This is a genomic window from Siphonobacter sp. BAB-5405, from assembly GCF_002872335.1.
GTDB lineage: Bacteria > Bacteroidota > Bacteroidia > Cytophagales > Spirosomataceae > Siphonobacter.
This window is the reverse complement of sequence record NZ_NJAG01000002.1, coordinates 230686-288356: the sequence shown is the minus strand read 5'-3', so window position 1 is coordinate 288356 and position 57671 is coordinate 230686. Positions and strand designations below refer to the sequence as shown.

Annotated in this window: 46 protein-coding genes, 1 tRNA gene and 1 pseudogene (2 of these 48 only partly in view); 28 read left to right on the top strand and 20 right to left on the bottom strand. The window is 49.3% G+C overall.

Translation table 11 applies throughout. The features are described from left to right. The 3 genes from BWI97_RS02290 to BWI97_RS02280 all read right to left on the bottom strand — a co-directional run. On the bottom strand, positions 1-429 hold the 5' portion of the coding sequence (locus BWI97_RS02290; RefSeq protein WP_146010850.1) for a T9SS type A sorting domain-containing protein. The gene continues 405 nt to the left of window position 1, outside the view; 429 of the gene's 834 nt are visible here — the first part of the coding sequence; its start codon is at positions 427-429; its stop codon lies off the left edge, out of view. 15 nt (positions 430-444) lie between these two features. Further along, the gene (locus tag BWI97_RS02285; protein ID WP_102199871.1) at positions 445-987 is read right to left on the bottom strand and encodes a type VI secretion system tube protein Hcp; all 543 of its coding nucleotides are present in this window, start codon (positions 985-987) and stop codon (positions 445-447) included. A gap of 350 nt (positions 988-1337) precedes the next feature. Next, the gene (locus BWI97_RS02280; protein ID WP_199181977.1) at positions 1338-2417 is read right to left on the bottom strand and encodes a 1,4-beta-xylanase; all 1080 of its coding nucleotides are present in this window, start codon (positions 2415-2417) and stop codon (positions 1338-1340) included. Positions 2418-2950: 533 nt separating this feature from the next. Here BWI97_RS02280 and BWI97_RS02275 point away from each other — a divergent pair. The 10 genes and pseudogenes from BWI97_RS02275 to BWI97_RS02230 all read left to right on the top strand — a co-directional run bounded on the left by BWI97_RS02275 (position 2951) and on the right by BWI97_RS02230 (position 18301). Then, the gene (locus BWI97_RS02275; protein WP_233207731.1) at positions 2951-3607 is read left to right on the top strand and encodes an RNA polymerase sigma-70 factor; all 657 of its coding nucleotides are present in this window, start codon (positions 2951-2953) and stop codon (positions 3605-3607) included. 34 nt (positions 3608-3641) lie between these two features. Further along, positions 3642-4616: a FecR family protein gene (locus BWI97_RS02270; RefSeq protein WP_102199870.1), complete on the top strand. Its 975-nt coding sequence runs from the start codon at positions 3642-3644 to the stop codon at positions 4614-4616. A gap of 21 nt (positions 4617-4637) precedes the next feature. Next, entirely contained in the window at positions 4638-8114 is a 3477-nt protein-coding gene (locus BWI97_RS02265; RefSeq protein WP_233207730.1) for a SusC/RagA family TonB-linked outer membrane protein, read from the top strand. A gap of 10 nt (positions 8115-8124) precedes the next feature. Then, positions 8125-10001 (top strand): annotated as a pseudogene (locus tag BWI97_RS02260) (RagB/SusD family nutrient uptake outer membrane protein). A gap of 13 nt (positions 10002-10014) precedes the next feature. After that, positions 10015-10707, top strand: coding sequence for a DUF3823 domain-containing protein (locus BWI97_RS02255; protein ID WP_102199869.1), 693 nt, complete (start codon positions 10015-10017; stop codon positions 10705-10707). A gap of 285 nt (positions 10708-10992) precedes the next feature. Beyond that, a complete protein-coding gene (locus tag BWI97_RS02250) occupies positions 10993-11985 on the top strand; it encodes a glycoside hydrolase family 43 protein (protein WP_094811971.1) in 993 nt (330 codons plus the stop codon). Positions 11986-12700: 715 nt separating this feature from the next. Continuing rightward, the gene (locus tag BWI97_RS02245) at positions 12701-15121 is read left to right on the top strand and encodes a glutaminase family protein (protein ID WP_102199868.1); all 2421 of its coding nucleotides are present in this window, start codon (positions 12701-12703) and stop codon (positions 15119-15121) included. 183 nt (positions 15122-15304) lie between these two features. Next, positions 15305-16336: a family 43 glycosylhydrolase gene (locus tag BWI97_RS02240; RefSeq protein WP_102199867.1), complete on the top strand. Its 1032-nt coding sequence runs from the start codon at positions 15305-15307 to the stop codon at positions 16334-16336. Between the two features lie 188 nt (positions 16337-16524). Then, positions 16525-17895, top strand: a complete 1371-nt coding sequence (locus BWI97_RS02235) for a S8 family serine peptidase (protein WP_102199866.1) — start codon at positions 16525-16527, stop codon at positions 17893-17895. 202 nt (positions 17896-18097) lie between these two features. After that, the gene (locus tag BWI97_RS02230) at positions 18098-18301 is read left to right on the top strand and encodes a hypothetical protein (RefSeq protein ID WP_094808814.1); all 204 of its coding nucleotides are present in this window, start codon (positions 18098-18100) and stop codon (positions 18299-18301) included. On the opposite strand, the gene BWI97_RS02225 is transcribed toward BWI97_RS02230, so the two are convergent. Continuing rightward, positions 18298-19485 carry a BamA/TamA family outer membrane protein gene (locus tag BWI97_RS02225; RefSeq protein WP_233207729.1) on the bottom strand — a complete coding sequence of 396 codons (1188 nt, stop codon included), beginning with the start codon at positions 19483-19485 and terminating at the stop codon, positions 18298-18300. The genes BWI97_RS02230 and BWI97_RS02225 overlap by 4 nt on opposite strands. Positions 19486-19745: 260 nt before the next feature. Between BWI97_RS02225 and BWI97_RS02220 the strand changes: the two genes are divergently transcribed. After that, positions 19746-20666, top strand: a complete 921-nt coding sequence (locus BWI97_RS02220; protein WP_102199865.1) for a glycosyltransferase — start codon at positions 19746-19748, stop codon at positions 20664-20666. Positions 20667-20754: 88 nt separating this feature from the next. On the opposite strand, the gene BWI97_RS02215 is transcribed toward BWI97_RS02220, so the two are convergent. The 3 genes from BWI97_RS02215 to BWI97_RS02205 all read right to left on the bottom strand — a co-directional run bounded on the left by BWI97_RS02215 (position 20755) and on the right by BWI97_RS02205 (position 26011). Next, complete coding sequence (locus tag BWI97_RS02215) at positions 20755-22020, bottom strand: DEAD/DEAH box helicase (protein WP_233207728.1); 1266 nt, start codon at positions 22018-22020, stop codon at positions 20755-20757. A gap of 271 nt (positions 22021-22291) precedes the next feature. Further along, on the bottom strand, positions 22292-24904 hold the full coding sequence (gene clpB, locus BWI97_RS02210) for an ATP-dependent chaperone ClpB (RefSeq protein ID WP_102199934.1): 2613 nt from the start codon (positions 24902-24904) through the stop codon (positions 22292-22294). A 180-nt stretch (positions 24905-25084) separates the two neighbouring features. Beyond that, the gene (locus BWI97_RS02205; protein WP_102199864.1) at positions 25085-26011 is read right to left on the bottom strand and encodes an SDR family oxidoreductase; all 927 of its coding nucleotides are present in this window, start codon (positions 26009-26011) and stop codon (positions 25085-25087) included. Positions 26012-26244: 233 nt separating this feature from the next. Here BWI97_RS02205 and BWI97_RS02200 point away from each other — a divergent pair, with 233 nt between their 5' ends. From BWI97_RS02200 to BWI97_RS02190, 4 genes are all read left to right on the top strand, one after another. Beyond that, a complete protein-coding gene (locus BWI97_RS02200) occupies positions 26245-26778 on the top strand; it encodes a DUF4136 domain-containing protein (RefSeq protein WP_102199863.1) in 534 nt (177 codons plus the stop codon). Between the two features lie 104 nt (positions 26779-26882). Continuing rightward, positions 26883-28676, top strand: coding sequence for a glycoside hydrolase family 9 protein (locus BWI97_RS02195; RefSeq protein ID WP_233207727.1), 1794 nt, complete (start codon positions 26883-26885; stop codon positions 28674-28676). Between the two features lie 56 nt (positions 28677-28732). Continuing rightward, entirely contained in the window at positions 28733-29365 is a 633-nt protein-coding gene (locus BWI97_RS28225; protein ID WP_233207726.1) for a polysaccharide deacetylase family protein, read from the top strand. Positions 29366-29373: 8 nt separating this feature from the next. Beyond that, positions 29374-30351 (top strand): 2-hydroxyacid dehydrogenase, encoded by a 978-nt coding sequence (locus BWI97_RS02190; protein ID WP_094808810.1) that lies wholly within the window; start codon positions 29374-29376, stop codon positions 30349-30351. Between the two features lie 73 nt (positions 30352-30424). Here the strand turns inward: BWI97_RS02190 and BWI97_RS02185 are convergent, their stop codons facing one another. Together BWI97_RS02185 and BWI97_RS02180 are read right to left on the bottom strand one after the other, a co-directional pair. Continuing rightward, entirely contained in the window at positions 30425-31531 is a 1107-nt protein-coding gene (locus BWI97_RS02185) for a glycoside hydrolase family 105 protein (RefSeq protein ID WP_199181976.1), read from the bottom strand. 79 nt (positions 31532-31610) lie between these two features. Continuing rightward, positions 31611-32492: a tyrosine-type recombinase/integrase gene (locus tag BWI97_RS02180; protein WP_094808809.1), complete on the bottom strand. Its 882-nt coding sequence runs from the start codon at positions 32490-32492 to the stop codon at positions 31611-31613. Positions 32493-32663: 171 nt separating this feature from the next. On the opposite strand from BWI97_RS02180, the gene BWI97_RS02175 reads away from it, so the two are divergent. From BWI97_RS02175 to BWI97_RS02165, 3 genes are all read left to right on the top strand, one after another. Next, the gene (locus tag BWI97_RS02175; protein WP_094808808.1) at positions 32664-33440 is read left to right on the top strand and encodes an enoyl-CoA hydratase/isomerase family protein; all 777 of its coding nucleotides are present in this window, start codon (positions 32664-32666) and stop codon (positions 33438-33440) included. 741 nt (positions 33441-34181) lie between these two features. Next, the gene (locus BWI97_RS02170) at positions 34182-36602 is read left to right on the top strand and encodes a PAS domain-containing hybrid sensor histidine kinase/response regulator (RefSeq protein ID WP_158242668.1); all 2421 of its coding nucleotides are present in this window, start codon (positions 34182-34184) and stop codon (positions 36600-36602) included. Then, entirely contained in the window at positions 36599-37303 is a 705-nt protein-coding gene (locus tag BWI97_RS02165) for a LytTR family DNA-binding domain-containing protein (RefSeq protein ID WP_094808806.1), read from the top strand. The genes BWI97_RS02170 and BWI97_RS02165 overlap by 4 nt, the downstream gene beginning before the upstream one ends. Positions 37304-37359: 56 nt before the next feature. Here the strand turns inward: BWI97_RS02165 and BWI97_RS02160 are convergent, their stop codons facing one another. Further along, positions 37360-37821 carry an Lrp/AsnC family transcriptional regulator gene (locus BWI97_RS02160; RefSeq protein WP_102199861.1) on the bottom strand — a complete coding sequence of 154 codons (462 nt, stop codon included), beginning with the start codon at positions 37819-37821 and terminating at the stop codon, positions 37360-37362. Between the two features lie 242 nt (positions 37822-38063). Here BWI97_RS02160 and BWI97_RS02155 point away from each other — a divergent pair, with 242 nt between their 5' ends. Beyond that, a complete protein-coding gene (locus BWI97_RS02155; protein ID WP_094808804.1) occupies positions 38064-39020 on the top strand; it encodes an NAD-dependent epimerase/dehydratase family protein in 957 nt (318 codons plus the stop codon). A 12-nt stretch (positions 39021-39032) separates the two neighbouring features. Continuing rightward, positions 39033-40223 carry a glycine C-acetyltransferase gene (kbl, locus tag BWI97_RS02150; RefSeq protein WP_102199860.1) on the top strand — a complete coding sequence of 397 codons (1191 nt, stop codon included), beginning with the start codon at positions 39033-39035 and terminating at the stop codon, positions 40221-40223. A 326-nt stretch (positions 40224-40549) separates the two neighbouring features. On the opposite strand, the gene BWI97_RS02145 is transcribed toward kbl, so the two are convergent. Continuing rightward, positions 40550-41194: an NUDIX hydrolase gene (locus BWI97_RS02145; protein WP_102199859.1), complete on the bottom strand. Its 645-nt coding sequence runs from the start codon at positions 41192-41194 to the stop codon at positions 40550-40552. 107 nt (positions 41195-41301) lie between these two features. Here BWI97_RS02145 and BWI97_RS02140 point away from each other — a divergent pair, with 107 nt between their 5' ends. Continuing rightward, positions 41302-42003: a head GIN domain-containing protein gene (locus BWI97_RS02140; RefSeq protein ID WP_102199858.1), complete on the top strand. Its 702-nt coding sequence runs from the start codon at positions 41302-41304 to the stop codon at positions 42001-42003. A gap of 65 nt (positions 42004-42068) precedes the next feature. Here the strand turns inward: BWI97_RS02140 and BWI97_RS02135 are convergent, their stop codons facing one another. Both BWI97_RS02135 and pth read right to left on the bottom strand, forming a co-directional pair. Further along, entirely contained in the window at positions 42069-43418 is a 1350-nt protein-coding gene (locus BWI97_RS02135; RefSeq protein WP_102199857.1) for a M28 family metallopeptidase, read from the bottom strand. A gap of 660 nt (positions 43419-44078) precedes the next feature. Further along, on the bottom strand, positions 44079-44639 hold the full coding sequence (gene pth / locus BWI97_RS02130; RefSeq protein WP_094814698.1) for an aminoacyl-tRNA hydrolase: 561 nt from the start codon (positions 44637-44639) through the stop codon (positions 44079-44081). Positions 44640-44783: 144 nt separating this feature from the next. On the opposite strand from pth, the gene pyrR reads away from it, so the two are divergent. Both pyrR and BWI97_RS02120 read left to right on the top strand, forming a co-directional pair. Continuing rightward, the gene (gene pyrR / locus BWI97_RS02125; RefSeq protein ID WP_094814700.1) at positions 44784-45320 is read left to right on the top strand and encodes a bifunctional pyr operon transcriptional regulator/uracil phosphoribosyltransferase PyrR; all 537 of its coding nucleotides are present in this window, start codon (positions 44784-44786) and stop codon (positions 45318-45320) included. 91 nt (positions 45321-45411) lie between these two features. Then, positions 45412-46332, top strand: coding sequence for an aspartate carbamoyltransferase catalytic subunit (locus BWI97_RS02120; RefSeq protein WP_094814702.1), 921 nt, complete (start codon positions 45412-45414; stop codon positions 46330-46332). 641 nt (positions 46333-46973) lie between these two features. On the opposite strand, the gene BWI97_RS02115 is transcribed toward BWI97_RS02120, so the two are convergent. After that, positions 46974-47942 (bottom strand): sulfite exporter TauE/SafE family protein, encoded by a 969-nt coding sequence (locus tag BWI97_RS02115; RefSeq protein WP_102199856.1) that lies wholly within the window; start codon positions 47940-47942, stop codon positions 46974-46976. Between the two features lie 164 nt (positions 47943-48106). Beyond that, positions 48107-48913: a mechanosensitive ion channel family protein gene (locus tag BWI97_RS02110; RefSeq protein ID WP_094811991.1), complete on the bottom strand. Its 807-nt coding sequence runs from the start codon at positions 48911-48913 to the stop codon at positions 48107-48109. A gap of 292 nt (positions 48914-49205) precedes the next feature. Here BWI97_RS02110 and BWI97_RS02105 point away from each other — a divergent pair, with 292 nt between their 5' ends. From BWI97_RS02105 to BWI97_RS02090, 4 genes are all read left to right on the top strand, one after another. Then, positions 49206-49448, top strand: coding sequence for a hypothetical protein (locus BWI97_RS02105; protein WP_094811989.1), 243 nt, complete (start codon positions 49206-49208; stop codon positions 49446-49448). A 36-nt stretch (positions 49449-49484) separates the two neighbouring features. Further along, complete coding sequence (locus BWI97_RS02100) at positions 49485-50699, top strand: sterol desaturase family protein (protein WP_102199855.1); 1215 nt, start codon at positions 49485-49487, stop codon at positions 50697-50699. A gap of 73 nt (positions 50700-50772) precedes the next feature. After that, entirely contained in the window at positions 50773-51087 is a 315-nt protein-coding gene (locus tag BWI97_RS02095) for a phosphoribosylpyrophosphate synthetase (protein WP_102199854.1), read from the top strand. A gap of 1 nt (position 51088) precedes the next feature. Then, entirely contained in the window at positions 51089-52252 is a 1164-nt protein-coding gene (locus tag BWI97_RS02090) for a methionine aminotransferase (RefSeq protein WP_102199853.1), read from the top strand. Positions 52253-52439: 187 nt separating this feature from the next. On the opposite strand, the gene BWI97_RS02085 is transcribed toward BWI97_RS02090, so the two are convergent. The 3 genes from BWI97_RS02085 to BWI97_RS02075 form a co-directional block, all read right to left on the bottom strand. Then, positions 52440-53054 (bottom strand): redoxin domain-containing protein, encoded by a 615-nt coding sequence (locus BWI97_RS02085; protein ID WP_102199852.1) that lies wholly within the window; start codon positions 53052-53054, stop codon positions 52440-52442. Between the two features lie 27 nt (positions 53055-53081). Continuing rightward, positions 53082-53152: transfer RNA gene (locus BWI97_RS02080), tRNA-Cys, on the bottom strand. Positions 53153-53462: 310 nt separating this feature from the next. Next, a complete protein-coding gene (locus BWI97_RS02075) occupies positions 53463-54215 on the bottom strand; it encodes a nucleoside phosphorylase (RefSeq protein WP_369826524.1) in 753 nt (250 codons plus the stop codon). A gap of 244 nt (positions 54216-54459) precedes the next feature. On the opposite strand from BWI97_RS02075, the gene BWI97_RS02070 reads away from it, so the two are divergent. Beyond that, entirely contained in the window at positions 54460-55929 is a 1470-nt protein-coding gene (locus tag BWI97_RS02070; protein WP_102199851.1) for a gluconokinase, read from the top strand. Here the strand turns inward: BWI97_RS02070 and BWI97_RS02065 are convergent. Continuing rightward, the gene (locus BWI97_RS02065) at positions 55926-56402 is read right to left on the bottom strand and encodes a GNAT family N-acetyltransferase (RefSeq protein WP_102199932.1); all 477 of its coding nucleotides are present in this window, start codon (positions 56400-56402) and stop codon (positions 55926-55928) included. The genes BWI97_RS02070 and BWI97_RS02065 overlap by 4 nt on opposite strands. Before the next feature lie 171 nt (positions 56403-56573). Further along, a protein-coding gene (locus tag BWI97_RS02060) for a xanthine dehydrogenase family protein molybdopterin-binding subunit (RefSeq protein ID WP_102199850.1) crosses the window boundary here: on the bottom strand, positions 56574-57671 show its final stretch. Its footprint extends 1167 nt past the window's final position; only the last 1098 of its 2265 coding nucleotides appear in the window; its start codon lies beyond the right edge, outside the window; its stop codon occupies positions 56574-56576.

Below are 57671 nucleotides of genomic sequence, written 5' to 3'. Positions count from 1 at the left end.
TCCACCCGGTACCGTTGCGATGGTTTCGAAGCCTTCGGTCGCCTGCCACGAACGCTGTACCTCAAAGTATTGATTGTTGACTTCGGTCGCGGTTTCCCAGGTTATTTTCACCTGATTTTCGCTGAGCCGCTGGCCCGTCACATCTACCCAGGTGACGGGTAGGGGAGATCGAATCCGGGTACAAAAGTAGCTGTCGCAGGTAGTAGCCAGTTGTCGCCCCCCAGCCAGCGGTCTGGAAATGGTACGGATCGCCGTTGAATGGGCAGAAAAGTATCCGGCAGTCGTTCGTTGCTGAAGACTATCCACTTTCCGTTTGGTCGCCTGATAAGGGCTGATTTTTTGCGGGTGAGGAACTCTTGATTGCGAATACCCCGGTAGAGCCAACCACCCGATACACCCAAGGAGGAGATAAATAAAGCGTATCAACATACGAATGGTCTGGCGTTAAAATTTTCTACCCGTGCTGATATCAAAGCTAAATTTCTGCTGTAGTGTTTCGGCCTGGTTCTTTGTGTCAAAGATGCTGTATCTTTTGAAAACAAAACTAATCGACTCCTGTAAACCCGGACAACCGCCTTCACAAGTACCCGTAGAACTGGTTTGATACGAAGTGACAAACACATCCTCCAGTTGAATTCGATACGAAATCCGATTTTCCCGGTCGTAAAAGTTGACATCGACTTTTGGGATAGCTACTCCCGTGACCATTTTGTCGATCAGAGCTGTACTGGAAATGTCATAAAATTTGGTAAGCGTAAGGGCACTAAAGGTAGGTTTTCCAAGGGCAGCCCCAGTTCCCTTTACAAAAGAAGCCTCACTTTCTATACCATATTGGATACTGCTGAGTTCAACTTCATTTTGATGGTTTTTGAGCTGAGTGCCGTTTTTGGTGATGGCATCAATACTCATAAAAAGACCCTGGGCATTCGTACGGGTAGCAACCAGAGCAAATAGGCTCAGGAGCAAAGAGAAGTACACTTTTCTCATGAAATAAAAGTGATAAAAGGTGGAATAAAAGGTTTGTAATAGGGTACAGCGGAAACAGCCTGACCGAAGCAGTCAAGCCATCCATTAAAAGAAAAGGCTTTCTCGAAGACGATCGTACTGGCGGGATCGAACGCTTGGGGGAAAGTCACGGCATCTACCAGTCACGCAGCTGCAGTACGCCGAAAAAGGATACGTAGCCTGGGAAACTGGAAAAATGACGTAGTAAGAGGGCAGAACAAAGATAGCCTGTTTGATTGATGAAAATCAATACATTCGCTGGCATAGCGACAAAAAAATATCCCGAAAGCATCGAGTGCTCTCGGGATAGATTCGTACAAACGCAGGATGAATTACTTCTTGGTCAGCTCCCGGATTACCTGTACTTCTTCGGCTTTGTAGGGGCTACCGTCTTTGCGGAACACTTCGTGAAACCAGAGTTTGGGTTCATCGCCGCTGGGAATGGGTTCGTCCCAGGCGTAGTACGTGTTGGTTTTCCCCGCTACCAGACCCCAGTTAATGGCTCCCACTTTGTATTTTTTGAAAATGGGTAAACAGGTTTGGAAGAGGCTGTTGTGCTTGCGGGCCATGTATTCCGTACAGATCATCGGACGACCGAGTTTCTGTAATTCAAGGATCTGTTTTTCCAGCTCTTCCGCTGATTTGTAGTTGTGAAACGTAATGATGTCCGAGTTGGCCAGCATAAATCCGTTGGATAACGGATGGTCATGCCACCAGCCAGACGTAATCGGCTGACTAGGCTTGGCCGCCCGGGCCCATTCAAACGACTTGATGAGCAGCGGCATCACGGCATCGTTGTAGCCATTGTTGGTGGGTTCGTTGAATAAATCCCAGCCTAAAATACGGTTGTCGTTGGCATAAGCTCCGATGACGCCCTTCGTATACGCTTCCAGCGATCCCCAGGTACGCGAGTCAAACATCCGCTTGGTACCGGGTGCCCGCAGCCAACCCGAGTTGTGTACGCCCGGTTTGGGTTCGGGTTGCTTGCCGGTTTTCGGATCGTCGTTCCAGCAGGAATCGAAGAGTACAAACAGAATCTTGATCTTGTGTTTATCGGCAATGGTCAGAAACTCGCCCATGCGTTTCTTGAGGCCTTCAGCGTCATTTTCCCAAAGCAAATTGTGCAGAAACACCCGCATGACGTTCATGCCAATGCCTTCCGCCCAGCCCAGTTCTTTGTCAATCGTTTGCGGATCCCAGGTATCGGCTTGCCAGAATTCCAGCTGATTAATGGCCGTGCTGGGCGTAAAGTTGGCACCTACGGGCCAGGGTTGCTTGGCGTACCAGTCGTTGGCTTTCTGAGCCGACCAGCGACCGGGCACCACTTTGACGGGTTCGCCCGTTGTGGTTTGAGCTTGAGCCGTTACGAAAAAGAAGCCCAGCGTGAGAAGGGTAAGCAAACTACGAATCATATCGAGCGTTGGTAGTTAGTGGTTGGTAGTGGATTGTTTAGAGGTAGTCAGTAAGCGTAGCTAATGAACGGGGACGTTAGTGAATAAGTAAGGATTAGAGGTTAAGCGTATGATTTTGATGCCTTCGTAGCCAGTCGAGCATACCCGATGCACAACGGCACAAGAGCCCATTCCGGTAATGGCCCGGAGCCAACGCTGCCCAATTCATTGACTGGACAGGCGTTGGTCCAAAGCAAATAGATAAAACAGGCAAGAGGTATAGTTTCATTCAAGGGTACTTTGAATTCGTGCAAAGGTAGGGAATAAATCAAGCTACACTCAGGACAAGTTCGTAGGCCGAAACCCTGAGTTCGTAATTCGGATGAATAGAATTATTCGTAGGAAGAACTAGACTAGCATTTTTAAACGGAATTAGTTATTCTTATTAAGGTCGAAAAAAATATATAAAAAATTATAAAAGTGACTCAGGGTGTTTGAATACCTACTTGTCAATAAGCTCAGTGAATCCCTTTACTCGCTGGAACCGCTGACTTATGTCTGTACCTGTACCTACTCCGGTAATCCGTTCGTTACCCGCCGCCCGATTGGTGGATTTCAATCCACGTAATCCGATGGGAAAAGACACGGAAGAATCGTTACAATTATTATTTCAGGAAAACCCCCAGAAGGGCTGTGAAGCCCTGTTTAGGCAATACTACGCGGCTTTATGCAGTCATTCGGTTCGACTGGTGTATTCCAGGGAAGTGGCCGAAGACATAGTCTCGGAGGTCTTCTGTCGATTCTGGAGTGATCGGGTGTATGAATCCGTCACGACTTCCTTCGTGGCCTATCTGTACCAGGCCGTCCGGAACCGTTCGTATAATTACCTGCGGTGGGAATTACAGAAATCCCGCCAGAGCACCGATCCGCAGCAGTTGTCCGTAGTAGATTACCAGCCGTCGCCCGCCGAAATGGTCCAGTTCGACGAGCTGCAACGCAAAATTGAGCAAACGATTGAACAACTTCCCTCGCAGTGCAAGCGGGTTTTTCTGCTGAGCCGCTTCGAAAACCGGAAGTATCAGGAGATTGCCGATGAACTTCAAATCAGTATAAAAACCGTCGAAACGCACATTAGTAAGGCGTTATCGACACTCCGACTCGTCTTGAAAGACGAGGGGCTTTTGTTCCTGATCGTGCTCTTCAGTTGCTAAGGTTTTATCCCATCTTTTTCATTTTCCTCAACGTATGCAATCGATTACCCGAGTCCATCTGATGGATTATCATGCCGGGCGAGCGACGCCTTTGCAGGCCCGGTTGATTGAAGAATGGCTTCAGCAGCCGGAAAATCGAACCCTGTTCTACGAAACCCTCCACGCGTGGGAATCGCAGCAACTCCAATACGTGGCCGATACCGAAACGGCTCTCGAACGATACCAGTTGTTCATGCAACAGGGGAACCAGCCGATGGAAGCCAGGCCCGTTAGCCGTCGGTTATGGTCCTGGAAACCCTGGTTTGCCGCGGCGGGGGTATTGTTACTGTGCTCAGGCTGGCTGTTTCGGGATACCCTTCAGTATAAAACCTATCAAACGGAATACAGTCAGGTACTTCCCGTCGAACTACCCGATGGCAGCCACGTCACCCTGAATGCTAATTCGACGCTCAAGTACCCCCGTTTCGATTTCGGCAATGGCCCTCGGAACGTCATCCTGAATGGAGAAGCCCGCTTTTCGGTAGTACACACGAAAGACCATCGCCGCTTTGTCGTCAAAACCGACCGCAACCTCGACGTGGAAGTACTCGGGACCGAGTTTGTGGTGTTCAACCGGGAACGCGGTACCCGGGTGGTACTCATGCAGGGAAAAGTACAGTTGAATTTCCAGAAACAGGGCCGGACGCTAACCATGAAACCCGGTGATCAGGTAACCCTGACCCCCGTGGGTTCCTTCGCTCTGACGAAACAGCCGAAACCCGAGGAGGTGGCCGCCTGGACGCAGCACCGCTACGTGTTTGCCGATACCAAACTCTCCGAAATTGCTCAGCTGATGAAAGAGAATTACGGGTACGAAGTAAAGATTCCGAATCAGAACCTCGCCCAGCGAATGGTCAGCGGAACCTTCAATGCCAAGGACGGAAATGAGTTATTAAACGCCCTGCAACTGGTACTGAATCTGAACGTGGAACGCGTAGGCAAACGCATTACCCTTACCGAAAAAAACTAATCCTACCTCTTACGATTATCTATGAAAAAAACGCTACCCATCTGCTTATGGGCGGGTTTGACGATGCTACCGGGGATTGGCATCTCGCAGACCTTCGCCCGTGCTGAAACCCTGCGGCAGGAAACTAAAGCTCCGGCGTATCGCTCGCTCCGCAAGGTTTTGCAGGAAATCAAGACCCAGTATAAAGTGGATATTCTGTTCGAGAACCGGGTGGTCGATCCGGTATCGATTCCGGTTGAGCGGCTGAAAAGCCACCGAACGGCGGAACAGGCCCTCCGGGCGATCCTGTATCCGGCGGGGCTGACGTACCAGAAAGTCAAAGAAAATGCCTACGTCGTTACGCCGGAGGAAAAGTCCACACCTGCCACCACACCTCCCAGGACTTCCTTTGTGATGCCTTCGGTGAACGCCACCACGCCTTTGCTGTCGCTGCTGCACGCGACGCCTTCGGCCGATATTCCCGTTCGCGGCACCGTACGCGATGAAGCAACGGGCGAAGGATTACCGGGCGTTAACGTCATCGTCAAGGGAACGTCGAAAGGAGCCACGACGGATGCGACGGGGACGTTTCGGCTGGATATTCCCGATGATAATGCTATTCTGGTGTTCTCTTCCATTGGCTACCAAACGCAGGAGCTGGCCGTTGGTACGCAGACGGTACTCAACATTTCGATGAAGGCCACCGATCAGGCCTTGAATGAAGTGGTAGTCGTGGGCTATGGCGAGCAGAAGAAAGAATCCATCACCGGAGCGATTTCGACCATTTCCAGTAAAGACATCGAAAAAGTACACGGCGGATCGACCGTGAGTAGTGGACTGGCGGGAAAAATTCCCGGCGTTTCCTTTCGGATGACCGATGGGCGGCCCGGTTCGAGTGCCAACATCCAGATCCGGAACATGGGAAACCCGCTGTATGTCATTGACGGCATTCAGAAAGACGCGGGACAGTTTAACAACATTTCCCCCAACGACATTGAAAGCATTACCGTACTCAAAGACGCCTCGGCGGCTATTTATGGCGTACGGGCGGCTAATGGCGTAATCGTAGTGACAACCAAACGCGGCAAGATGGGTAACCCAAACACCATCAACGTGGATGCCTATACGGGGGTACAGAACTGGACGCGTTTTCCCCGTACTACCAACGCCTACGAATGGATGCTGGGGAAGGCCGACGGGGAAATGAACCAGTACGGCCGCACGGACATTACGCCGGAAGAACTGGCCAAATGGCAGCAGGGTACCGAAATTGGTTACAAGAGTTTCGACTGGCACAACTACATCATCAAGAAGAACGCTCCGCAGTACAACATCAACGTTAACGCAACAGGTGGTTCCGATAAAATCAATTACTACATCTCGGCGACGCACCTGTTTCAGAACTCCGTACTGGGTCGGGAGTTTACGTTCAAACGAACCAATATTCAGAGTAATATCGACGCCCAGATTACGAATTCCCTGAAAGTCGGCGTACAAATCAATGGCCGGATTGAAACGCGGGATAACCCCGGTGTACCCGGCAGCGATGATTACTGGGGACCGCGTTTTGCGTTGTTTCGCAATCGTCCCACCGAACGTCCCTTTGCCAACGACAATCCCGCGTACCTTAACGACATCGGTCACAACGATACGAACTGGGGCTTGCTGAATAAGGATAAGTCCGGTTACTGGCGGGAAGACTGGCGGGTGCTGCAAACCAACTTCACGGGCGAATACCGCTCGCCCATCAAAGGACTAACGGCCAAGGGTACCTACTCGTACTACATCGCGGATCGCTTAATGAACGGTCACGAATACACGTACGATGCCTATACGTACTATAAAGACACCGATACCTACGTTCGTACGGGCGGCAGTACCAACCCCTGGCGGGAGCGGGGTACGCGGAAAGTGCTCGAAAACGTAGTGCAGGGACAGGTCAATTACCAGAACAGTTTCGGCAAACACAACCTGGCTGCCACATTTGTGGCCGAGCGAATTTCCCGCCGCGAAATTGACGTATGGGTGCACTCGGTACCGCAAACCAACGAACTGCCCTTGCTGCAATTCGCCGATATGGACACCTACAACGACAGCGACATTCAGACGGCCCGGGCCGGGTACATCGGACGCCTGAACTACAACTACCAGAACAAGTTATTTCTGGAACTGGCCGGGCGGCGGGATGCTTCCTACAAGTTTGCTCCCTCGAAACGCTGGGGTTTCTTTCCCTCGATTTCCGGTGGATGGCGGATTACCGAAGAGCCTTTCTTCAAGAACTGGGTAGGAGGTGACCGCGTACTGACCAATCTGAAACTTCGCGGATCGTACGGGGCACTGGGAGATGATGACGTAGGCATCGGTGATTTCGATTACGTATCCGGTTACAACTACGGTTCCTCGACGGTCATTATTGATGGGAAAGTCATTAAAGGTTCGCGGGACCGGGGGGTACCCATCACGAACATTTCCTGGTTTACTTCGAAAATTCTGGACTTCGGTCTGGACTACACCATCCTGAACGGCAAATTCAGTGGTTCGCTCGACTATTTTAACCGGAAGCGTTCCGGCTTACGCGGCCGGAAGTACGATGTGCTGGTTCCTTCTGAACTCGGCTACGGCCTGCCCGACGAAAACGTTAACAGCGATGCTCAGTTGGGCGGCGAAGGTTCGCTGTTTTACACCAGCAAAATCGATCAGCTGAACTTTACGATTGGTGGAAACCTGTCGTATTCCCGCCGGAAATTCCTGAGTTCGTACAAACCCCGCTGGAACAATTCCTGGGATTATTACCGCAATTCAGGTGAAAACCGCTGGAATGACCTGTACTGGGGGTATCACGTCATCGGTCAGTTTGAATCACTGAATCAGATTGCCGAATACGGCGTGAACATCGACGGTCAGGGCAACAAAACCTTACTACCCGGAGATCTGATCTACGAGGATACCAACGGCGACGGGATGATCAACGACTATGACCAGCGTCCAATCGGGAATGGAGCCGGTAGTAACCCCACGATCAATTTCGGCATCAACCTACAATTAGCGTGGAAGGGCTTTGATTTTACAGCTGACTTCTCGGGTGGTTCGGGATACTCCGTGATCCGAAACTGGGAGATGCGTTGGCCCTTCCAGAATACGGGGGCGTTACTGAAAGACTTCTACGAAGATCGCTGGCACCGCGAAAATCCGTATGACCTCAACAGTGCCTGGATTCCCGGCAAATTCCCGGCCTTACGCTTCAACGATGGCGGCCACAGTAACAACCGTTCGTCGGATTTCTGGCTTACTAACGTCACCTACCTCCGGATGCGTACGATGGAGTTCGGCTATTCCATTCCGCAGCGAATGCTCGAAAAAATCAAGGTGAAACGGGCTCGGGTGTACTTCAATACCTACAACCTCTTCTCCCTCGATAATCTGCGGAAGGCGGGTATTGATCCGGAGATTTCGGAAGAAAACGGCCTGGCTTATCCCCAAAATAAATTCGTCAACGTAGGGGTGAACCTCTCGCTCTAATACCCTGACTATGAAAAAAATGCATTACCTCAGTTGCCTGGTCCTGATGCTGGTGAGCTGGTCCTGCAACGATGAGAAGTTTCTCGATAAAGACCCGACCAATATTCTCACCAACGATAAAGTCTGGCAGAGTCCGAATCTCGTTCTGACGGTACTGGTCGATTTGTACGATCGCTATCCCGATATGCAGAGCACGGAAAGGTGGGTGGAGTACGCCAACTTCGACGAAGCCTTTGCTTCGAGTTCCGGGGAGTACTACCGACATAAAAACCAGGAATACAGCTACGACTGGTGGAACTACTGGGACTACGGCTACCTGCGGGAAATGAACCTGTTCATTCAGAAATGCGAACAGGCGACCCAACTCAGTGCTGGCGACAAAACACGTTTCCTGGCCGAAGCCCGGTACCTACGAGCCTCGTTTTACTTCGAGGAAGTGAAACGCATGGGCGGCGTACCGCTGATTCTGGAACCCCTGGCGTATGACTTCAGTGGTGATCCCACCTACCTGCAATACGCCCGGGCGAAGGAATCCGAGATTTATGACTTCGTGATTGCGGAGATGGAGGCGATCAAAAATGATTTGCCGGCGGATGCTAACGTGAAATCACGGGCTACGAAAGGACTGGCTCTGGCCACCGAAGCCCGGGCGGCTCTCTACGCTGGTTCGATTGCCAAGTACGGGGTCAATACCCCTCAGGTCTCTCTGCCCGGTGGGGAAGTGGGCATCGCTGCCGATAAAGCGGCGGGCTATTACCAAAAAGCACTGAAATCAGCCGAGGAACTCATCGCTTTGGGGCAATACTCGCTGTATCTGAAAAAGCCGACGGATTTGCAGGACAACTTTGCCAGTTTGTTTACGGATAAATCCAACAATGCCGAAGTCCTTTTCGTGAAGGATTTTAAACTCAAAAGTGGTAAAACCGTCGACTGGACGATCAGCAACCAGCCGCGTTCGGTGGCCGAGGAACAGCAGGGGGGTCGCCTGAATCCTTCGCTGAATCTGGTACAGTCCTTCGAAAAACTGGACAACACCTTTGCTCCCTATGCTTACACGGAGGCGAATGGCGGCTATCGGTACTTCTCCAATCCGCTGGAATTATTTGCCGGTCGTGATGCTCGTTTAGGCGGAACCGTGATTTTGCCGGGAAGCCAGTTTAAAAGCAAAACCGTAGACATCTGGGCCGGGTACATTCTGGCCAACAATTCCATCATTACGGGTGACAATTTCGGCTCCCGCAAGGTACTGCCCGGCAAAACGACGGAAGAACAGGTGGTTGGGTTTGACGGTCCCATCGACGGGCTGGAGTACAGTGCTCAGACGGGCTTCTACGTCCGCAAGTACCAGGATCCGACCGTAGGATCCGGGCAACTCGGCACCCGGAGTGAAGTTTGGTGGATTCGCTACCGTTACGCCGAAGTACTGCTCAACGCCGCCGAAGCTGCCTCGAACTGGGGCAGTCGGCCAAGGCTGCCGAGTACCTGAATCAGGTTCGGAAACGGGCCGGTTTTACCAAAGATCTGGTCGCGGCTGACCTGAGTTTCGACCGCATTGTGCACGAACGTAAAGTAGAACTAGCGTTTGAAAACCACATTTTCTGGGATCTGAAACGCTGGCGGCTGGCTCACGTAGTCTGGAATGGCAACGCGACCGACCTTACGACTCAGCCCGGCGTAGCTACCGAAACCAGTACCCGCATTTTCGGCCTGTGGCCGTATAAAATCTACGCTCCGGGTACCGAGCAGAATGGCAAGTGGGTGTTCAAGAAGATCATTCCTTCGAACGTGACCAACCCGCACCGCTTCCGGCTGGGCAATTACTACTCGTTCATCAACGAAGACATCCGGAACAACAACCCCAAAATTGTGAAAAACCCGAACCAGTAAACGCATTAGACCGATGAAAAAATATCTTCTCTTTTTACTGCTGGGGGCTTCGCTAACGGCCTGTAAATTTGATAATTACGATCCGCCGTCTGCGGTATTGAAGGGTCGGATTGTGTATAAGGGTGAACCCATTGGCGTCGAATACAACAACGTAACCTTCGAACTCTGGGAGCCCGGCTGGGGCAAAAAAGGACCGATTAACGTGACGGTCGATCAAAATGGCTCGTACGCCTCTACCTTGTTCGATGGCAATTACAAGCTGGTGATTCCTTCGTATCAGGGGCCTTTCAGGTCCATTCGCAACGCCGAAACGCAATCGGATACCATTCCGGTGCAGGTACGCGGCAGTCAGACCCTGGACCTGGAGGTATTGCCGTACTACATGATTCGTAATGCCACCTTCACGGGCGGAGAGTCGAAGGTTTCGACGCAGTTTTCGATTGAAAAAATTATTACCGACGCCTCGGCTAAAACGATTGAAGAAGTGGCTCTGTACATCAGCAAAACGGATTTTGTAGACGTTCGGACCAACATTGCCGCTCAGGTAATCAAAGGAGCCGATCTGAAAACCATGAGTGGCATTCAGATGCAGGTGACGGTACCGAAACTGACACCGACGCAAAATTTTGTATTTGCCCGTGTCAAACTGAAAGTCAGTGGGGTAGAAGACCCGATTTTTTCGCCCATTCAAAAAGTGACCTATTGATCAATGCTTCCCGGAAGCGTCAATCCTTTCGGGAAGTTTTTTTAGTAACGGTTGGTTTTGCTTCCCATTTGTAAAACTTTTCTACTGCCTTTTTATTCCAGATGACCTGCGTCAATCCGCTTCAGATTCATACATTTCCCGTATCGCAACCCGGCAAAAAGCCGATCTATTTTGACGATCAAAAGTCGACGAAGTTTTTAGGAGATGAGTTGAAACGAACAAGATGGTACTTTTACTGGTAATAGTTCTAGTTTTCAATCCTCTCAAACACTATTGTCTGGTTTCATGCGGAAGCTGTCCAAATCTCTCAAACAAAAAAGTCTCCTGGTACTAGCCCTGGCGGGTGCGGCTTTCGGAGCTGATGCTCAGAAAACCTCGGGTAACCCCATTTTTCCGGGCTGGTATGCTGATCCGGAAGGCGTAATTTTCGGGAAGACGTACTGGGTCTATCCCACGTACTCGGCTCCTTACAATAAGCAGGTACACATGGATGCTTTTTCTTCGCCGGATCTGGTGACCTGGAAAAAACATCCCAACATTATCGATACCAGTGCGGTAAAATGGGCCAAACGGGCGTTGTGGGCTCCGGCCATCATCGAGAAAAAAGGCAAGTATTACCTGTTTTTCGGAGCCAATGATATTCAGAATGATCAGGAAAAAGGGGGCATTGGCGTCGCCGTGGCCAACAAGCCCTCCGGACCGTTCAAGGATCTGCTGGGCAAACCCCTCGTCGATAAATTTCACAACGGTGCCCAGCCCATCGATCAGTTTGTATTCAAGGATAAAGACGGCAAATATTACCTCATTTACGGCGGCTGGCGACACTGTAACATTGCTCAGTTAAAAGAAGATTTCAGCGGATTCATTCCGGCCGAGGATGGCTCAACCTTCAAGGAAATTACGCCGGAAAACTACGTCGAAGGGCCAATCATGTTCATTCGGAATGGCAAGTACTACTTCATGTGGTCCGAAGGCGGCTGGACTGGCCCGAACTATTCCGTTGCGTACGCCATCGCCGATTCTCCCTTTGGACCCTTCAAACGAGCCGGTAAAATTTTGCAGCAGGATGCAAAAGTAGCCACCGGAGCAGGACACCACTCGGTCATCCAGCGGCCCGGTACGGATGAATGGTACATCATCTACCACCGTCGTCCACTGGGAGAAACCGACGCCAATCACCGGGTAACCTGTATCGAACGCATGTATTTCGATGAAAAAGGCGAAATCAAACCCGTAAAAATCACGTTCGAAGGCGTTCCGGCTCAGAAGGTAAAATAACCTTGCAAATCAGGGTTTTAACTCATTAAAAGTTACTGTCTGTTTAACCTGAGACCCGGCCCGGGGTCATGCCCCGGGCTATCTATCTAAAGTATTCTTTGGGTTTGGTAAGTGATGATTTAACTATGGCTTGTTGCTTTTAGGAAGCTTCTTTATTCACCTAGACCAAGTTTGGTCCCATAAGCACGGCTGTTCAGTAGCGATCAGCAATCCATGCCGGGCCATTTCACGCCTAACTATTCCATGGGGGCGACAGCCTGCTCAGGGCCACCGCATTTCGGCTATCGTAGCTCGTTCCGCGACCCCATGGAATGGCCCCCATGGAATGGCTGATACGCGGGAGAGGTTTTCATCTTCGAACAGTAGTAATGTTGTTAGTTTCTAGCGAGTTAGTACTGTTGACGACATAAACCCAGGCCCCGTCCTATCGCGAAAAGCCGCCTTTTTCATCCGCAAAGCGGTAGCCTGGAGCGGGATGAAAAGAGCGGTGTTTGCGATACGGACTAAGAGATCAGCCGTCTTTAAATGACGAAGTACTGATTCATTGAGACTAATCGGTTGTTAATAAATTCTTACGTACTAAATGACCAGCCATGCCTCTGGAACATAAAACAGACTTGTTAAACTCATCTTCAATTCCTCACAACCCCTAAAAACTACAGCTTTCAACCGATCCCTTTTACGTAAACTGCTTTATTATTTTTCCCTATTTACTATGAAAAAACACCTTTTACTGCTGGCCGCCCTGGCCGCGGGTGGCTGGGCTCAGGCCCAGGTAGGACGGGCCCCGGCGTATCCCTTGCTTACGCACGATCCGTATTTTAGTGTCTGGTCAACGACCGACGAACTGACGGCTTCACCCACGAAACACTGGACCGGTGCCGATCAACCCTTGCTGGGCGTTCTGACCGTGGATGGCGTCAATTATCGATTCCTGGGGCAAGAGGCGAAAGGCTACGAAACCATCCTGCCTACGGCGGATGAAATGGCGTACTCCGTTCAGTACACCGAAAAAGAACCCAAAAACGGCTGGAATACGCTGAACTTTTCGGATAGCGACTGGAAAACGGGCAAAGCCCCCTTCAGCGATGACAAGAACCAGGCCGCTACGCTCTGGAAAAGCGAAGACCTCTGGACCCGCCGGAGCTTCACGCTCAAGCAGGTGCCCGCGAGTCAGGTATACCTGAAAATACAGCACGACGACAACATCGAAGTCTATCTGAACGGCGAAAAAGTCTACACGCACAAGGGCTGGATCACCAAGGTCAACTACATTCCCATTCAGTCAAAACTGAAAGCGGGAAAGAACGTACTGGCCATTCACGTGGCTAACACGGCGGGTGGTGCCTGGCTGGACGCGGGCTTGTCGAGTGAAATGCGTTCGAATGAAAAAACGACGATGCAGGCGGCCACGCAGAAGAGCATGGATTTTACCGCCACGCAAACCAAGTATTCGTTTACGTGTGGTAAAGTAGATCTGGACGTAGCCTTTGCTTCGCCGCTGTTAATGAATGACTTAACGTTGTACGCTCGTCCGGTTTCTTACGTGACGTACCGCGTAAAAGCCAACGATGGAGCCGCTCACCAGGTAAACTTTTACTTTGGCGTATCGAGCAGTCTGGCGACCAACGTACCCACGCAGTCCGTAACGGCGGCAACGGCCTCAACCAATGATTACGTCGCCTTGAAAACCGGTACGAAAGAGCAGGCCATCCTGAAAAAGAGTGGCGATGACCTTCGCATTGACTGGGGCTATCTCTACGTGGCAGCTCCCAAGCAGAACCAGGCCGATCAGACCGTGAGTACACTGCCTGCCCTGAAAGCTCAGCGTTCAATGATTACAGAAGGTAAATCCCTGTTTCTGAATACGATCGTCAATCTGGGATCGGTGAATGCTACACCGAAAGAGCAATTTCTGACGGTAGCTTACGACGACATTGAGTCGATTCAATACTTCGGTACGAATCTGAAGCCTTGGTGGAAAGAAAACGGATCGACCATTGAGCGGGAAATTACCGCGGCCATCAAGGATTATAAATCGGTGATGGAAAAGTGTAATGACTTCGATCGCCAGGTCTATGCCGATGCCAAAAAGTCGGGCGGAGAAGAGTACGCCAAGCTGTGTGTACTGGGCTATCGTCAGGCGGCGGCGGCTCATAAGCTGGTGAAGAGTCCGCAGGGTGACATTCTGTATCTGTCGAAGGAAAACTTCAGTAATGGCTGTATCAACACCGTGGACGTTACGTATCCTTCGGCTCCGCTGTATTTGTTGTACAACCCCGACCTGCTGAAAGGTATGCTCAACGGTATCTTCTATTACAGCGAAAGTGGTAAATGGACGAAGCCCTTTGCGGCTCACGATCTGGGTACGTACCCGCTGGCGAATGCACAGGTATACGGCGAAGACATGCCCGTGGAAGAATCCGGCAACATGATTATTCTGACGGCGGCCATTGTGAAAGCCGAAGGCAAACCCGATTACGCCCGCAAGCACTGGAAAACGCTGACGACCTGGGCTGATTACCTGTTGAAAGATGGATTCGATCCGGCCAATCAACTCTGCACGGACGACTTCGCTGGTCACCTGGCCCGGAATGCCAACCTTTCGGTAAAGGCGATTGTCGGCTTGGGCTGCTACGCGATGATGGCCGAGCAACTGGGCGAAAAGGCCACCGCTGAAAAGTACCGCAAGAGTACCGAAGAAATGGTACAGAAGTGGATGCAGATTGCCGACGACGGCGATCACTACGCACTGACCTTCGATAAGAAAGGAACCTGGAGCCAGAAGTATAACCTGGTATGGGATAAGGTTCTGGGACTGAAACTGTTCCCGCAGTCGGTGTACGAAAAGGAAATCAAGTATTACCTGACGAAGCAGAACAGCTATGGCTTACCCCTCGACAGCCGCAAGACGTACACGAAATCCGACTGGATTGTATGGACGGCAACGCTAACGGACAATCAGGCTGATTTTGACGCTCTTGTGAAGCCGCTGCTGAAATACGCTCACGAAACTTCGTCCCGCGTACCCATCAGCGACTGGCACGAAACCACCGATGGTAAAAAAGTTGGTTTCCAGGCCCGGAGTGTAGTAGGGGGATATTTTATGAAACTACTCAATGACAAAATGAAGTAATTGTAGCGGAATTCGCTTACCCGTCGATGCCAGCTAGCTAGCTGGCATCGACTATTTGTAACCAGTGGTCGGTTGCTGGTATCTTGCAGGAAGAACGATACGTACTATGGGTCTCCAGTGAATGGAAACTGCAATTTTCCAGCTAACACACCACCACCAATCAAGCCATCTAAACTAAACCTTATGAAAAAACTGCTTTTCTTTTGTTTGATCTCCCTGTATGCTCAGGCTCAAACCTTCACGAATCCATTGCTGCCCTCGGGAGCCGATCCCTGGGCCTTGTACCATAAAGGCTATTACTACTACATGCACACCACCGGGCGGTCACTCAAACTCTGGAAAACCAAGACCTTGCCCGAACTGAAAACGGCGGAAGGAAAAGTCATCTGGACTCCGCCCGCGACGGGTCCGTACTCGAAAGACATCTGGGCTCCCGAAATCCATTTTCTGGACGGAAAATGGTACGTCTATTTCACAGCGAATGATGGCACTAGCGGCGATAACCGACGACTGTACGTACTCGAAAACAGTGCGTCCGATCCGCTGCAAGGCGAGTGGGTGATGAAAGGAAAACTCAGCGATGCGAGCGATCAGTGGGCCATCGACGGATCGGTTTTTGAGCACAAAGGCAAGCGTTACCTGATCTGGTCGGGTTGGGATCACGTCAGTAAAACCGACGAAGTACAGAACATCTACATGGCCGCTCTCGAAAATCCCTGGACCGTATCCAGCGAACGGGTACTGATTTCAACGCCGACGTTCGACTGGGAACGCTACTGGGACAATACGACGGCGGGGAAGCCCGGACGGCCCGTATATGTGAATGAAGGACCGCAATTTCTCCGGCACGGCTCGAAGATTTTCATTGTGTACTCGGCCAGCGGTTGCTGGACCAACACCTACGCTCTGGGTTTACTGACGGCACCTAGCGAAGCGGATCTGCTGGACCCCAAAAGTTGGAAAAAGAGCGAGAAACCCGTCTTTCAACAATCGCTGGAAAAGCACGTGTATGGAACCGGCCATAATTCATTCTTCAAATCGCCCAACGGTAAAGAAGACTGGCTGTTGTACCACGCCAACTCGGATTCGGATCAGGGTTGCGGAGGCAAGCGGTCGCCGCGGGCTCAGAAGATTACCTGGAATCGGGCGGGGATGCCCGTCTTTGGCGAACCCGTTGCCGAAGGAGTACCGCTCCCGTATCCCGCTGGTAAATAGGTTAGTATAGCTCAAAAAGCGACGCTCTTGTTCAACGGGAGCGTCGCTTTTTTGTAGGGTGTCCCCAATATTAGGGATTGATAAACGGGCCGCGAATGGAGCATTTTTACAACGTATTTCGACCTTAAACGAAATACAGGGATACCGGCCCTGCTACCGGACACGATCAACCTTCAACTTTTTTCACTATGTCAGATCATCAAAAAAACGCAAAGCCGGACCAGGAATTTACGGGTCGGTATCTGGTTATGTTTCCTGAAGGAACCGATACGCAGGCGGCCCTGGCGAGCTTAACCGAAACGACGGGACTAAAAGTAGCTCATTCAGCGGATTTTCCGGATGAACGCGTGCAGGACTCCGATTTTGAGCAAAACGAAGCGATTTACCTGGATCAGATTGGCGTAGCCGTGGTCAATGCCGTGCCCGATCAGTTAAATCGCCTGTCGCTAACGGTTGCCGATGCCAGTCAGGCGGTGTTGATTGAACCCGAGCGGGTCGTGTACGCCATCAACGAGCTGACGGGCGAATACCTCAAGGGTTTCCGCGATGCTGTCGACACCTTACTGGAGCGTACCCAGCAAACGGAAAAATCCAACGGAGAAGCTTTTACGGCCGAACAGGAAGTACAGGCCACGGGCGTAACCTGGGGTTTGCAGGCCGTACGGGGCGTGCCGTCGTTATTGTACCGTAGTTACAACGGAAGCGGGATCAAAGTGGCCGTACTGGATACGGGCATGGATTTGCAGCACCCCGATTTCGTGGGACGTAACATCGTGACGGCTTCATTTATCAACGGACAAACCGTTCAGGATGGCCACGGCCACGGTACCCACTGCATTGGTACCGCCTGCGGACCACTCAACCCCTCAGACCCGAATGTACCCCGGTATGGTCTGGCGTACAAGGCTACCATTTACGCCGGAAAAGTGCTCAGCAATGAAGGGTACGGTGGCGATGCGGGTATTCTGGCGGGGATCAACTGGGCTCTGGCCAACAAATGCGAAGTGATTAGTATGTCGCTGGGAGCAGGGACGCAGACGCAGGGGTACTCGCAGATCTTCGAAAACGTAGCGGCCAATGTACTCGCCAAAGGCACGCTGATTGTAGCGGCGGCGGGCAACGACAGCAACCGAAGCAATGGCGTGTACAATGCGGTGAGCCACCCGGCAAATTGTCCTTCGATTCTAGCGGTAGGAGCCGTGGATAAAACCATGAAAATTGCCAATTTCTCGAACCGGGGCAAGTACGCTCCGTACGGAAACGTAGATATTGTCGCTCCGGGTGTCGAGGTGTTCTCCTCTACCAAGATGCCGACGAAATACGCTACCTGGCAGGGTACGAGCATGGCAACCCCCCACGTGGCGGGTATTGCGGCTTTCTATGCCCAGCAGAGCAAAGCGAATCGGGGCTATGCTTTGTGGAAGAAGCTGGTGAGTACGGCGAAACCACTATCCCTTCCAACGACCGATGCCGGAGCCGGACTGGTACAGGGCCCGCTGTCCCGGCTGATTCTGAAACCCTGGCCGCTGGCCGTAAATGAAGAAGCATTGACCGACTAGCAATGGTGTGTTTTTTGCTGTGTATAACCGCTCGGATGGGCGGTTATACCTTTTTGGGTTTGAGGTTTGATAGTTTGAGCGTTAGAAGTTTTAAGTTTAAGCGTGAGGTTTGAACGTAAGATTTACTAAGGCGAGGGGGTGGTACGTAGGTTTAGGTACAGAAGAAAAATAAAAGAGAGGCACGCTTTTAACTACTACGTCGATGAAAGAATACATTCTCTCCATCCAGCCCGGTCAGACCCAGGTACTGGAAACTGCCATTCAGAAGCTGAATGGTAGCGTTACCCAGAAACTCAGTGAGATCAATGTATGGGTAGTAAGCCTTGACCCCGGTAACGCCGACGCCGTGCGGCAGTTGGCGGGGGTAGCGGGTCTGGAGGAAAGTCGTAAGATTGATCTGGCCTAGAACGCCTCGCCCGTCATGATGTAAAAGCCGGGACCTTCGTTGGTTAGACCCATGTCCATTCGCAGGAAAATATCTTTTTTCGGGAAAAGTAAGTACCGCAGACCCACGCCACCCGTATAGCGTACGAGTTTAAAGTTGAGTTCGCCCAGCCGAGGGGCCACCATACCCGCTGACGCAAAAACGGTTCCGCCAATACGTCGGCTAAAGCTAAAAGGCAACCAGCGGTGTTCTACCTGCGTGGCCAGGAGCTGGTCGTCGCGGTAGCGGCCCTGGTAATAGCCCCGCATAATCATATCCCCACCCAGCAGTGACTTCAAGTTGAAAGGCACGTTCCCCGACATGAAGCTTCCGTATACCTGCCAGGCAAATACGTTTCGTTGATTAATAGGTCGATAGAGTCGGTTATCGAACGTAATGCCAAAAAAGTTCTCGCTACTACCCCAGGTTTTTCGGTAGGAAAGAAAGCCCAGTTCGGTAAACAATCCCTTCCGTACGTTCAGTACATTGTGCCGGTTATCGTAAACAACCCCCAGTCCCAAGCCTACATTGGTTGAACCCTCCGCACCCAGCGGCAAGGGGTACGCCTGCCCTTCACGGGGTTGCTGGAAGTCAGCATTGTAGAGATGCTGAACATCTACCTGTGGTCCAATAAAAAAATTGGGTACCACTTTTCGCAGTAATCGTTGCCTCGCAATGAGATACATGGCGTCCACAACGGCGGGATTATCCCCCGGCGTATCCGGACCGCTGCCGTAGTAGAGAAGCGGAAACCGCTGAAATCGCACACGTCCCAGCAAAAACCATTTATCCTTATCGCCGTACATGGCATTATCGAGCCAGATGCCATACTGAGCCTGTAAGGTCACAAAGGTAAAGGCCGTAATCTCACTCAGCCGGTTCAGGGTATCGCCTTTGGCCTGATACAGGTACATGGACGAAAAACCAATCTCCACACTGGTTTCCGGGGCATAGGCCAGCGTTGGATACACGCGAAAACTGGGTTTCCCCGGAGCTGTACTATCCGCAATGAGTTTGTTAAAGACCCGCCGAACCATCGAAGGACGTTTTTCTTCCTGGGCCAGGGCTGGGCCTACTACCAGCAATCCGGCCAAAACCAGTAGTTGTTTAGGAAACGATTGCCAATAGTTCAAAAAGCGAATCGGAGAGCTACACGAACGAAACATATACGAATAGAACAGGGTATGGGCTAAAATGTTCTGGGGGAGAGGCTGCTCCGATCCCCGGAATTCTTACGGGATTGTACACTCAACCATTGGCTTCCTAGCTAAATTGGTTGTTAATTTGTAGGATTAAAAAAACGAATTGACGGCTATACTTCTCACTTAACCATCCTGCGTAATCCGAGCCACTGGTTCGCTTATACCCGGTCTTTATACGTTGACAGGCCTGCTTCATCAGCCAACGCTTTTTATTCTACGCCCTAATGCATCATCCGTCTATTTCCATTATTCTTTTAAATTATAATACCAGTCAGCTTACCCTCCATTGCGTTGAATCGATTCGAAACCATACCCAGTGGCCGAACTACGAAATTGTGGTGGTCGATAATAACTCACGGTATGAAGATTACCTGAAGCTGGAGCCGCTGCGGGATATTCCGAATCTGACCCTGGTACGTAGCCGGATCAATCTGGGTTTTTCGGGTGGAAATATGATGGGTGTACAGTACGCGGATCCTGAAACCGACTATTACTATTTTTTGAATAATGACTGCCTGTTACTCAATGATGTGTGCACCATTCTGGCAACCTTCATGGAGCAACATCCCAACGCCGGTATCGTGGGAGCCCAGATGTTTAAGCCCAATCGGGAGTTACGGTATTCGTTTGGGTATTTTCCTTCGCTGGGACTGAAATACCTTGGTCACGGATTCATGAAATGGTATCGTCCCGAGCAGCATCCGGCCCTTAAAGCCTATCAGGAGCCGCTGGAAGTACCCTTCATTATGGGCAGTACGCTGTTCATCCGGGCGACGGATTTTCGGGAGGTCAGTGGTTTTGACATTACTCATTTTCTCTACGTGGAAGAGGAGGATCTGGCCCGCAAAATGCACGCGATTGGCAAAGTGCTCTATCTGGTACCCGAGGCGGAGTACATTCACCTGGAAGGGCAGAGCACGGCTCCCTGCTACGAGATTATTCGGGAGTATCACATTTCACTGTTCCATTATTTCCGTAAGCACCATTCCTATCCGGCTGTCGTGCTTTTTCAGTTGTTTTACGCCTTTAAAAACGGCAAGAAGTTTTATAAACACCGGAATTTCAGTCGACTGGCTTTGTTTATACTGAAAGGCTGCCCCATGGGGGAGAGCCTGCGGTACCGACAGAAGATCAGCATTCAATAAAAAGAGGTACGGCTCCGAAGCCGTACCTCTTTTTATTGAATGACCTATTTTATAACGCGTGAGCCGAAACGAAGCTCTTCTTTAACTCTTAGCCCTGCGTTTTAGCTGGACCCGTTTTCTTTTTGAAAAAACGTTTGGGTTTTTCAGTGGAAGAAGACGTTTGAGGACCATTGGTTTTCTTCTTATTACCACGGTCTTTTTTAGGATCCCAGAGCGGTGCAGGACCAAGGCCTAGTCCTTCGGTGATCGATCGTTTTTCGAGTTCTTTTTCCAGTAAGCGTTCAATGCGAACGACGCGGTGCTGATCCTGATCGTTGATGAACGTGATGGCCGTACCTTTAGCTGCGGCCCGGGCCGTACGTCCGATGCGGTGTACGTAGTCTTCGGGATCGCGGGGAACGTCAAAATTTACTACGTGGCTCAGGTTATCAATGTCGATCCCCCGGGAAAGTACATCCGTAGCCACCAGAATTGGGAAGGCCCGATTCTTGAAATCGCGTAAAATGGTTTCGCGTTCGCCCTGCTCCGAATCGGAAGAAATACCGCGGGCATCCCATTTCATTTTCTTCAAAGCCCGAACAATGACGTTCACTTCCGACTTGCGGGACGTGAAAAGCACCATACTCGGGTTCTCGACCGACTGCATCAAGTGAATCAGCAAAGGCACTTTCTGAGCATCTCCAGCCAGGTAAAACTGCTGATCAATTCCTTCCGCGGGCTTCGATACGGCCAGATTAATTTCTTCCGGCTGATGCATGATCCGGCGGGCCAGATCGCGGATTTTAGGTGGCATGGTAGCCGAGAACAGCAGCGTCTGCCGCTGGGCGGGCAGGTGCTTGAGGATGTTCATAATATCCCCGATAAAGCCCATATCCAGCATGCGGTCCGCTTCGTCCAGAATCAGCGTTTTGAGCTGATCGAACTTCACGTATCCCAGTTGCAGGTGAGCAATCAGACGTCCGGGCGTAGCAATAATAACGTCGGCCCCCTGCGTCAGGGCTTTCTTCTGTTGTTCCCATTCAGGGCCTTTGTTACCGCCGTAAATAGCAATACTCGTCGCATCTACGTAATAGCCGAGGCCCTGCACTTGTTCATCAATTTGCTGGGCCAGTTCCCGCGTGGGAACCAGAATCAGGGTACTGATTTGACCTTTCGGATAATCCGGTACACGGTCAAGAATCGGGATCAGGTAAGCTCCCGTTTTGCCCGTACCCGTTTGAGCACAAGCCAGCAGATCACTACCTTTTAATATTTTGGGAATGGCCATTTCCTGGATCGGAGTAGCCTGTTGAAAATTCATGGAATCCACGGCATCAAGTGTGTCGTCGTGGAGGTTAAATTCGTAGAAATGCAAAGTTCAGAAAGTTATGGGTTATTCCAGAATCCAGCAGATGTAAATCTATAAATAGGCGTTATTACCGATCAACACCGTAAACTAAAAAATATATACCCGATTTCGTATCGTTAAAGAAGCCGTTTTTACTAGAGGCGTTCGCTTGATTTGTACAAAGAAAGCAGAAACCCCGACGTTTGCAAACAATCCAAAGGCTGTTTACTGGTTCTAATTGAAAATAACAAAAAAATCCCTGAGAGCAGTTCAGGGATTTTTGTCATTTCGATAGGAATTAGACTTCCAGCGTTCCATCCACGTTTTCGAAGGCAATGGAGCCATCGTCGGCGAGATTCATCAGGATGACAGAGTCTTTACCAACTGTACCCGCCAGAATATCCTTCGATAAGGCATTCAGAATTCGTTTCTGTAACACCCGTTTCAGCGGACGAGCACCAAAGCTGGGTTCGTAGCCTTCTTCCGCGATTTTTTCCAGAGCCTCATCGGTCGATTCGAGGGTGATACCCTGTTCGGCCAAACGACGCTGGATTTGTCGGAACTGAATACCCACAATCTTGCGAAGGTTTTTGGTATTCAACGGTTCAAAGAGCACAATCTCGTCAATCCGGTTCAGGAACTCCGGTCGTACGCTGGCTTTCAGCAGATCCATTACGGCACTTTTCGCTTCTTCCACCACTAGTGTATGGTTCCAGCCTTCGTCTTCATTGAATTTATCCATAATGATCTGACTACCAATGTTGGAGGTCATGATGATAATGGTATTCTTGAAGTTAGCCACGCGACCTTTGTTGTCCGTCAGGCGACCATCGTCGAGCACCTGAAGCATGATGTTCCAGACGTCGGGGTGAGCCTTTTCAATCTCATCCAGCAGGACTACCGAGTACGGTTTGCGACGTACGGCCTCGGTCAACTGACCACCTTCGTCGTACCCGACGTATCCCGGAGGAGCTCCTACCAGACGGCTTACCGTATGGCGTTCCTGGTACTCACTCATGTCAATCCGTACCAGAGCGTTTTCGTCGTTGAAGAGGTAATCCGCCAGCGTTTTGGCCAGCTCGGTTTTACCTACGCCCGTGGGTCCGAGGAAGAGGAAACTACCAATGGGCCGTTTGGGGTCCTGCATACCAGCCCGACTGCGGCGTACGGCGTCGGCTACGGCTTCGATAGCTTCGTCCTGACCCGCTACGCGTTTGTGCAGTTCTTTTTCCAGACCCAGCAGTTTTTCGCGTTCCGACTGGAGCATTTTGGAAACGGGAATGCCCGTCCATTTCGCAACCACCTCGGCAATGTCTTCGGGCGTTACTTCTTCCTTCAGCATCGTACCGGACTGATCGTCTTCCGAAGCCTGTACATCGTCGAGGCGTTTCTGAGCTTCCGGAATGCGACCGTAGCGAATCTCGGCTACTTTGCCGTAATCACCCGACCGCTCGGCCTGATCCGCTTCGAGTTTCAACTGATCGAGTTGTTCTTTCAGCGTACGCACTTCGTTGACGGCCTCTTTCTCCGATTCCCAGCGAGCTTTCAACTCGTTGCGGGATTCGTTCAGGTCGGCAATTTCTTTCGACAAAGACGTTTCCTTGTCTTTATTGTTTTCCCGGCGAATGGCTTCCCGCTCAATTTCCAGCTGCATGATCCGGCGGTTCAGCTCATCGAGTTCTTCCGGTACGGAGTCCATTTCCAGCCGTAATTTCGCGGCCGCTTCATCCATCAGGTCAATGGCTTTGTCGGGCAGGAACCGATCCGAAATGTACCGACTTGATAACTCGACGGCGGCAATGACGGCATCATCCTGAATCCGTACCCCGTGGTGGAGTTCGTACTTTTCCTTGATACCCCGCAGGATTGAGATGGCATCCGGTTCATCCGGCTCATCCACCAGCACCGACTGGAAGCGGCGTTCCAGAGCTTTATCTTTCTCGATGTATTTCTGGTACTCCTTGAGGGTGGTCGCTCCGATGGCGTGCAGTTCACCCCGGGCCAGAGCCGGTTTCAGCAGGTTAGCGGCGTCCATGGCTCCTTCACCGCCCGCACCAGCACCAATCAGTGTATGAATTTCGTCGATGAACAGAATCAGTTCACCATTGGAATCCGTCACCTCTTTGATCACCGATTTGAGCCGTTCTTCAAATTCGCCCTTGTACTTGGCTCCGGCAATGAGCAGACCCATGTCCAGGGAGACAATGATTTTATCTTTCAGGTTTTCGGGAACGTCGCCCTGTACAATCCGTTGGGCGAGCCCTTCCACGATGGCCGTCTTACCGACCCCCGGTTCACCCAGCAAAATCGGGTTGTTTTTGGTACGACGCGAAAGGATTTGCAGGACCCGGCGAATCTCTTCGTCCCGGCCAATCACCGGGTCAATTTTGCCCTGCCGGGCCAGTTCGTTCAGGTTTTTGGAGTAGCGTTCCAGCGAACGATACTTCGCTTCAGCGTTTTGGTCTTTCACGGGATTATTTTTTCCTCTGAGTTCTTTCACAGCAGCGATTAATTCTTTCTCCTGGAAGCCACTTTCTTTCAGCAGCGTAGCGACGGCGTCCTTACCCGTAGCCAGTCCAAGTAGAATCAACTCAATGCTAACGTATTCATCATCAAACTCTTTCAGGTACGACTGAGCCTTGTTGAAAGCCGTTTGCAGATCGTTCCCCAGGTACGGCTGCCCACCCGAAACTTTGGGGTAGCTGGCCAGAATATTTTCCAGACGACTGTTTAAGGTAGCCGTATTAACTGCTAATTTTTTCGTTAGAAAACCCATCGTGTTGGGGTCTTCTTCCAGGAGGGCCTTGAGTACGTGGCCCGTTTCCACCACTTGCTGCTGATTACCCTGGGCAATCTGCACCGCCTGCTGGACAACCTCCTGAGCTTTAATGGTATACTGATTGAAATTCATGGCTGTATCTTCAATAGGTTTACTACGAATCAAAAAAATACTTACCAAAGGCGAACGTATGTCTTTTTGACTTAAAAACCGTACCTTTCAAACTGAATCTACGTCAGAATGGCTTGAAAATACGCAAAAAAGGCAGCCTAACCTGGGCTGCCTGCTTCATACTAGAGGAATTCACTCCCATTATTCGATATTCACTTTCTTCAGTACGCCAGGCAAGCCGTATTTGGTATACGCCCAGTACAGACCACCGGCAATCACGGCCAGTGAGATCAGCGTGGATGCCGTCGAAGGTGTTTTGGATTCTTCTGACTCGTCAGGACGTTCCATCAGTTTTCGCATAGTCTGAGACGTCAGCTGATCGGGAAGAACATTAGATAACAACGCCTGCGTTTTATTCATCAGGCCGGAGACTACTTTATCGTTGCCTTTCATCAGAGCGGCGTACCCATCGGCGGCTACTTTCGCCGGATCGGCGGTCTGAGCCTGTTGATGAGCCCGCGTACCTTCAGCTCCGGCTTTATTAAAGAAATCAGTATTGGTAGCACCGGGCAGCAACGCAGTCACGGTAATGCTCGTGTCTTTTAATTCATTGCGTAAAGCTTCGGTGAAGGAAAGGACAAAGGCTTTCGTGGCCCCGTAAACGGCCATGTACGGATTAGGCATGAGCGATACCACGGAGGCAAGGTTCAGGATTTTACCCTCGTTCACGCGTACCATGTCTTTCAGGAACAGCTTGCTCAGGTGCACCAGAGCCACCACGTTAAGTTTGATGATGGACAGTTCTTTGTCCAGATCCGTTTCGGTAGCAAAAAGGCCGTATTCACCCATACCTGCGTCATTGACGAGGATGTTAATGTCTACACCAAAGCCTTTGACTTCATCGTATACTTCCTGAGGAGCATTCGGCTGTGTCAGATCTTTTCCGATAACAATCACCGTTTCCAGTCCGTGCTGGTCGCGTAATTCATTGGCGATTTCGTTGAGACGATCCGTATTACGGGCCACCAGTACCAGATTATAACCGTTTTGGGCGAAGACTTTGGCGAGTTCGTAACCGATTCCACTGGAGGCTCCGGTGATCAGAGCCGTTTGTTCCGTTGTGTTCATAGCGATGCATTTGGTGAAATATGTACCGGGGTAAAAAGAAAATCATTCCAGCCAGACCGATGCTCGCTGATTACTAGTGACGCGGAGTACCGTAAATGAAGGTATGGGAAAAAACAACCTCAGTTTTTTAAGGATTCAGAATCATTGTTTGAGTGTACTAGCTCAAGTCGGTGTAAAGTGGATGAGTACAGGTTTTTTTAGTGTTGTCTTTAAACAAAGAAAGAGCACCAGCCATGAAAATATTTGCCACTTTAGCCTTGGGAGCGGTCCTGACGTCCTGTTCGTACTCGAATGTGAAGAGCCGTACCGATGATCAGGCAGATTTGAAAGCCTATAAGACCTACAATTTCATGGATGTGGAGTTACAGGGAGCCGAACGGGATTCGGTGACGAATACTGCCATGAATGAAATTAAACAGGCCGTTGCCCGGGAAATGAACGCCCGTGGGTATCAGACGTATGGGAAACCAGACCTGCTGATCAACATTGGACTGGTGATTCAGGAGAAAACGCAGACCCGCCAGACCGACATTCGGGAAGCTCCGAGATACATCGGTCAGCGGCGTTATTCCTGGAAAAGTGAAACCGTACCCGTTGGTCAATATAAAGAAGGAACGCTGTCCGTGGAGCTGGTAGATGCCCAGCAGAATAAAATGGTCTGGGATGCAGTCGGCTCGACCGTACTGAACAAACGCAGCCGTCAGCCCGAGCAAATCGATAAAGCCGTATCAAAGCTTTTTGATAAGTTTCCTGTGCCGGTGAAGTAATTAAAAAAAATCGGATTGGAAGGAGCGAGGCATACGTGTCCCGCTCTTTTTTGTTTGGGTATGCTGTCGGCTCTTTTTAACTTGGGGCTTTTGTACGACCTCCTATGAACCGAATCCTACTACTCTTCTTGGTTTTTCTATCCTGTAACGTCTACAGTCAACCTAAAGCCTGGATTCGAATCAATCAGTTAGGCTACCTGGAATCCTCGGTGAAAGTGGCGGTGCTCGTGAGTAAAGCCCCCCTTTCCTGTACCGAGTTTGAAATCTACGATGCTCGCACGCAGCAACGAACGGGCCGTCTGCGTACCGTGAAAGGGTACGGCAGTTATGGAGCTTTCGCTGCATCCTATCGGCTCAATTTTTCAACGATTCAAAAACCCGGTCGGTATTACATTAAAGCCGCTGGGGTACAATCGCCGGAGTTTCGTATTGACAATGCCGTATACGATGGAACGGCGGATTTTACGTTGCAGTACATGCGGCAGCAACGCAGTAATTACAACCCTTTTCTGAAAGATACCTGTCACCGTTCGGATGGATTTATCGTCTATCACCCGGATCCCAAGAAAGATTCTACCCATCTGAACGTCTCGGGGGGCTGGCACGATGCTTCGGATTATTTACAGTACCTGCCAACTTCGGCCAATGCTACGTTTCAACTGTTGTTTGCCTATTACAAGAACCCGAAAAGTTTTGGTGATACGCACGACGCCTGGGGTAATCCGGGAGGAAACGGCATTCCTGATGTCGTGGACGAAGCCAAATGGGGGCTTGACTGGCTCCTGAAAATGAACCCCGCTCCGGGCGAATACTACAACCAGATTGCCGATGACCGGGATCATCAGGGCTTTCGGCTGCCGAACCATGACTCGGTTCGCTACGCAGCTAATCAGGGTTTATCCCGGCCCGTGTATTTTATTACCGGAAAACCACAGGGAGCGTTTAAGTACAAGAACCGAACGCAGGGGGTCGCTTCTTCCGCCGGAAAGTTTGCTTCGGCTTTCGCTCTGGGCAGTATCGTCCTGCAAAAATTTAATCCGGTCTACGCCAAACAACTGATCGGAAAAGCCCGGCAAGCCTACGCATTTGGAAAGCAGTTTCCGGGTACGACGCAGACGGCCCCCGGACGGGCTCCTTATTTCTACGAAGAAGACAATTACGTGGATGATATGGAATTGGCCGCCGCAACGCTGGCTCAAGTGGAAAAAGCCGATACGTATCATCAGGAAGCCTTCAATTTCGCTAAGTCCGAACCCGTGACACCCTGGATGGGAGCCGATACGGCCCGGCATTACCAGTGGTACCCGTTTGTCAATCTGGGGCATTACTTCGGAGCAGAGTACAACGGAGCGGAGCAGGGTACTTATCGTAAATTCATGAAAGAAGGGATTGAGAAGGTACGCCAGCGGGGGCAGAAAAACGCTTTTCTCAATGGCGTACCCTTCATCTGGTGTTCCAATAATCTGACCGTCGGTATACTGACGCAACTTCGTTTGTACCGCGAACTGACCAAAGATTCGCAGTATGATGAACTGGAAGCCGCCCTCCGCGACTGGCTGTTTGGCTGTAATCCCTGGGGGACGAGCATGATCTGCGACCTGCCTGAATCGGGTACGGCTCCGAAAGATCCTCACTCGTCGTTTACGCGACTGGGCCCCTACAAAATTTCGGGAGGATTGGTGGACGGGCCCATTTACGGGAGTATCTGGAATAAGCTCATCGGTATTAAACTCAACGAAGCTGACGAGTTTGCTGAATTTCAGTCGGGAACGGTTGTGTACCACGATGATTTCGGGGATTATTCAACCAATGAACCTACGATGGATGGTACCGCCAGCCTGAGTTATTATCTGTCGGCCTTACAGGCGGAGGGTGCGTCAAAAAAAAAGTCCCGATAACCGATAGCGAGGGAGCCATCATCCGGTATCGGCCCCAGGAGAAGGTTATTTACCTGTTGTTTTCCGCCCACGACCGGGCCGAAGGAGCGGAGTACATTCGCAGGGTATTGAAGAAAAACCGGATTCCCGGCCATTTTTTCCTGACGGGTGCTTTCCTGCGAAATCCGGAGTTCCGCAAACTAATCAAGGATTTAAAACGGGACGGACACTACATTGGCAGCCATTCCGACCAGCATCTGCTCTACTGCGACTGGACCCATCGCGACTCCCTGCTCGTATCCCAGGAAGCGTTTAACACCGATTTACGGGCCAGCTATCAGGCACTGGCGGCATTCGGTATACGGAAGGCTCCGTGGTTTTTGCCGCCGTACGAATGGTACAATCAGAAGATCGTGGCGTGGGGTAAGGAACAAGGCTTGCAGGTCATCAATTTTACGCCCGGCACGGGTACCAACGCCGATTATACCTGGCCAGGCTTGCCTAATTACCGTTCCAGTGATACGCTTTTGGCCCGGCTTTTCTGCTACGATGACCAACAGTCGCTAAAGGGAGCTTTTCTGTTGATTCACCCCGGTACGGACCCCAGGCGTATGGATAAGTTTTATCATTTGCTGGATTCGACCATTCTGCCAACTTTGCGGAAACGCGGGTACCGGTTTGGACAATTACCCGATCAACCTTTTCATTGAAACTACGCATGAATATTGCCTTTTTCAGTACCAAAGCCTACGATAAAGAGTCCTTCGACCGCTATCGCTCGACGTTTGACCTGACGTATTTTGAAGTGCCGCTTCAGGAGCATACGCTGAAACTGGCGGAAGGCTTCGAAGCCATTTGTGTATTCGTCAACGATCATCTGACGGCTTCCATTATTAATCAATTGGCCGATGGGGGATTGAAAATCATCGCCTTACGCTGTGCGGGCTTCAACAACGTGGATCTGGACGCTGCCCGCAATCGGGGCGTGAAAGTGGTACGGGTTCCGGCCTACTCGCCCGAGGCCGTAGCCGAACACGCACTGGCCCTGATTCTGGCGTTGAACCGAAAAACACATAAAGCTTATAACCGGGTTCGGGAAGGGAATTTCTCGCTGGAACGGCTGATGGGCTTTAACCTCCACGGAAAAACCGTCGGCGTGATTGGTACCGGATTGATTGGGGCCGCCTTTGCCCGCACCATGCAGGCCCTGGGTTGTCGGGTGCTGGCGTACGATGTGGTCGAAAATCCGGATTTGCCGCTGGCGGAATACGTGAAAATGGAAGAATTACTGGGCCAGTCGGATGTTATTTCCCTGCATTGCCCACTGACCGAAGCTACGAAGTACCTCATTCGCGAAGAAACCATTGCCGCCATGAAGGAAGGCGTCATGCTCATCAATACCAGTCGGGGCGGACTCATTCATACCAAAGACGTTATTGAAGGACTCAAGAACGGAAAGATTGGGTATCTGGGCATCGATGTGTACGAACAGGAAGAGCATCTGTTTTTCCGGGACTGGTCGGAGCAAATCATCCAGGACGACTTAATTGGCCGACTCATGAGTTTCCCCAACGTACTCATCACCGCTCACCAAGCCTTTCTGACGCAGGAGGCCCTCCAGCAAATCGCCAGCGTAACGATTCAGAATTTACAGGAGTATGCGGAAGGTCGCCACCTGAAAAACCAGTTGAATTAGGAAGAATAGACTGTCAATGAAAGAAGCTCAGGCGTAGACCTGAGCTTCTTTCAATATGTATAATTTTATACTCTTACCATTTCATCTTGATGACTTCCGAACCGGCTAACAGATAAGCTCCGGCTCCGTATACTTCCCAGCTTTCGGCACTGAAGTTACGGCGGGGATCGGCTCCGATGGGCTGTACCCAACCCACTTTGCCTTCCGGCGTTAGCAGAGTATTAAGTCCCTGCCAGGCTTTCTGTACGACGGGTTTGAATTTGGCCTTGTCGAGAATGCCCTGATTAATACCCCAGGCCAGGGCGTAACAATCGAAACCCGTACCGCTGCCTTCACCGCCCGGAAAAGAGTCCGGATCGAGGAGGCTCGAACGCCATAAGCCGTCCGCCTGTTGCAGGGAGGCCAGGCGGTCGCTCATTTGTTTGTACTGCGTCAGATAGAATTCACGGGTCGGATGGTTTTTCGGTAATTCCTGTAGCACCTTCACCAGACCACCCATGACCCAGCCATTCCCCCGTGACCAGAACACCTTTTTACCATTCGCTTCGCGTTTGCCTTCACCCTGGCTGTTGACAAGGTAAGAAGCGTCACGGGCGTAAAGGCGTTCTTCCGAATTGTATAATAGATCGTACGTCTGCTTGAAAAGGGTATCGTTCTGCGTCAGATACGAAGGATCCTTGAGCGTCTGACTAAGTTTGACCAGTACGGGCGGAGCCATGAACAGGGCATCGCACCACCACCAGGTAATCCCGTGATTTTTAATCTCCCGGCCCGGTACACGACGAACTTTCTGCACGGAATCAATCGTCGCCTGAATCATCCGCCGATCTTTCTTGATCCGGTACAGATCAATGTAGGTCTGGCAAATCGCAATGTCATCAGCATGGTCGAAACGCGGACCCGGCAGCCAGCGATTTCGCTCACCCATCGCCATCAGTGAATCCAGAATACGGGAAGATTTCGTGGTTTGATACGCCGCGAAAACGCCGGAATAGAAGGCTCCGTTGGTCCAGTCCGTTGGCGTATGTTTGGGGTGACTCAACTGCCAGTCGGTCACTTTTACCATCGTTTCCTTGATATACTTACTGGAAAAAACATCATCCTTTTTAGGAACTCGATCAGCGGATGCGTCGAAAAAGCCGGCCGTAAGCAGGCCGATGCAAAGCAGGGTTACTCGCATAAAGAACAAGATAGGTTTAGTTAGGAAAGAGACGGGCGAAACGGAGCTTAACCCTGTTTCGCCCGGAAAGAATCATGGCTTAAGCCTTAGGATGAGCCTGCTGATAAGCTTCTTTGAGTTTTTCAATGGAATTGTGCGTATAGACCTGCGTGGCAGCCAGTGAACTATGACCCAGTAAATCTTTGATCGCGTTGAGGTCGGCTCCCCGGTTCAGCAGGTGTGTGGCAAAACTGTGGCGTAAGACGTGCGGACTGCGTTTTTCCAGGGAAGAAACCAGCGTGAGGTATCGCTTGACAATCCGTTGAATCATAACCGGATAGGCTTTATTTCCCAGATCAGAAACAATTAGTACATCCTCACAGGAGCCGTTGAAGGTTTCCTGCTTGAAGTTCTGGTACTGACGAATCAGTTTATACAGCGAAGCGGACAGCGGCAGGATCCGGTACTTGTTACGTTTACCCAGAACGGTTAGGGTACGCTCATACCCATCCAGGTCGGCATCCTTGAGTGTAATCAACTCGGTTAAACGCATGCCCGTTCCGTAGAGTAGTTCCAGTACCAGTTTATCGCGTACGCCGGTGAAATCGTCGGTGAAGGTAATATCATCGAGCAGGGTCGTCATTTCCTGTTCCCGAACGAATGTAGGTAGGGTACGGTCCGTTTTCAATGCCTTAATTGACAGCATCGGGTCATTGGTAATGACGCGTTTCCGGAGCAGAAATCCGTAGAAAGTCCGTAACGTAGCGATTTTACGGTTAATCGAGCGGTTATCCAGTTTCTTTTCTGCCAGGCTCGCTACCCACGAACGGAGCATTTGAAAGTCTGCCTTTTCGGGAGCATCCAGTTCGTAACTCTCCAGGAGATACTGCGACAGTTGTTCCATATCTGACCGGTACGCCGTCAGCGTATGTTCGCTCAGTCGCTTTTCGTATTTAATATGTTGAAGAAAATAAGAGACCATGGCTGTGCTGGTTACGAAATAGGCAATATACAGCGGTGACGTAAGGATTAAATGAAAAGTAGAATAAATAATATTTTTTCAGGATTGGGTGCAATCGCTATAAAATCCTATACTTGAGAAGAGTTCAGCCGTTACGGCTTACCAGCACGCCCACCAATCACTGAAAAGGTCATGAAAACTTTGTTGTATGAAGTACGAGATCAGGTAGCCTACCTGACGATGCACCGGCCTGAGGTATACCATGCCCTGAGTCCGGAGCTATTGGGAGAACTGAATCAGGCTTTCAAACAAGCTGATTCTGAAGAGCGTATACGCGTAATCGTGTTGACGGGATCGGGTGATAAAGCTTTTTGTTCCGGGGCCGATTTAAAGCTCGGAATCGGGGAGTCTGAGGGGATGGGTCAGGTCTTACGGGAACACTACTTACCACTCATCCAAACCATGCGGAGGCTACCCAAACCCATCATTGCCCGCCTGAATGGGGTAGCAGCCGGAGCGGGAGCTGCCCTGGCTCTGGCCTGCGACCTGCGAATAGCGGCTGGTCATGCCAGCATGGCCCAGCTTTTTGTTCACATCGGCCTGATTCCCGATGCAGGTACTACTTTTTTTCTACCCCGGCTGGTGGGCCTTCAGCGGGCATTTGAGTGGGCGAGCACGGGGAAAACGCTACCGGCAGCGGAATGCCATGCCTGGGGCCTGGTCAATGACGTAGTACCCGGGGAACAGCTTGATGAGGCCGTAAGCCGCTGGACGGAGTACTACACGCAGGCTCCGACGCTGGCCATCGGTTATTTGAAACAGCTCCTGAATGAGTCTGCTACCGCAACGCTGGAAACCATGCTGGATCGGGAAGCGGAATGTCAGGAATTACTCGGAAAAACGCAGGATGTAGCGGAAGGCTTGCGTGCTTTCCGGCAAAAGCGAAAGCCAAACTTTCAGGGAAGGTAAAACAAAAAAGGTAGCTCATGGCTACCTTCTCTGGTAAGTGATCTATTCTCTGTATGGTGATCGCCCGTCCGCTGAATAAACACCTACGTATCTGGGGGAAATGAATAACAACTGATCAGGTGTGGGTAAACAATGGGGTTAATTACTTCACTACTAAACGCTTTCCCTGTACGCTGTTTTGGGGTGCTTTTTTTGATACAAATATCAGGCACTAATGACGAGCAAATGAAGTCTTTTCGATCAACTGCGTATTTCAGGGTTTTTTCAGCAGAAAACAGACTTTTATATACAGAAAAGCAGACTAATTCATTAAAACGATCATTTATTCCTTTCATCTAAAATAATTACTGAATTATTCCAGTTTTAGTATTATTGTTAAACGTATGATCATTTGTGCAAATCCTTAATAAAAGTACTAAAGAGGGTTGTTAAGAAGTCCTGCGTTATTGAATTTCTAAAGCCGCTATTAAGTTAATTACTTGAAATTGTTTAATATTTTTGAGTAATTTTATCTACATTTACCGTTACTGATGCCGTTCGTTACGAGTTTAAACTTATTCTACCGCAGTTGCAAGCAGTTACAGAATGTTTGTCTGCGTGCTGTGTTAAATAGAATAGTACTTATGCTGGAAATAACGAATTGTAAAGAATGTACCACACCACCTACTATGAAAAATGATCGGCCATACAAAGAAGGAGGGATTGACTCCATCAACAATTACTAAACTGTTCATTAGTCAGATGATGGAAGAAGTTAATCAACCTGGAAAATCAATGGAAACCGGCAGCTTGAAAGCCGAAAAATCGAGTCCTGTGGCTATACGCCCACTGGTTGAGGATACAGCCAGTCAACAGCCCATGACTGAACAATCCGCGTTGTGGACCAGAAGCGACCAGCTTCCTTACGGGCTGCTGATTGAAAATGAAGAGCGAAAAGTTGTTTACATCAATCAAAGTTATTGCGACATTTTTGAGATAAAAGTGGCCGCAAATGAATTAATTGGGAAAACAATTGATGAGATTTTTGAAACGTACCTCAGTCGTTTTAACGTTGATAAAACAGCAGTAGACCAGCTTCGCGAATTTGTTCCCAGACATCAGATTGTTGAGCATTTTACACTCCCCATTACGGAAGATAAAGTAATTGTAATTGATTTTATACCGCTGGTCCCTGAAGGGAGTGCAACCTGGCATGTATGGAAATTTCAGATCAGTAATAAGAATTATCTTTCTCCGCAAAACTTTAAGCAGATTCAGGAAAATTATTGGTCTATTATTGAAAAAATGGACCTTGGAATACTGGAGGTAGATACGGAAGAACGAATCGTTAGAGCCCATGATCGTTTTTGCCGGATGGTAGGTTATACCAGCGAAGAATTGGTGGGAAAACCTGCGTCTGAATTGTTATTGCTGGAAGCGTATACGGATTTTATTAACGAACAAAGTAAAACCCGCTTTGAAGGGAAAACCAGTAGCTACGAAATACCTCTGCGTTGTAAGGATGGGCGTATTATTTGGGTAATCGTAAACGGAGCTCCCGTGTATGATGCCGCAGGAAAAGTGATAGGCTCCGTAGGTATTCATTACGACAATACAGAACGTAGAAAACTGATTGATGACCTGGCTCTGGCCAAAAAAGCTGCCGAAGATGCTCAACTCGCGGAGAAGCAGTTTCTCGCGAATATGAGCCATGAAATTCGCACGCCACTGAATGCCATCATCGGAATGACGCACCTGCTTTACGACACGCAGGTCAATGCGGAGCAAAAAGAATATTTGGAAATACTTCAATCTTCGTCCCGAATATTACAAAATTTACTGACAGATATTCTGGATATATCCGCTCTTGAGAACGGCACATTACCCCTTCAGTTGAAAGAATTTGACATCCGTGGTCTATTGATGGCTCTGCACCGAATTTATGAATTACAAAACAACAAAAAGGACGTAGAGATTGCCCTGGACATTGATCCAAATTTAGCTACACAGGTCTACGGAAGTGAACGACTGATTTACCAAATTGTATCAAAGCTGCTCAATAATGCGTACAAGTTTACGGAGCGGGGCAAGATTAATCTGAAAGCGAAACAAGTCCAAAGTACGAACGAAACGATCACTATTCAATTTGAAATTCGGGATACGGGTGTTGGAATTGATGACGATAAACTTGAAGTAATTTTCGAAAAGTTTAAACAATTACCCAACGAAACGGGCTATAAGTATCAAGGGGCGGGCCTCGGTTTAGCTCTTGTCAAACACCTGATCGACCTGCTCGGAGGGAGTATTACGGTATATACGAAAAAAGGAGAAGGAACGCGATTTATTTTTCAATTACCGTTTAAGAAAATTAACTTTGTTAAATCAGAGCATCAGATACCTATAGTAAATACTACTCAGCGGATTCTAGTTGTGGAAGATAACCTCATGAATCGCAAGTACGTAGGGGGGCTGCTCGACAAATGGAATCTACCCTACAAAATTGTCACGGATGGGCAGGAAGCCATTCGAATCATTGAGCATGAAAATTTTGATTTAATCCTAATGGACATTCAAATGCCATTTCTAGATGGCTATGAAACTACCCTTATGATTAGATCTACTCAAAATATTAATCAGAATATACCGATTGTCGCCCTGACAGCCTCTGCCATGCAGGAACAAAAGGAACAGGCCCTGAAAGTGGGCATGACTGATTTTCTGGCTAAACCTTTTACACCTAAACAACTTCTGGAGAAAATCTCAATGTATCTTTCTCCATCAGATACGCAGGAGATGGAAGAACAAAAATGGCAGTATCATCCGGAGCTTGATAGTGTATATCTGCATGAATTATACGGCGAAGAATGGACGTATGCGTATGAAATGTTCCAGACTTTTCGGGATGAAGTGCTGCCAGAATACGCTCATTTAACTCCGCTGGTTCTGCAGCAAAATTGGGAATCACTGGCCAGGGAGGCTCACAAGCTTAATCCGCCCCTCGCTATGGTAGGCCTCACGGGCTTACAGAAGTACTTAAAATCCATTGAAGTTCAATTAACTCACGACAACAACCCCGAAGGCATACCTGAAAAAATTAACTTTTTTCAAACAGAATTAAGCCGTATGGCTGTTATATTAGCCGAGGAAGTAAACAGGCTTGCCTTTAAAACCGCTGCCCAATGAAATTAAAATGCGTTATTGTAGATGATGAGTTAATGGCTCGTCTCTCCCTTGAACGGTTGTGCGAAAAGCGAGAAGAGTTAGAGATTATTGGAATATTTGATCAATCTACGGAGGGTTTAAATTTCTTAAGAGAGAAAATTGTTGATGTTCTTTTTCTGGATGTTGAAATGCCGGGATTAAGTGGGCTTGAACTGTTGGATCAGCTATCCTATATGCCCTCCGTAATTCTTACAACATCTAAGACCGAATACGCCTTTGACGCCTTTCAGTACCAGGTTACGGACTATTTGAAAAAGCCTATTTCACTTCCCCGCTTCATGCAGGCAGTAGATAAGGTTATCGATAAAAAATCAGCGGTGAAGGCACCGGTGGTTCCCAAAAATACGGATCCAAACGAAATTTACGTAAAAACAGAAGGACGCTATATTCGCATTGAGTATGATAATATTCTGTACGTTGAGAATGTTGGCGATTATGTTAAAATCCGTACCAATCAGGGTTCTCATATTGTGTACGCAACAATGAAAAACCTGGAGGAAAAACTCAATCCTAAATTCTTTTTCCGCGTGCACCGGAGCTTTATTATCAACCTTTCCAAAATCGTTGATATTGAAGAAAGTAACTTAGTTATTGCGGATAAAGTAATCCCGATTAGCCGGGCGAATAAACCTGAATTACTCGAGAAACTGAATATTCTGTAAGAAATGATTACGATAGTAGCTAAAGCGGCGGATTGACGAAATCCGCCGCTTTATTTTTAGATGCTGTACCCAATGTTATGTTTGATTTCTTTTAATACAAACGTGCTGTTTAGCGTTCCAATATTTTCCAGCTTCGATAGTTTATACTTCACAAAATCGTGATAATCATTCAGGGACTTTAAATTGATTTTTAACAGGAAATCAACCTGCCCAGCCATGTGGTAGCATTCCTGTACTTCCTCCAGATCCTGAATGGTCTGCTCGAATTTTTCAATAAATGCTTCATTGTGATAACGCATGGAAACCTGACAAAAAACGGTTACGGGTTGTCCAATCAGCGTTTTGTCCAGTACCGCCACGTACTGTTTAATGTAGCCGAGGGATTCGAGTCGCTTGATGCGTTCGTAAACGGGTGAGATGGTAAGGTTTAGCTCGGCAGCCAACTCTTTCGTGGTCATTTTAGCGTCCTGCTGTAGCAAACGCAGCAAGGTTCTATCCAGCTCATCCAGGTTTTCCATAAGGGTGTTCAGGTATCAATTTTTTAACCGAAAAATTTTCTTCCACAAACCTAGTATGGATTTCTATAAAAGGGAATATTTTCTTTAAAATGAACACTTGAAGGAATATTTTCTTTGTGATCGAAAATACTTCAATAAATATTGCTACAAATATAGATTTGTGTCGGAATCAGTGAGAAAAGCTTCCGAGCTTTGACCGGTTCCTCAAATGGTCGGCGTTTCACTTAATCATTTTCTGGCCTATGGATACTATTCTTGTTATCGGAGCTAGTGGACAGATCGGTACGGTTTTGGTCCAGCACCTACAAAATCAGTACGGACTGAATCGCGTGATAGCCTCTGATTTGCGGCTGCCGCAAGCATTTTCGGGAATTTTTGAATCACTCGATGCCACGAAAGCCGAGGAACTGGCCGCTCTGGTACGTCGATATCGGGTAACGCAGATCTATCATTTAGCGGCGATCCTTTCGGCCAATGGAGAAGCGAATCCGATTCGAACCTGGGAGATTAACATGCAGACGGCTCTGAATGTACTGGAAGTAGCCCGTACCCAGAACGTCTCTAAAGTATTTATTCCCAGTTCGATTGCTGTATTTGGTCCCAGTGCTCCGGCATTCGATACGCCCCAGCAAACGCAGCTTGATCCCACGACGGTCTATGGCATCAGTAAAGTAGCGGCTGAAAACTGGATGCATTACTACCACGTGAAGTATGGTCTTGATGTACGCTCGCTGCGGTATCCGGGGGTGATTAGTTACCAGTCGCAACCCGGCGGCGGTACCACCGATTACGCCGTTGCCATTTACCATCAGGCCGTACAGGGGCAGGATTTTACCTGTTTTCTGTCGGAGAATACGCGGCTGCCCATGATCTACATGGATGACGCCATTCGGGCCACGCTGGAATTGATGGAAGCCGAAAGCAGCCGGATTCAGGTGCGGACGGCCTACAACCTGGCGGGCCTAAGTTTTACACCCGCTGAACTAACGGCGGCCATTCAGAAATTTTTCCCGAATTTTCGAACGCAGTACGTTCCGGATTTCCGGCAACAAATTGCCGATTCCTGGCCCAAAACGATTGATGATCAGGCTGCCCGCAAGGATTGGGGCTGGGCACCGGCCTTTGATCTCTCCCGAATGACGGAAGAAATGATCCATCATCTTTCTGAATATTATCAGCCTTCACTCACGCAGGCGTAAACTTTTCGAGTTATGTACGGAACGATTAAAGAAGAACTTCAGCAAGAGCTGGCTTCCATTCAGGAGGCGGGTTTGTATAAGAATGAACGCATCATTGTAACGCCGCAGTCGGCGGTGATCGCTACTTATAACGGACAGAATGTACTGAATTTCTGTGCGAACAATTACCTGGGCCTGTCCTCACACCCCTCGGTTATCGAAGCGGCTCATCAGACCGTCGATTCACACGGATATGGCATGTCGTCGGTTCGGTTTATCTGTGGTACGCAGGACATTCACAAAGAACTCGAAAAAGCTACGGCTGAATTTGTGGGAGCCGAGGACTGCATTTTGTACGCAGCCGCATTTGATGCCAACGGTGGGGTTTTCGAACCCTTGCTGAATGAACAGGACGCAATCATTTCCGATGAATTGAATCACGCGTCCATTATCGACGGTATTCGTTTGTGCAAGGCAAAACGCTTTCGCTACAAGCACAATAACATGGCTGATCTGGAAGAACAATTAAAAGCTGCAGCGGGATCGCGTCGCATTTTGATTGTTACGGATGGAGTATTTTCCATGGACGGAACCATTGCTCAACTTGATGTCATCTGTGACCTGTCCGATCAGTACGGAGCCATGGTGATGGTGGACGAGTCACACGCGAGTGGTTTTGTGGGCAAAACGGGCCGGGGTACACCTGAGCACAAGAATGTTCTGGGCCGAATTGACATTATCACGGGTACCTACGGAAAAGCCCTGGGCGGTGCTTCGGGTGGTTTTACCGCGGCTCGCAAGGAAATTGTAGAACTGTTGCGTCAACGCTCTCGTCCGTACCTGTTCTCGAATACGCTGGCCCCGGTAGTCGTTGGAGCCTCCCTGAAAGTGCTGGAGCTGTTACGGGCCTCAACCACGTTACGCGACAAGCTGGAAGAGAATACCCGTTTCTTCCGCGAAGCCATGACCGCAGCGGGCTTTGACATTCTGCCCGGCGAACATCCCATTGTTCCCATCATGCTTTACGATGCTCCGCTGGCTCAGCAGTTTGCGTCAAAATTGTTGGAAGAGGGTATTTACGTGATCGGCTTCTTTTACCCCGTAGTACCACAGGGAAAAGCCCGGATCCGGGTACAAATCTCCGCCGGTCACGAACGCGAACACCTCGAAAAAGCCATTGCGGCGTTTACCAAAGTTGGTAAAGAGCTGGGGGTGATTAAGTAACCGATAACCAGGCCGTCTCTAACCAGCCTTTGATCATAATTAGGAAAACGATAAAGGCAGGTTTTTACCTGCCTTTATCGTTACAAGCTTCTTGACTTGTACCTATCATGCTGGTATGTCCCCGCATTGCATACGGGGCTATGTACAGTGAACCCCTTTGGGGTCAAAGCTACCAACTCCGAAGCGTTCAATGTACATAGCCGTAGGTGCCACCCATGGACGCCTTCCAGGGTACCGGTCTAACGTCAATAATCAATTGAAAAAGAGAAAGTTAATTTGTAAAACTATCAACTATCAACTATCAACTATCAACTATCAACTATCAACTACATTTTCTTCGCCGCCAGATACAAGTGAATATTCAGTAACGCACAGGCATTGCTCATCATACCCATCGCTTCGTTCAAGGGTACGACTTTGGTTAGAATAAATTCACCGTGGTCGGCACCAGCGGTTTGACCGTCGTACTGAAAAATTTCTTCCTTACTCAATTCAAGCTCCACGTAGAAGAAATACATCGCCTCGTCGCTCGTACCACTGCTCGGAAACAGAGGTTTTTCGTTCAGTTGGTGAATCTGAGCGGGCTGTACTACCAGACCCGTTTCTTCCTGAATTTCGCGTACGGCTACGTCCAGGGGCAGGTCCGTACCGTCGACCATACCTGCAGGATGTTCGTACATGTAGCTGCCGTCACAAATGCGTCGCTGCTGTACCAGTAACAGGTACTTTTCCTGCGTATCGCGGTCAATCAGGCAGGTGAGTACGGATAAGACTTCTCCTTTTACGAAACAAAGCGGAAGAATTTTATGACCCTCCGGAACCGTTGCATCCAGATCGAAAAGCCCAAAGAGCAGGTCGCCATCCGAGCGATATTTTGTGTATAATTCCTTGGTACCGTGGATAATGACACCATTGCGTTGCAGGTTACGTTGCCACAACTGAAACTTATGTGAATCTTGATAGGAGGCCATTCTTTTTAAGGTTATCTCGTAACAAGGGCTCAAATTACTGGTTTTACAAGCAACGTGAGCCGATTTTACGGCATCTTTGCATTGAAAATTTAAGAAGGAGTATAGCTATGAAACATTTGCCATTGCTTGTCCTGGGGTTACTGGCCTCATATTCAGGATACGCTCAACAAACGAAAACGGTTGACCTTAAGTCGTTCAGTAAAGTTCGGATTTTGGGCTGTGTAACAGCAGAACTGAAAAAAGCGAATGATGTTTCGTTGAAAATTACCACACCGGGAACGCTGGAAGAATCCAAAATCACGGTTGAAACCAAAAATGATGAATTAATTATTCGTCAGAAGTGGGAAAAAGAGGTCTTTCAGAAAGGCGATTGCCGGGCCAGTAACATTCGACTGGAACTGGGATACAAGGAAGTAGAATCCATTTATTCGGGCGTCGGAGCCGAAATTACGGTCATCGATCCCATCCAAACGCGGGATCTGGATTTACAGGCGGCTACGGGCAGCCAGATCCGACTCGAAGCCGATGTACGTAACCTGAAGGCTAAAGCAGTCCAGGGAGCAGTACTGGATTTGTCAGGCACTGCCTCCGAACAACAGGTGACGGTGAACACGGGCGGTGAAGTACACGCCTTCAACCTGACGAGCGAAGATGCCTTTGTCAAAGCCAATACGGGCGGGGTAGCTCGCATCACTACAACCAAACGTCTGGATGCCAACGCCGGTACCGGCGGAGCGGTGCGATACAAAGGAAATCCGGCCAAGAAAAACATCAATTCCAGCTTGGGTGGCGAAGTAAAAGCGGAGTAACACCTTATAGGCAGGAACATACAAAAACGGCGAGCTGAATCCAGCTCGCCGTTTTTGCTTAAGGCTTAACGCGAAGGCAAGGGAATGACGGGCAAACTTTCGTTTCCATGCTCACTAACCGCCTGGATGGCAAAGAAATACGAATCCCTGGAGTAGGGGAGTGTAATCGAAGTTTCGGTTGTGTACAGTTTCTTTTGCCAGAACGGCTGATACGTTTCCCGAATCAGTACGTAGTATCCTTTCACTTTTCCGGCTTTAGGAGCCTTCCAGTTGAGTTTGGCGTAACTAGCTGAGCCGCGTACTTCGATCTGTACGTCCTGAGGCATTTGCGGAGCTTTCGCCAGGTTGGCCAGCGTTGCCAGGTTTACAGCAGCATTTTTACGGAGGTATTCAAAATCCATGAACTTTTGCAGATCACCGTACTCTTTGCCGTTTTCAGTATGAATGTCGTGGTGTTGGTGATCAAAGTTTTCGTTCATTTCTGTAATCCGAACGGCCGCAAAGCCTTTATTCACAAAAGGGGTGTGATCGCCGCCGCGTTGAAAACGGTCATTGCGAAAGATTAGTACCACTTCCAGGTTTTCTACGTATCGTTCACCCACTTCTTTCATGTATCGGGCCAGTTGTCGGGTCTGCCCGTCGCTTTCAGCTCCAATCGCCCGGATTTTAGCCGCCTGTTCGGCAGTCTGGTACGCGGGTAACCCTTCGCTAAAGACGCGTAAACGGGTATTGTCAATCATGCCAATATCGCTGCCTGCGGAAGAACCCATCGTATCATTATTCAGAATGGCTTCCAGATTCATCTTTTTATCGACGGCTTGCTGGGCGTAATACTCGGCCCCGAGCAGGCTTTGTTCTTCACCACTGACAATCAGAAATACGATTGTAGCCGGGAATTTGGCGGCGGACAGGATACGGGCCAGTTCCAAAGCCGTGGCTACACCCGAACCATCGTCGTTGGCTCCGGGGGAATCAATATCACGATTCATAATGTCCAGAGCCCGGGAGTCGATGTGAGCCGAGATGACAAACACCCGGTCGTCATTCGGATCGGAGCCTTTTAGGGTAGCTACAACGTTGGCAATTTCATGCTCTTTGTCCACCCGACGGCCGTCGGGCTTGAGCGTCCAGCTTTGTAACTGGGCCGTTAGGCGACCGCCGGAATTTTTGGCGTAGGACTGAAATTTAGCGAGTGTCCAGCGGCGGGCGGCCCCGATCCCCCGCTGTGGATCACTGACCGAACTCAGGGTATGTCGGCTGCCAAAGGAAACGAGCTTTTCAACGGTTGCCCGCATCGAGTCGGCGGAAACGGCTTTGACGTAACGATCAATTTCAGGATCCCGATTCAGAATTTGTTGGGAAGAGCCGACCAAAGGCACTGCCAGAAAGGCCGTAGCGAGTAAGCGTTTAAACATATAGGGTCTGGTGTTTGCAAATGAATGAAGCAAGATAGCTATTCGCTATGGAGGTAAAAGCAAGAATAGATGCGAACCGACTTTTAGGGTTACAAAGCCGAAAGAAAAGCTACCAATGGGCTGAAAACAAAATAAGGCCGAGCGAAACGCTCAACCTTATCCCACTTAACCTCTAAACCTATTTTACTATGAAAAAACGCTAACCTCTCTTGGAAAATGGATTAAACACAACCCTTACCTCTATCTTGACTGGTGTTTAATACGGGAACCCTACAGTTTTGTGTATCGTTCCAAAAAATGTGTTCCAATCAGCGACCCAAAATACAAACTTATTTTCAGCTGTGGAACCAGAAGCCCTAGATTTGATTTTCATCGAACTACTCTGATGCAAAGTTACAAATCATTTTGGTTACTTCCTGGTATTTTACAATTTGTTTGTCGTCGTTTGACATTACAAATGTAGATACACTAAATTAAAAGTCCAAACTTAGGAAAATACAATTTCAAAATTTTATTCGGAATAATATCCTATTTTGACTTCGAGTGGACGAAAAAAAAGATATAAAAATGTCTTTAACTAGAATTTTATATGGTTAAATATCCAATAAAGTTCCTGAAAATATTACTTTAACTTTTTGTAAAATTCTTTATTTAGTACAATCATTCGTTAAAATTATTCATCGTCTTGTCAATCCCTAAAGTGCAAAAACTCAATAAAATGTCGATGGAGCGGTCCAGCCGTTCAGGTAAAAGCTCGATTTCGCTCTTGGGAAACTCCCCAAGTACATGGTCTACCTGACGTCCTTTGGGAAAATCACCGCTTACGCCAAAACGAAGACGAGCATACTGATCATTGCCCAATACCTCCTGAATATTTCGTAAACCGTTGTGTCCTCCGTGCGATCCTTTGCTCCGGAGGCGTAGCTTTCCAAAAGGTAGGGCAATGTCGTCGGTAATCGTCAACATATTCTCCACGGGTATTTTCAGTTCTTTCAGCCAGTAGTTAATCGCCTTCCCGCTCAGGTTCATGTACGTGGTAGGCTTGATCAGGTAAATGGTGCGGCCTTTGTATTTCAGTTCAGCCCCGTACGCCAGCCGACCCAGATCGAATTTAAGATTTTCCTGAGCCGCCAGTCGGTCCAGTACCATAAAACCGACGTTGTGTCGGGTCATTGCATATTCCGGGCCAATGTTTCCTAAGCCCGCTACCAGATACTTCATAGGAGATGATGAATTGATACGGATAAATTTCTTCGGTCATTGTACAGAAGATCAAGCCATCCGCAATTATTTCGCATTCGAAAAGCGAATTTCGCCCCTTCGGATTCCTAAATCCTAATTTCGTTTGCCTAATTTTGCCCGCATATGCAGCGACGATTGCTTCTTTCCAGTCCCTTGTTGGAGATCACCATCAGTCGGTTATGCCAACAACTTATTGAGAATCACCAGCTCTTTGCCGATTCAGTGATCCTGGGTTTGCAACCGCGAGGTATTCATCTGGCTCAACGAATTCATCAGGAACTTCAGCAAACCACCGGTAGTACCATTCCGTTTGGCTGGCTGGATGCGACTTTTCACCGCGACGACTTTCGCCGTCGGGAATCGATTGTACGGGCCAATCAGACTAAAATCCCCTTTACGGTCGAAGGCAAACGGGTCATTCTCGTCGACGACGTGATTGCTACGGGCCGCATGGTACGGGCCGCTCTGGATGCCATGACCTTTTTTGGCCGTCCGGAAAAGGTAGAACTGGCGGTACTTATTGATCGTAGTTATAACCGGGATATTCCCATCGCTCCGGATTACGTGGGGCTGAAAGTCAATACGCTCGATACGCAGCGGGTCATCGTGGAATGGAAAGAACAGGGCCACGAAAAAGACGGTATTTGGCTCAGTGATTAGTTTTTGTTCCCCCTCCGGAAACGTTGAGGGGGCTTTTTTTGAATGTACATCCCGTTTTCGTTCTTCATCGAAAACTTAATTTTATACTGCCGTGCTAAGTACGAGACATTTACTAGGCATCAAAGATCTCACGGAAGCCGATATTCAGCTCATTTTCCAGACTGCCGACGAGTTTAAGGAAGTGCTCAACCGTCCGATCAAAAAAGTACCCTCGCTGCGGGACGTAACGATTGCCAACGTTTTTTTCGAAAACTCCACCCGTACGCGTCTGTCGTTTGAGCTGGCTGAAAAACGACTTTCGGCTGACGTGGTTAATTTTTCCTCGTCGAGTAGTTCCGTTAAGAAAGGAGAAACGCTACTGGATACGGTCAATAACATTCTGGCCATGAAGGTAGACTTAATCGTTATGCGGCACAGTTCGCCCGGGGCTCCGCATTACCTATCCAGCCGCATTCCGGCCAGCGTGGTAAATGCCGGTGACGGTACGCACGAGCACCCGACGCAGGCCTTGCTGGATGCCTTTTCCATTCGTGAAAAACTCGGCGATGTAGCGGGTAAGAAAGTGGCCATCATTGGTGACATTCTGCACTCCCGAGTAGCTTTATCCAATATTTTCTGTCTGAAGAAGCTGGGAGCAGAAGTAATGGTGTGTGGACCGAGTACGCTGATTCCGCGATATATCCGGGATCTGGGCGTGATCGTTTCGCACGATGTACGGCAGGCGTTGCAGTGGTGCGATGTCGCCAACGTACTGCGTATTCAGCTCGAACGCCTGCAGGTGAAGTATTTCCCGAGTCTGCGGGAGTATTCGCTGTATTACGGTATCAACAAAGCCATGCTCAATGAACTGGACAAGCCGATTGTACTGATGCACCCCGGACCGATCAATCGGGGCGTAGAATTAAGCTCGGATGCGGCTGACTCCAGCGAGCACTCGATTATTCTGAATCAGGTAGAAAATGGCGTAGCGACGCGGATGGCCGTGTTGTATCTGCTGGCGGCTCAGCAGTAGGGTTTTTTGTTTTGGTAGGGTAAAACAGGTAAGGGTAGTGGAACGAGTTGTCCGTAGTATTCACTACGGACTTTTTTAATTAGTAGGCTGTGCCTACCGGGCTGGCTATACCCCGCATTGCATACGGGGCTATTGAGATTGAACCCCTTCAGGGTTGGCGAGTCGGCATGCAATCCTGAATGAATATGCAGGTGTAAGCATTTAACCCCGGAGGGGTTTCATTCGAATAGCCATGGGTGAAACCTATGGTTAGCTTACCGATTTGATTCCCCGCATTGCATACGGGACTAATGCTATTGAACCCGTTCAGGGTTATAATGCCTAAGATGTGCTGTATTTATGCAGGTTTCCAAACCCTGCTCACCCCGATTAAAAATCGGCGTAGCCTGGTTTCGCGTCTCTGACGCGATTTAAGTAAATCAAAAAAGATACACACCAAATTATCCACAGTAACTTTCATTACAAACCTTCTGAGAACGGAGTAATTTTCCTGCCCTCGCGACGAAGTTAATAGCTAACAAGCGAGCGAAAACCCAGTTGGGTTGAACCTTTGTAAATTGTATAGCAATAAAAAACCACCGTGCTGATCTGTTTCTAAGACAGACAACACGGTGGTTTTTCGTATCAATAGCTTTGCGTTCCTAGCCAATCAGTCGCTTCAGACTGGCCAGAATCACTACGATACCGACCAGAATCATCATGGCTTTAATCGGTAGCTTACTGGCTAAACGGGCTGCAATGGGAGCGGCAATCACGCCTCCCAGAATAAGTCCCAGAATCACCTGCCATTGCGATAAACCAATGACCAGAAAGAAGGTCAGAGACGACGCGAAAGAAATGAAAAATTCAGCGAGATTCACCGAGCCAACCGTATAGCGGGGGTGACGTCCCGAGGCAATCAGCGTCGAGGATACAATCGGCCCCCAGCCGCCACCACCGATGGAATCCATGAAACCGCCAAACCAGGCCAGCGGTCCAATCAACTTGATCGGATTTTTTTTCTGCCGCTTGATCAGGGCTTTCCGGATGATTACGATACCCAGAATCAAGGTATATGTCGACACGGCTGGTTTTACGTACGTCATGTACTCTTCCAGTACGGAAGAAAGCAGGTAAGCACCCAAAACAGCTCCAATAACGCCGGGAATCAAGATCACCTTGAAAAGTTTGGCGTTCACATTGCCATATCTCAGGTGCATGTAGCCCGATACGCCACTCGTAAAAATTTCGGAGGTGTGTACACTCATGGAAATGACGGCGGGAGAAACCCCTACGCCCGCCAGAAAAGTCGCTGCTGAAACACCGTAAGCCATGCCCAGGGCTCCATCTACCATTTGGGCCAGAAAGCCACCCAGTACGTACCAGAGAATGTCAACCGTAATGGAGTTGAAAGCCGTAGTAATATTTTCGACGGTAAGAAACTTAAAGATCAGGTGCCCTACAATCATCAAGGCTAACGCATTCACGATGTGAATGAAAATCTCAGCGGGTTTGCGTTCCCGTTTCCACAACGTAATGATGGCCTCTTCGAAGGGGTTTTTACTGCTCTTTTTGACGGAACGAGTGGGTATGACTTCGGAGGGCTTAAGTACTTCAGACGTTGACTCCATGTAGTGTAGTTTGCCTACAAAAATAGTAGACTATCTTTTACTCCACCAAAATAGTAGAATATTAAATTCCGTATTTCTTCGCGATGAATAAGTAAAGGTCTGTAAATCAATTACTAATAAAAAAAGGCTCCGAAGAGCCTTGAGGTTAGGTAGGAGGAAAATACTTATTTCTGCTTGACGTACACCAATTTTTCCGGAGCCTGAATGCCATCACGGTCAAACTGGCGTTTGAGATTCTCGTGCATATAGTAGTACGTGTTCCAGTAATCGGCTGGCGTGGTCCACACACGTACATCGTAGCTCGTTGTATCGGGGGTGAGTTTGGTGACCAGTACATCATGGCCACGATCTTTGAGTGCATACGGGCAGGTCGCAATGACACCTTGAATCGCGGCCTTAGTTACGTCCAGATCATTCTGACTTCCTACGCCGTACACCATATCCACGCGAATAACACCCTTGCCCGAAATGTTCGTGACGGGGCTGGTGGATAGGGAGCCGTTGGGTAGGATGATGGTTTTATTATCCGGCGTTACCAGAATGGTGTTGAAAATCTGGATGGCCTCTACCACACCGATGAAGCCCTGAGCTTCGATTAAATCACCAACCCGGAATGGTTTGAAAATGAGAATGAGTACACCTCCCGCAAAGTTGGCCAGGCTGCCCTGTAAAGCCAGACCTACGGCTAAACCGGCAGCTCCGAGAATCGCGACGAAGGAAGTCGTTTCGATACCCAACAGTCCCGCACAGCTTAACAAGAGCATCACATTGAACAGAACGCTGAGTAAGGAGAGTAAAAAGGGTTGAACGTCGCGATCAATACGACTCTGATTCATACGAGCAGCCAGAAATTGTGTAAGCTTACCAATGACCAGCCGTCCGATGATAAAAACGACTAAGGCCAGAAGAATTTTGCCGCCGTACTGATAGACATGTAACAGAATGAGATCTTTTAAATTAGTGAAATCCATACACGTGAGTAAGTAAGGTGAAAGATGAGGGATTGTTAAAGGGTAATACAGGGACAATAAACTAAAAAAATACGTATATACTACTAAATATGTGCTATTATTATTTGTAGGGCAATTTCGCGAATGAAGCATACTTTGTGTTATACACATCAGAAAAGTACTTAGTGCTTTTCATCTCCATAAAATCAATTCACCAGTAGCGATTAGTAATCATGAAAAGTTAAATTTTAATAATCTATTAAATTAATAGGATAAATAGATTTAATTTGCGTGTACTAATAACCTTACAGCCATGAATCAATCGATATTACGTATTCAAGTGATTGGCAATGCCAGTCAAAAACTCGTCTTCAACGTATTGAATGCCATCAATCGACGCAAGGGAAACCGCGTGCGACAGATGGATTTTGCTTACCGGGATAAATCCCAGCGAGGGTTCCTCAACGTAGAACTGCATGAACCGGAACACGTACTCATTCGTCGGATTTCGGCGGTAGAAGGCGTGGTTCGGGTGAACTCCGTAGCAGCTTTTTAAATTTATACTATAATCTTTTGCCTCCCTATGAATAGTATGGAGATCAACATTCTTGCCTTTGCCATTCCCCTGTTTGTCTTTTTTATTGGACTTGAGTATTACCTTTCCTTACGAATGGAGCGGAAGGTGCACCATTTTGCCGACTCCGTAACCAATATGGGTGTTGGGATTGCCGAGCGGCTGTCTGACCTGTACGTGAGTAGCCTGTTCTTTTACGTGTTTGATTTTATCCAGCGAAACTTTGGTCTGTTTACGATTCATGAAAACGCCTGGACCTTCATTCTGCTCTTTCTGGCGACGGACTTTCTCTGGTACTGGTACCACCGATTTGCCCACGAAATCAATCTGTTTTGGGGCGTTCACGTAGTACACCACCAGAGTGATGAATTTAATTATACCGTAGCTGCTCGGATTACGGTGTTTCAGGCATTGGTACGAGGGGCGTTCTGGTGCGTATTGCCGCTGTTGGGCTTCTCCGCCGAGATGATTACCGCTTTGCTGCTGATTCACGGAGCGTATCCCTTTTTCACGCATACGCGACTGGTCGGCAAACTGGGCTGGCTGGAGTATATTTTCGTAACCCCTTCGCACCACCGGGTTCACCACGCCAGTAATGAGCTATACCTCGATAAAAACTACGGGGACGTACTGATCATTTGGGATAAGCTCTTCGGTACGTTTATCGAGGAAACCGAAGAACCCGTGTATGGGCTAACGAAACCCTTGAAAAGCTATAGTTTCCTCTGGCAACATTTTCATTTTTTGCTGGAAATTGCCCTTTCGGTGAAAAAAACGCCCGGTTTTATCCCGAAATTGAAGGTCATTTTTGGTCGTCCCGCCAACTTTGATCCGCACGTACGGGGTGAGCTGGAGGCCATTTTCATTGCCCAGCATCCCGAAGTTGTGGTAAGTCATCGGATGCGGAGCTACATTCTTGGGCAACTGGTTGTCGTATCCCTACTGCTGTTTTTTCTGATTCTCTGGGACCAGTACTGGCCGTTCCCCTTACAAGTAGGTGGTGGGGTGTTTGTCCTACTGAGTCTGATTAATATCGGAGCGATTCTGGAAAAGAAAACCTGGGTGTTGTACCTGGAATACGCCCGCTTATGCAGTCTGATCCTGACCGCGTACGCCCTGACCAATAACCCCTGGTGGCTACTGACACTGAATCTGGCCAGTATTGTAATTCTCTTTACGTCGAATTACCTCCGCCGTCAGTACGTGCATTGGGTGTACAATGAAGCCAGATAACGGAGGTTCGAAAACAGGAACTCCGGGTAAAGTCTTAACTTGCCCGGAGTTCTTCATGTAACGTAAACCTACCATGGCACAACCTACCGAACAAACCCTCGTAGACGTACTCAATCGGCTAAAAAATCAGGGCTACACGTTGGATTTTAACCTGGAAACGGATACTCTGCACTGTCCGCAGGAACGTCTACGCCTGCAACCCGAAGACTTTGAAATTGTAGAAACGGTTCGTCTGGAAGGCATGTCCGATCCGGACGACAATCTCATTGTATACGCAATCGAATCACACGGCGGCCAGAAAGGTACGCTGATCAGTCCCTACGGCGTTTACGCGGAAGACAGCACCAGTGCCGAGCTAGCCGCTAAACTTGCGGTAAATAGATCCTAGTATGTCCCTTGTTTCTTCCCTGACAACCAAATTGCCGAAAGTCGGCACCACGATTTTTACGACCATGTCCCAGTTGGCCGCCGAACACGGTGCCCTGAATTTATCGCAGGGATTTCCGGGTTTCGACGGGTCACCCGCCTTACTGGCACTGGTTGAAAAGTATCTACGAAAAGGCTTCAATCAATACGCTCCCATGACGGGCGTACAGCCCCTCCGGGAGGCCCTGGCCCGTAAAACGGAAGTCCAGTACGGGCAAGGGTATCATCCGGAACGGGAAATCACCATCACGTCGGGAGCTACTGAGGCTCTGTTCGCAGCCATCACGGCGGTAGTACGGCCGGGTGATGAGGTACTGGTATTCGAACCGGCGTACGATAGTTACGTTCCTGCCATCGAACTCAATGGCGGAACGCCCGTCTTTGTCACCCTGGACGCTCCTGATTTTGCGGTCGACTGGGAAGAGGTACGTCGCAAGATCACTGACCGTACGCGACTGATCATCTTGAACACACCCCACAACCCGACGGGCTATGTCTGGACTCGTAATGACCTCGATCAGCTGGCTGCACTCATTCAGTACCGCGACATCTGGGTGGTTGCCGATGAAGTTTATGAACACATCACCTTCGATACTTATAAGCATGTATCGCTGGCTCAGCATCCGCAATTGCGGGAGCGTACGTTTGTGTGTGGGTCCTTCGGGAAAACTTTTCACGTAACGGGCTGGAAAGTAGGGTACTGCCTGGCTCCGGCTGAGCTGAGTACGGAGTTTCGTAAAGTGCATCAGTATTTGACCTTTAGTACGGTGACACCCATCCAGTACGCCCTGGCCGAGTACCTGAATGAACCCGAGCACTACGAATCCGTGGCAGCTTTTTATCAGCAGAAGCGGGACTTTTTCCTGCGGCAACTGGCCGGATCAACGTTTCAATGGAAACCTTCGCAGGGAACGTTTTTCCAGAATTTATCTTACCAAACCGAAGTGCCGGACTATGAACTGGCGGTGCGGCTGACCAAAGAAATTGGCGTAGCTTCCATTCCGACGTCCGTGTTTTTTCATCAGAAAAACGACCATAAGCTGCTGCGATTCTGCTTTGCCAAAGACGAAGAAACCTTAGAAAAAGCCGCTGAACGCCTGTGCCAGTGGCCCGGCTTTGTGAGCTGATTTGATACCTTTTAAAAATACAGCGGTCTGTAGCACACGGACCGCTTTTTTCATTCATAAGGGTACTATTCTCTGAGGAAGGTAGGCCCAAAAACTAAAAATGCCTCCGGAAAATCCAGCGGCATTTTTCACCTTGATTGCATACACACTTACTTAAACTCTTGCCCCAAAGGGACTATATCGAATCCTAACGATTGTCGTACAGGGCCGTCAGTAACGCACGGCTGTTGCAGGTATTCGTCAGATTTTCATCAATGAAATCAAACACGATTTGCCGCTGCCGATTAATGACGTACACGGCTGGGATATAGGCGTCATCGGAAATGCCCGACACGCGTTCCCACAGCGGATGGGAGTCTGAATACACCCCAAAACTCCGGGCAATCTGATTATACCGATCATAGGCCAGATTAAAATCCAGATCCTTCGTGTCGGCGAGTTGCTGGAGCATCGGAGCGGGCTCGTTGGATAAGACGAGCAGATCGCCACCCAAACCCCGAATATTTTGATGCAAAGTCTGCAAAAAGCTCAAATGCGAAGTCGCATAGGCATTCCAGCAGGGGCAATAAAAACTCAACACCAGCGGACGTTGCTGTACTAACTCTCCCAGGGTCAGTTCGGATTGCGTTTGAAACCGGTCGGCGAGGGTCGCGTTCCAAACACCGGAGCTGGCTTTCAGCTGAAAAGAAGGAGCCGTATGACCCTGGTTTAAAGGAAGAACCCGTTCCGGACGGCGATGGGGTAGTGGCTTTACTTGTACCGCAGTAATTACACCTGATTCATCTTCAATTTCGTACAGCATGTCTCGTGGGGATTAAGCTTTAGGTAGTGGCTGCGGCGGGAGTCGAACCCGCGTCGGAGGCTTTGCAGGCCTCTGCCTCTCCACTCGACCACACAGCCCGTATTGGATAATTGGTCTGAAAACGTTTAAAGAGTTTGAGGTTTGATAGGATTAAAGTTTGGTAAAGGGTCTTTGATTACGGCTACAAAGATATATTATAATTTATACTCTATAGAATAAGTAGACTAATATTTTTTTAAAAAAAGTGCCTTGTATTGATTTTCAGGATGTTTCGTCTCCTTAAATTTTTTAAAGCGTTGGAAAATTAGCTTTACCAGGCATGACGAAAGAATAAATAGCCGCTGGTAAAAAGTCAAATAACTCCCTGCTCATAGAAAGTAGAAGGGAGTTATTTCGGGCTGGCATGGCTTAGGCTACTAACCAGTCTAAGGTATCACGAATCAGTTTCTGGACAATCTTCTCCGGTTCCGAAGCAAATTCATTACTGACCCGGTTGGCAACAATGGCACTGAGCGAGAGCATTTCGTGGCCCAGAAGTTTACCAAAGAGGTAATACGCCGCCGTTTCCATTTCGAAGTTGGTAATGCGGTTACCATTCCAGCTGAATTGCTGGAGTAAGGAAATAGAGTTAGGTACCTGCGGGGAAAGACGCAGGGCTCGTCCCTGCGGAGCGTAAAAACCGGGACAGGTCAGCGTAATGCCCGTATACAGATTCGGAATGAGTCGCGACGTGATGCCGTTGAGCAGGGGAGTAGAGGCTTCTACCGCATAGGGTTGCAACCGTAGCTGGAGGGTCTGTCGAATTTCCGCACAAAATTCCGGAGCCCACAAGGACTCATCCGTAGCATAAAAGTCGAGCAGTCCATCCAGACCCACCCCCGCAGAAGAGGCCACCACCGAGCCCAGCGGGATGTCCTGTTGCAAACTGCCCGAGGTACCAATACGGATAATTTTGAGCGGATTCAAACCCGACAGGGGTTCCCGGCGTTTTAAATCAATATTACGGACCGCGTCAAGTTCCGTCATGACAATTTCCACATTATCGGCACCGATGCCGGAGGAAACGACGGTAAATCGCTTCTTGCCAATGGAGCCCGTGTGCGTGACAAATTCTCGATGCTGTTTTTTTACTTCAATTCGGTCAAAGAACTGGGAAATCATACTTACGCGGTCGGATCGCCTACCACAAGCACGGTATCGGCTACATCTTCGGGCAACAACCGAAGGTGATAAATACTCCCGTCGGCGTTGAGAATTAATTCGGAGGCTGGGTAGGTCATGGCTTTAAGAACTAAATGAAACTGCTAAGTTTGGAAAAAATACGTGGGAATCATTGATTTCAAATACTTACAAAGACGTTGGCGATGCCCGGTAAAACGTTAAAACCGCTTAAAAGATAAAAAAGTTGGAATACTGGATTGGAGTAGACATCGGAACCACCAATACAAAAGTAGTGGCTTTCACCGAAGGGGGTGAAGTGAAGGGTCATCATAGTGTGGGCTACGAAATGATTCACCCGCAACCGGATTACAGCGAACTGGATGCCGAAGTCATTTATCAGGCGGTGCATACGTGTCTGCAGACCGTTCTCCATGCCTTAGATGCTCCCGTACGTACCATCACGTTTTGCTCGGCCATGCATAGTGTGCTGGCCGTTGATGAAGCAGGCCAGCCGCTTAGCAACCTGATCATCTGGGCGGATAATCGGGCTACGGAAGAGGCTGAATCGCTGATTGGTACACCCCTGGGAAAAGAATTGTTTCAGGCTTGTGGGACACCCCTGCATCCCATGGTGCCGCTCTGTAAACTGATGTGGTTGCAGAAGTACGAACCCGAACTGGTACACAAGGCTTATAAATTCGTCGGAATTAAAGAATTAATCTGGTACCGATTGACGGGCGAATGGGTGGTGGATTATTCGATCGCTTCGGCAACGGCCATGTTTGATTTGCGGGAGTTAAAATGGAATGAACAGGCACTGAAAACGGCGGGTATTCCGGCGGAAAAACTCTCTGCGACCGTCTCTCCCTATCACAGTTTTCCTGTTTCGGATCCCCTGAAACAACAGTTACAGATCACCAGTGATGCAGTAGTAACGGAGCAGACCAAACTGATCATTGGAGCGTCCGATGGCTGTGTGGCAAACCTGGGTACCGGAGCGGTGGTACCGGGTCGGGTGGCCGTAACCATCGGTACGAGCGGGGCGGTACGGGTGAGTGCCCGGCAACCCCTGCTGGACGAACACATGCGAACCTTTTGTTATCTACTCGATACGGAAACCTTTATCATTGGGGGAGGTACGAATTCAGGAGGCGTCATTTTTCAGTGGCTGGGCGAAACCCTTTTTCCCGATAAATCGGAAGAAGAACTCAGTACGCTGGCGGCTGAAAGTCCAACTGGAGCCAATGATTTACTCTTCTTGCCGTACCTGCTCGGTGAACGGGCTCCCATCTGGAATGTACACGCCAAGGGCGGCTTTCACGGATTGACCTTACAGCATACCGCTTCGCATCTGGTTCGGGCGGTACTCGAAGGTATTTGTCTGCACACGTATTCCATCGTCAAAATCCTGGAAGACCGCGAACAGATTACCGAAATCTACGCGTCCGGCGGCTTTGCCAAAAGCCCTTTCTGGGTACAACTGCTGGCGGATGTATGCGGTAAACCCGTATGTCTGCCCGAAACCGTAGAAGCCGGTGCCTGGGGTGCCGCATTGATGGGGATGAAAGCCGAGCAGGTTATTGACGATTACCAGGAGCGGATGAATAGCCTGAAAATTCGGAAGACTTTTAATCCAGACCTGAATCATACCGCCCAGTACCAGCGTATTTTTGAACGGTTTATGAAGTTGTACGAAGCCACAAAAGCGATTTAACGCAAGGACTTTTCCAGATACACGGCTTCCGGTAAGGGGTTGTAGACATACGGGGCCGTCGACACAAAGCCGAGTTGTTCGTACAGTCGCAGGGCGGCGGTCAGACTCTGTAAGCTGTCGAGTTTCATAGTCGTATAACCCGCTTCGCGAGCGAAAGCAATAATGGCTTCAGCCAGTTGCCGGCCCAAACCCGTGTTCCGCTGCGAGGGCGATACGTACAGGCGTTTCATCTCACAAACGCCCGCTTCTTTCAAAGGTTTTACGGCTACGCAACCGACTACCCGTTGACTTTCGTCTTCGGCCAGTAATACACAGCCCCGGGGTGGACCGTACACCTGAGCCAGCGTTTGTAATTCCTGTTCAAAATTCTGGAAGGATAAATTAATGCCGAGTGCGTCGGCGTACTCCTGGAAGATAAACCGGATTTGATCCAGATCAGCCGCAGAAAAATCCGTTTGACGAAGTGTAATCATGCGACAAAAATCCCGCATTCAAACGGAAAATAAAAATGCATAGGTCGTTCAAACGTATAGAAACGAAGTCGCAGGCTGGAAATAATTTCTAAACGTTCAGCCTGACCCAACAAAAAGTCCCGCAGGATCCTGCGGGACTTTTTGTTACTCAGAATCTGATCCTAAACCAGATTATAAAGGCACTGCCGAATCTTCGTGCTCCACAATCAGCTTATCCAGCGTAATCGGCAGCACGTGTACGCGTTTGCCCGTGGCGTGGAAGACCGCATTAGCAATCGCCGGAGCTACCCCTACGATCCCGATTTCACCCAGGCCTTTTGTACCCATCGGGTTCACAATATCGTCCTGTTCTTCGACGAAAATGACTTCAAATTCTTCGGGGATGTCGGCGTTAACCGGAATGTGGTATTCCGCGTAATTGTGGTTCATGAAACGACCGAAGTTGGAATCCACTTCACTCGTTTCCTCCAGAGCCTTACTTAGTCCCCAAACCATCCCGCCGAGAATCTGACTGCGGGCCGTTTTCGGATTCAGAATCCGACCTCCCGCAATCGCACTCACCATGCGACTCACCCTAACGGTACCGAAATCTTCATCCACGCGTACTTCCACAAATACGGCAGAGTGTACGTTACGGGCATAGGGCATTTGCTTAATCATATTCGGAATGGCCGTAGCCGTGTCTTCCAAATAATTTTCGCCCGCCAGTTTCATCAGATCGCTCATAGAAATACTGATCTGAGGATCGGATTTGAGCTGAATTTTCCCATCGCCAAATACAAGTTCTTCCGCCGGTACATCGGCCAGGGGAGCGTAACTGGTTTTGCTCAGCAGTCGGATCAGCTTTTCGCGAATGTTTTCGCAGGCAATGCGTACCGCGTTTCCAACCGATGCTGCCGTTGCGGAACCTCCTTCGAGGTACGCCAGTGGGAGGGAAGAGTCACCCAGCTTAAAGGTCACCTGTTCGATGGGAAGGCCTACCGTTTCAGCGGCAATCTGCGTCATGATGGTATAGGTACCCGTACCAATATCGGACGTACCACTGCTGACGGTCAACTTCCCATCCGCGGACAGAAAGGCCTTCGCCCGGCAGGGTACAAACATGGAATCCCACATCCCCGTCGCCATACCCCAGCCAATCAGCGTGTTGCCATCCCGCATCGAACGCGGCTCCGGGTTTCGCTGGGACCAGCCAAAGCGGTCGGCTCCTTGCTGGTAACAGGCTTTGAGTTCCTTACTGGAATAGGGTTTTCCCTTGTTGGCGTCTTC

What these genes read in the sequence shown, in the direction of transcription:
- BWI97_RS02285 (WP_102199871.1), bottom strand. Translation starts at nt 987, where the DNA reads ATGAGAAAAGTGTACTTCTCTTTGCTCCTGAGCCTATTTGCTCTGGTT.
- BWI97_RS02280 (WP_199181977.1), bottom strand. Translation starts at nt 2,417, where the DNA reads ATGATTCGTAGTTTGCTTACCCTTCTCACGCTGGGCTTCTTTTTCGTA.
- BWI97_RS02275 (WP_233207731.1), top strand. Translation starts at nt 2,951, where the DNA reads ATGTCTGTACCTGTACCTACTCCGGTAATCCGTTCGTTACCCGCCGCC.
- BWI97_RS02270 (WP_102199870.1), top strand. Translation starts at nt 3,642, where the DNA reads ATGCAATCGATTACCCGAGTCCATCTGATGGATTATCATGCCGGGCGA.
- BWI97_RS02265 (WP_233207730.1), top strand. Translation starts at nt 4,638, where the DNA reads ATGAAAAAAACGCTACCCATCTGCTTATGGGCGGGTTTGACGATGCTA.
- BWI97_RS02255 (WP_102199869.1), top strand. Translation starts at nt 10,015, where the DNA reads ATGAAAAAATATCTTCTCTTTTTACTGCTGGGGGCTTCGCTAACGGCC.
- BWI97_RS02250 (WP_094811971.1), top strand. Translation starts at nt 10,993, where the DNA reads ATGCGGAAGCTGTCCAAATCTCTCAAACAAAAAAGTCTCCTGGTACTA.
- BWI97_RS02245 (WP_102199868.1), top strand. Translation starts at nt 12,701, where the DNA reads ATGAAAAAACACCTTTTACTGCTGGCCGCCCTGGCCGCGGGTGGCTGG.
- BWI97_RS02240 (WP_102199867.1), top strand. Translation starts at nt 15,305, where the DNA reads ATGAAAAAACTGCTTTTCTTTTGTTTGATCTCCCTGTATGCTCAGGCT.
- BWI97_RS02235 (WP_102199866.1), top strand. Translation starts at nt 16,525, where the DNA reads ATGTCAGATCATCAAAAAAACGCAAAGCCGGACCAGGAATTTACGGGT.
- BWI97_RS02230 (WP_094808814.1), top strand. Translation starts at nt 18,098, where the DNA reads ATGAAAGAATACATTCTCTCCATCCAGCCCGGTCAGACCCAGGTACTG.
- BWI97_RS02225 (WP_233207729.1), bottom strand. Translation starts at nt 19,485, where the DNA reads ATGTTTCGTTCGTGTAGCTCTCCGATTCGCTTTTTGAACTATTGGCAA.
- BWI97_RS02220 (WP_102199865.1), top strand. Translation starts at nt 19,746, where the DNA reads ATGCATCATCCGTCTATTTCCATTATTCTTTTAAATTATAATACCAGT.
- clpB (WP_102199934.1), bottom strand. Translation starts at nt 24,904, where the DNA reads ATGAATTTCAATCAGTATACCATTAAAGCTCAGGAGGTTGTCCAGCAG.
- BWI97_RS02205 (WP_102199864.1), bottom strand. Translation starts at nt 26,011, where the DNA reads ATGAACACAACGGAACAAACGGCTCTGATCACCGGAGCCTCCAGTGGA.
- BWI97_RS02200 (WP_102199863.1), top strand. Translation starts at nt 26,245, where the DNA reads ATGAAAATATTTGCCACTTTAGCCTTGGGAGCGGTCCTGACGTCCTGT.
- BWI97_RS02195 (WP_233207727.1), top strand. Translation starts at nt 26,883, where the DNA reads ATGAACCGAATCCTACTACTCTTCTTGGTTTTTCTATCCTGTAACGTC.
- BWI97_RS02190 (WP_094808810.1), top strand. Translation starts at nt 29,374, where the DNA reads ATGAATATTGCCTTTTTCAGTACCAAAGCCTACGATAAAGAGTCCTTC.
- BWI97_RS02185 (WP_199181976.1), bottom strand. Translation starts at nt 31,531, where the DNA reads ATGCGAGTAACCCTGCTTTGCATCGGCCTGCTTACGGCCGGCTTTTTC.
- BWI97_RS02180 (WP_094808809.1), bottom strand. Translation starts at nt 32,492, where the DNA reads ATGGTCTCTTATTTTCTTCAACATATTAAATACGAAAAGCGACTGAGC.
- BWI97_RS02175 (WP_094808808.1), top strand. Translation starts at nt 32,664, where the DNA reads ATGAAAACTTTGTTGTATGAAGTACGAGATCAGGTAGCCTACCTGACG.
- BWI97_RS02170 (WP_158242668.1), top strand. Translation starts at nt 34,182, where the DNA reads ATGATGGAAGAAGTTAATCAACCTGGAAAATCAATGGAAACCGGCAGC.
- BWI97_RS02165 (WP_094808806.1), top strand. Translation starts at nt 36,599, where the DNA reads ATGAAATTAAAATGCGTTATTGTAGATGATGAGTTAATGGCTCGTCTC.
- BWI97_RS02160 (WP_102199861.1), bottom strand. Translation starts at nt 37,821, where the DNA reads ATGGAAAACCTGGATGAGCTGGATAGAACCTTGCTGCGTTTGCTACAG.
- BWI97_RS02155 (WP_094808804.1), top strand. Translation starts at nt 38,064, where the DNA reads ATGGATACTATTCTTGTTATCGGAGCTAGTGGACAGATCGGTACGGTT.
- kbl (WP_102199860.1), top strand. Translation starts at nt 39,033, where the DNA reads ATGTACGGAACGATTAAAGAAGAACTTCAGCAAGAGCTGGCTTCCATT.
- BWI97_RS02145 (WP_102199859.1), bottom strand. Translation starts at nt 41,194, where the DNA reads ATGGCCTCCTATCAAGATTCACATAAGTTTCAGTTGTGGCAACGTAAC.
- BWI97_RS02140 (WP_102199858.1), top strand. Translation starts at nt 41,302, where the DNA reads ATGAAACATTTGCCATTGCTTGTCCTGGGGTTACTGGCCTCATATTCA.
- BWI97_RS02135 (WP_102199857.1), bottom strand. Translation starts at nt 43,418, where the DNA reads ATGTTTAAACGCTTACTCGCTACGGCCTTTCTGGCAGTGCCTTTGGTC.
- pth (WP_094814698.1), bottom strand. Translation starts at nt 44,639, where the DNA reads ATGAAGTATCTGGTAGCGGGCTTAGGAAACATTGGCCCGGAATATGCA.
- pyrR (WP_094814700.1), top strand. Translation starts at nt 44,784, where the DNA reads ATGCAGCGACGATTGCTTCTTTCCAGTCCCTTGTTGGAGATCACCATC.
- BWI97_RS02115 (WP_102199856.1), bottom strand. Translation starts at nt 47,942, where the DNA reads ATGGAGTCAACGTCTGAAGTACTTAAGCCCTCCGAAGTCATACCCACT.
- BWI97_RS02110 (WP_094811991.1), bottom strand. Translation starts at nt 48,913, where the DNA reads ATGGATTTCACTAATTTAAAAGATCTCATTCTGTTACATGTCTATCAG.
- BWI97_RS02105 (WP_094811989.1), top strand. Translation starts at nt 49,206, where the DNA reads ATGAATCAATCGATATTACGTATTCAAGTGATTGGCAATGCCAGTCAA.
- BWI97_RS02100 (WP_102199855.1), top strand. Translation starts at nt 49,485, where the DNA reads ATGGAGATCAACATTCTTGCCTTTGCCATTCCCCTGTTTGTCTTTTTT.
- BWI97_RS02095 (WP_102199854.1), top strand. Translation starts at nt 50,773, where the DNA reads ATGGCACAACCTACCGAACAAACCCTCGTAGACGTACTCAATCGGCTA.
- BWI97_RS02090 (WP_102199853.1), top strand. Translation starts at nt 51,089, where the DNA reads ATGTCCCTTGTTTCTTCCCTGACAACCAAATTGCCGAAAGTCGGCACC.
- BWI97_RS02085 (WP_102199852.1), bottom strand. Translation starts at nt 53,054, where the DNA reads ATGCTGTACGAAATTGAAGATGAATCAGGTGTAATTACTGCGGTACAA.
- BWI97_RS02075 (WP_369826524.1), bottom strand. Translation starts at nt 54,215, where the DNA reads ATGATTTCCCAGTTCTTTGACCGAATTGAAGTAAAAAAACAGCATCGA.
- BWI97_RS02065 (WP_102199932.1), bottom strand. Translation starts at nt 56,402, where the DNA reads ATGATTACACTTCGTCAAACGGATTTTTCTGCGGCTGATCTGGATCAA.